General features: G+C 61.3%; 57 protein-coding genes, 6 tRNA genes and 3 rRNA genes (2 of these 66 only partly in view). 60 read left to right on the forward strand and 6 right to left on the reverse strand.

Annotated features, from left to right (window positions below):
* Both ACTWJ5_RS03520 and hemJ read right to left on the reverse strand, forming a co-directional pair.
* Positions 1-529, reverse strand: the 5' portion of a protein-coding gene (locus ACTWJ5_RS03520; RefSeq protein ID WP_043269222.1) for an NAD(P)H-dependent flavin oxidoreductase. Its footprint begins 440 nt before the window's first position; 529 of the gene's 969 nt are visible here — the first part of the coding sequence; the start codon lies at positions 527-529; its stop codon lies off the left edge, out of view.
* 19 nt (positions 530-548) lie between these two features.
* Positions 549-971 (reverse strand): protoporphyrinogen oxidase HemJ, encoded by a 423-nt coding sequence (hemJ, locus tag ACTWJ5_RS03525; protein WP_173427880.1) that lies wholly within the window; start codon positions 969-971, stop codon positions 549-551.
* Between the two features lie 188 nt (positions 972-1,159).
* On the opposite strand from hemJ, the gene argC reads away from it, so the two are divergent.
* Together argC and erpA are read left to right on the forward strand one after the other, a co-directional pair.
* Entirely contained in the window at positions 1,160-2,194 is a 1,035-nt protein-coding gene (argC, locus tag ACTWJ5_RS03530; RefSeq protein WP_064581847.1) for an N-acetyl-gamma-glutamyl-phosphate reductase, read from the forward strand.
* Positions 2,195-2,340: 146 nt separating this feature from the next.
* On the forward strand, positions 2,341-2,691 hold the full coding sequence (gene erpA / locus ACTWJ5_RS03535) for an iron-sulfur cluster insertion protein ErpA (protein ID WP_009615673.1): 351 nt from the start codon (positions 2,341-2,343) through the stop codon (positions 2,689-2,691).
* 51 nt (positions 2,692-2,742) lie between these two features.
* Here the strand turns inward: erpA and ACTWJ5_RS03540 are convergent, their stop codons facing one another.
* Both ACTWJ5_RS03540 and ACTWJ5_RS03545 read right to left on the reverse strand, forming a co-directional pair.
* Positions 2,743-3,834, reverse strand: a complete 1,092-nt coding sequence (locus ACTWJ5_RS03540) for an anhydro-N-acetylmuramic acid kinase (protein ID WP_444437479.1) — start codon at positions 3,832-3,834, stop codon at positions 2,743-2,745.
* A 3-nt stretch (positions 3,835-3,837) separates the two neighbouring features.
* Complete coding sequence (locus ACTWJ5_RS03545; protein WP_444437480.1) at positions 3,838-5,292, reverse strand: peptidoglycan DD-metalloendopeptidase family protein; 1,455 nt, start codon at positions 5,290-5,292, stop codon at positions 3,838-3,840.
* Positions 5,293-5,477: 185 nt separating this feature from the next.
* Between ACTWJ5_RS03545 and tyrS the strand changes: the two genes are divergently transcribed.
* Positions 5,478-6,677, forward strand: coding sequence for a tyrosine--tRNA ligase (tyrS, locus tag ACTWJ5_RS03550; protein ID WP_074984260.1), 1,200 nt, complete (start codon positions 5,478-5,480; stop codon positions 6,675-6,677).
* Positions 6,678-6,801: 124 nt separating this feature from the next.
* Here tyrS and ACTWJ5_RS03555 read toward each other — a convergent pair whose 3' ends face one another.
* Complete coding sequence (locus ACTWJ5_RS03555) at positions 6,802-7,074, reverse strand: hypothetical protein (protein ID WP_177224369.1); 273 nt, start codon at positions 7,072-7,074, stop codon at positions 6,802-6,804.
* Positions 7,075-7,210: 136 nt separating this feature from the next.
* Between ACTWJ5_RS03555 and ACTWJ5_RS03560 the strand changes: the two genes are divergently transcribed.
* From ACTWJ5_RS03560 to katG, 55 genes are all read left to right on the forward strand, one after another.
* Positions 7,211-8,747 (forward strand): 16S ribosomal RNA (locus ACTWJ5_RS03560).
* A gap of 64 nt (positions 8,748-8,811) precedes the next feature.
* Positions 8,812-8,888, forward strand: a tRNA-Ile gene (locus ACTWJ5_RS03565).
* A gap of 27 nt (positions 8,889-8,915) precedes the next feature.
* A tRNA-Ala gene (locus ACTWJ5_RS03570) sits at positions 8,916-8,991 on the forward strand.
* Between the two features lie 232 nt (positions 8,992-9,223).
* Positions 9,224-12,114 (forward strand): 23S ribosomal RNA (locus ACTWJ5_RS03575).
* A gap of 134 nt (positions 12,115-12,248) precedes the next feature.
* Positions 12,249-12,364, forward strand: a 5S ribosomal RNA gene (rrf, locus tag ACTWJ5_RS03580).
* Together the 16S, 23S and 5S rRNA genes with 2 tRNA genes alongside form the textbook arrangement of a ribosomal RNA operon.
* 472 nt (positions 12,365-12,836) lie before the next feature.
* Complete coding sequence (birA, locus tag ACTWJ5_RS03585) at positions 12,837-13,781, forward strand: bifunctional biotin--[acetyl-CoA-carboxylase] ligase/biotin operon repressor BirA (protein WP_074986572.1); 945 nt, start codon at positions 12,837-12,839, stop codon at positions 13,779-13,781.
* On the forward strand, positions 13,771-14,520 hold the full coding sequence (locus ACTWJ5_RS03590; RefSeq protein WP_069862230.1) for a pantothenate kinase: 750 nt from the start codon (positions 13,771-13,773) through the stop codon (positions 14,518-14,520). Before birA ends, ACTWJ5_RS03590 begins: the two co-directional genes overlap by 11 nt.
* Positions 14,521-14,528: 8 nt before the next feature.
* Entirely contained in the window at positions 14,529-15,212 is a 684-nt protein-coding gene (locus ACTWJ5_RS03595) for an SPOR domain-containing protein (protein WP_074986566.1), read from the forward strand.
* A gap of 140 nt (positions 15,213-15,352) precedes the next feature.
* Positions 15,353-15,437, forward strand: a tRNA-Tyr gene (locus ACTWJ5_RS03600).
* A 25-nt stretch (positions 15,438-15,462) separates the two neighbouring features.
* Positions 15,463-15,536, forward strand: a tRNA-Gly gene (locus tag ACTWJ5_RS03605).
* A gap of 18 nt (positions 15,537-15,554) precedes the next feature.
* Positions 15,555-15,630: transfer RNA gene (locus ACTWJ5_RS03610), tRNA-Thr, on the forward strand.
* 83 nt (positions 15,631-15,713) lie between these two features.
* A complete protein-coding gene (gene tuf, locus ACTWJ5_RS03615) occupies positions 15,714-16,907 on the forward strand; it encodes an elongation factor Tu (protein WP_009617114.1) in 1,194 nt (397 codons plus the stop codon).
* 53 nt (positions 16,908-16,960) lie between these two features.
* Positions 16,961-17,036, forward strand: a tRNA-Trp gene (locus tag ACTWJ5_RS03620).
* Between the two features lie 46 nt (positions 17,037-17,082).
* Positions 17,083-17,451 carry a preprotein translocase subunit SecE gene (gene secE / locus ACTWJ5_RS03625; protein WP_074986527.1) on the forward strand — a complete coding sequence of 123 codons (369 nt, stop codon included), beginning with the start codon at positions 17,083-17,085 and terminating at the stop codon, positions 17,449-17,451.
* 9 nt (positions 17,452-17,460) lie between these two features.
* Positions 17,461-17,994 (forward strand): transcription termination/antitermination protein NusG, encoded by a 534-nt coding sequence (nusG, locus tag ACTWJ5_RS03630; protein ID WP_074986525.1) that lies wholly within the window; start codon positions 17,461-17,463, stop codon positions 17,992-17,994.
* Between the two features lie 119 nt (positions 17,995-18,113).
* Positions 18,114-18,545: a 50S ribosomal protein L11 gene (gene rplK, locus ACTWJ5_RS03635; protein WP_074986522.1), complete on the forward strand. Its 432-nt coding sequence runs from the start codon at positions 18,114-18,116 to the stop codon at positions 18,543-18,545.
* Positions 18,545-19,240 (forward strand): 50S ribosomal protein L1, encoded by a 696-nt coding sequence (gene rplA, locus ACTWJ5_RS03640; protein WP_074986520.1) that lies wholly within the window; start codon positions 18,545-18,547, stop codon positions 19,238-19,240. Before rplK ends, rplA begins: the two co-directional genes overlap by 1 nt.
* 204 nt (positions 19,241-19,444) lie before the next feature.
* Positions 19,445-19,945: a 50S ribosomal protein L10 gene (gene rplJ, locus ACTWJ5_RS03645; protein WP_009617123.1), complete on the forward strand. Its 501-nt coding sequence runs from the start codon at positions 19,445-19,447 to the stop codon at positions 19,943-19,945.
* Between the two features lie 77 nt (positions 19,946-20,022).
* Positions 20,023-20,391 carry a 50S ribosomal protein L7/L12 gene (gene rplL, locus ACTWJ5_RS03650; RefSeq protein WP_009617125.1) on the forward strand — a complete coding sequence of 123 codons (369 nt, stop codon included), beginning with the start codon at positions 20,023-20,025 and terminating at the stop codon, positions 20,389-20,391.
* Between the two features lie 221 nt (positions 20,392-20,612).
* Entirely contained in the window at positions 20,613-24,686 is a 4,074-nt protein-coding gene (gene rpoB, locus ACTWJ5_RS03655) for a DNA-directed RNA polymerase subunit beta (protein ID WP_074986516.1), read from the forward strand.
* Positions 24,687-24,748: 62 nt separating this feature from the next.
* A complete protein-coding gene (rpoC, locus tag ACTWJ5_RS03660; protein WP_444437481.1) occupies positions 24,749-28,948 on the forward strand; it encodes a DNA-directed RNA polymerase subunit beta' in 4,200 nt (1,399 codons plus the stop codon).
* Between the two features lie 150 nt (positions 28,949-29,098).
* Complete coding sequence (gene rpsL, locus ACTWJ5_RS03665; protein ID WP_009617130.1) at positions 29,099-29,470, forward strand: 30S ribosomal protein S12; 372 nt, start codon at positions 29,099-29,101, stop codon at positions 29,468-29,470.
* Between the two features lie 100 nt (positions 29,471-29,570).
* Complete coding sequence (gene rpsG / locus ACTWJ5_RS03670; RefSeq protein ID WP_074986512.1) at positions 29,571-30,041, forward strand: 30S ribosomal protein S7; 471 nt, start codon at positions 29,571-29,573, stop codon at positions 30,039-30,041.
* 30 nt (positions 30,042-30,071) lie between these two features.
* Positions 30,072-32,201: an elongation factor G gene (fusA, locus tag ACTWJ5_RS03675; RefSeq protein WP_074986510.1), complete on the forward strand. Its 2,130-nt coding sequence runs from the start codon at positions 30,072-30,074 to the stop codon at positions 32,199-32,201.
* A 29-nt stretch (positions 32,202-32,230) separates the two neighbouring features.
* Entirely contained in the window at positions 32,231-33,424 is a 1,194-nt protein-coding gene (gene tuf, locus ACTWJ5_RS03680; RefSeq protein WP_009617114.1) for an elongation factor Tu, read from the forward strand.
* Between the two features lie 159 nt (positions 33,425-33,583).
* On the forward strand, positions 33,584-33,895 hold the full coding sequence (rpsJ, locus tag ACTWJ5_RS03685) for a 30S ribosomal protein S10 (RefSeq protein ID WP_003243886.1): 312 nt from the start codon (positions 33,584-33,586) through the stop codon (positions 33,893-33,895).
* A gap of 82 nt (positions 33,896-33,977) precedes the next feature.
* Positions 33,978-34,613 (forward strand): 50S ribosomal protein L3, encoded by a 636-nt coding sequence (gene rplC / locus ACTWJ5_RS03690; RefSeq protein ID WP_009617147.1) that lies wholly within the window; start codon positions 33,978-33,980, stop codon positions 34,611-34,613.
* Positions 34,614-34,627: 14 nt separating this feature from the next.
* Positions 34,628-35,230, forward strand: a complete 603-nt coding sequence (gene rplD / locus ACTWJ5_RS03695) for a 50S ribosomal protein L4 (RefSeq protein WP_009617148.1) — start codon at positions 34,628-34,630, stop codon at positions 35,228-35,230.
* Positions 35,227-35,526: a 50S ribosomal protein L23 gene (gene rplW / locus ACTWJ5_RS03700; RefSeq protein ID WP_043273414.1), complete on the forward strand. Its 300-nt coding sequence runs from the start codon at positions 35,227-35,229 to the stop codon at positions 35,524-35,526. The genes rplD and rplW overlap by 4 nt, the downstream gene beginning before the upstream one ends.
* A gap of 11 nt (positions 35,527-35,537) precedes the next feature.
* Positions 35,538-36,359 carry a 50S ribosomal protein L2 gene (gene rplB, locus ACTWJ5_RS03705; RefSeq protein WP_009617152.1) on the forward strand — a complete coding sequence of 274 codons (822 nt, stop codon included), beginning with the start codon at positions 35,538-35,540 and terminating at the stop codon, positions 36,357-36,359.
* Between the two features lie 16 nt (positions 36,360-36,375).
* A complete protein-coding gene (gene rpsS, locus ACTWJ5_RS03710; protein WP_003093734.1) occupies positions 36,376-36,651 on the forward strand; it encodes a 30S ribosomal protein S19 in 276 nt (91 codons plus the stop codon).
* A gap of 12 nt (positions 36,652-36,663) precedes the next feature.
* The gene (gene rplV, locus ACTWJ5_RS03715; protein WP_003103908.1) at positions 36,664-36,996 is read left to right on the forward strand and encodes a 50S ribosomal protein L22; all 333 of its coding nucleotides are present in this window, start codon (positions 36,664-36,666) and stop codon (positions 36,994-36,996) included.
* A 13-nt stretch (positions 36,997-37,009) separates the two neighbouring features.
* A complete protein-coding gene (rpsC, locus tag ACTWJ5_RS03720) occupies positions 37,010-37,696 on the forward strand; it encodes a 30S ribosomal protein S3 (RefSeq protein WP_009617162.1) in 687 nt (228 codons plus the stop codon).
* An 11-nt stretch (positions 37,697-37,707) separates the two neighbouring features.
* Positions 37,708-38,121, forward strand: coding sequence for a 50S ribosomal protein L16 (gene rplP, locus ACTWJ5_RS03725; protein WP_009617163.1), 414 nt, complete (start codon positions 37,708-37,710; stop codon positions 38,119-38,121).
* On the forward strand, positions 38,121-38,312 hold the full coding sequence (rpmC, locus tag ACTWJ5_RS03730) for a 50S ribosomal protein L29 (RefSeq protein WP_009617164.1): 192 nt from the start codon (positions 38,121-38,123) through the stop codon (positions 38,310-38,312). The genes rplP and rpmC overlap by 1 nt, the downstream gene beginning before the upstream one ends.
* A 2-nt stretch (positions 38,313-38,314) precedes the next feature.
* The gene (gene rpsQ / locus ACTWJ5_RS03735; RefSeq protein WP_009617165.1) at positions 38,315-38,581 is read left to right on the forward strand and encodes a 30S ribosomal protein S17; all 267 of its coding nucleotides are present in this window, start codon (positions 38,315-38,317) and stop codon (positions 38,579-38,581) included.
* Between the two features lie 16 nt (positions 38,582-38,597).
* Positions 38,598-38,966 (forward strand): 50S ribosomal protein L14, encoded by a 369-nt coding sequence (rplN, locus tag ACTWJ5_RS03740; protein WP_003093714.1) that lies wholly within the window; start codon positions 38,598-38,600, stop codon positions 38,964-38,966.
* 12 nt (positions 38,967-38,978) lie between these two features.
* Entirely contained in the window at positions 38,979-39,293 is a 315-nt protein-coding gene (gene rplX / locus ACTWJ5_RS03745; protein ID WP_009617167.1) for a 50S ribosomal protein L24, read from the forward strand.
* A 17-nt stretch (positions 39,294-39,310) separates the two neighbouring features.
* A complete protein-coding gene (rplE, locus tag ACTWJ5_RS03750) occupies positions 39,311-39,850 on the forward strand; it encodes a 50S ribosomal protein L5 (protein WP_009617168.1) in 540 nt (179 codons plus the stop codon).
* A gap of 13 nt (positions 39,851-39,863) precedes the next feature.
* A complete protein-coding gene (rpsN, locus tag ACTWJ5_RS03755) occupies positions 39,864-40,169 on the forward strand; it encodes a 30S ribosomal protein S14 (protein WP_009617169.1) in 306 nt (101 codons plus the stop codon).
* A 188-nt stretch (positions 40,170-40,357) separates the two neighbouring features.
* On the forward strand, positions 40,358-40,750 hold the full coding sequence (gene rpsH, locus ACTWJ5_RS03760; RefSeq protein WP_009617170.1) for a 30S ribosomal protein S8: 393 nt from the start codon (positions 40,358-40,360) through the stop codon (positions 40,748-40,750).
* Between the two features lie 11 nt (positions 40,751-40,761).
* Positions 40,762-41,295: a 50S ribosomal protein L6 gene (rplF, locus tag ACTWJ5_RS03765; protein WP_009617171.1), complete on the forward strand. Its 534-nt coding sequence runs from the start codon at positions 40,762-40,764 to the stop codon at positions 41,293-41,295.
* 10 nt (positions 41,296-41,305) lie between these two features.
* Positions 41,306-41,656, forward strand: coding sequence for a 50S ribosomal protein L18 (rplR, locus tag ACTWJ5_RS03770; protein ID WP_009617172.1), 351 nt, complete (start codon positions 41,306-41,308; stop codon positions 41,654-41,656).
* Between the two features lie 3 nt (positions 41,657-41,659).
* Positions 41,660-42,160, forward strand: a complete 501-nt coding sequence (gene rpsE / locus ACTWJ5_RS03775) for a 30S ribosomal protein S5 (RefSeq protein ID WP_009617173.1) — start codon at positions 41,660-41,662, stop codon at positions 42,158-42,160.
* A gap of 2 nt (positions 42,161-42,162) precedes the next feature.
* Positions 42,163-42,339, forward strand: a complete 177-nt coding sequence (gene rpmD, locus ACTWJ5_RS03780; RefSeq protein WP_009617174.1) for a 50S ribosomal protein L30 — start codon at positions 42,163-42,165, stop codon at positions 42,337-42,339.
* A 3-nt stretch (positions 42,340-42,342) separates the two neighbouring features.
* Positions 42,343-42,777, forward strand: coding sequence for a 50S ribosomal protein L15 (rplO, locus tag ACTWJ5_RS03785; RefSeq protein WP_074985970.1), 435 nt, complete (start codon positions 42,343-42,345; stop codon positions 42,775-42,777).
* Positions 42,778-44,112 carry a preprotein translocase subunit SecY gene (secY, locus tag ACTWJ5_RS03790; protein ID WP_074985972.1) on the forward strand — a complete coding sequence of 445 codons (1,335 nt, stop codon included), beginning with the start codon at positions 42,778-42,780 and terminating at the stop codon, positions 44,110-44,112. It abuts the gene before it with no gap.
* 29 nt (positions 44,113-44,141) lie between these two features.
* Positions 44,142-44,258: a 50S ribosomal protein L36 gene (gene rpmJ, locus ACTWJ5_RS03795; protein ID WP_002555468.1), complete on the forward strand. Its 117-nt coding sequence runs from the start codon at positions 44,142-44,144 to the stop codon at positions 44,256-44,258.
* Between the two features lie 130 nt (positions 44,259-44,388).
* Positions 44,389-44,745 (forward strand): 30S ribosomal protein S13, encoded by a 357-nt coding sequence (gene rpsM / locus ACTWJ5_RS03800; protein WP_074985975.1) that lies wholly within the window; start codon positions 44,389-44,391, stop codon positions 44,743-44,745.
* A gap of 18 nt (positions 44,746-44,763) precedes the next feature.
* Positions 44,764-45,153, forward strand: coding sequence for a 30S ribosomal protein S11 (gene rpsK / locus ACTWJ5_RS03805; RefSeq protein ID WP_003093689.1), 390 nt, complete (start codon positions 44,764-44,766; stop codon positions 45,151-45,153).
* Positions 45,154-45,169: 16 nt separating this feature from the next.
* Positions 45,170-45,790, forward strand: coding sequence for a 30S ribosomal protein S4 (rpsD, locus tag ACTWJ5_RS03810; protein WP_009617181.1), 621 nt, complete (start codon positions 45,170-45,172; stop codon positions 45,788-45,790).
* A 22-nt stretch (positions 45,791-45,812) separates the two neighbouring features.
* The gene (locus tag ACTWJ5_RS03815; protein WP_009617182.1) at positions 45,813-46,814 is read left to right on the forward strand and encodes a DNA-directed RNA polymerase subunit alpha; all 1,002 of its coding nucleotides are present in this window, start codon (positions 45,813-45,815) and stop codon (positions 46,812-46,814) included.
* Between the two features lie 43 nt (positions 46,815-46,857).
* The gene (gene rplQ, locus ACTWJ5_RS03820) at positions 46,858-47,247 is read left to right on the forward strand and encodes a 50S ribosomal protein L17 (protein WP_009617183.1); all 390 of its coding nucleotides are present in this window, start codon (positions 46,858-46,860) and stop codon (positions 47,245-47,247) included.
* A 202-nt stretch (positions 47,248-47,449) separates the two neighbouring features.
* The gene (gene bfr, locus ACTWJ5_RS03825) at positions 47,450-47,914 is read left to right on the forward strand and encodes a bacterioferritin (RefSeq protein WP_074985978.1); all 465 of its coding nucleotides are present in this window, start codon (positions 47,450-47,452) and stop codon (positions 47,912-47,914) included.
* Positions 47,915-48,174: 260 nt separating this feature from the next.
* Positions 48,175-50,319, forward strand: a complete 2,145-nt coding sequence (gene katG / locus ACTWJ5_RS03830; RefSeq protein ID WP_181926059.1) for a catalase/peroxidase HPI — start codon at positions 48,175-48,177, stop codon at positions 50,317-50,319.
* A gap of 453 nt (positions 50,320-50,772) precedes the next feature.
* On the opposite strand, the gene uvrA is transcribed toward katG, so the two are convergent.
* Positions 50,773-53,607: an excinuclease ABC subunit UvrA gene (gene uvrA / locus ACTWJ5_RS03835; protein WP_074985982.1), complete on the reverse strand. Its 2,835-nt coding sequence runs from the start codon at positions 53,605-53,607 to the stop codon at positions 50,773-50,775.
* A gap of 211 nt (positions 53,608-53,818) precedes the next feature.
* Here uvrA and ACTWJ5_RS03840 point away from each other — a divergent pair, with 211 nt between their 5' ends.
* Together ACTWJ5_RS03840 and ssb are read left to right on the forward strand one after the other, a co-directional pair.
* A complete protein-coding gene (locus ACTWJ5_RS03840) occupies positions 53,819-55,207 on the forward strand; it encodes an MFS transporter (protein WP_444437482.1) in 1,389 nt (462 codons plus the stop codon).
* Positions 55,208-55,225: 18 nt separating this feature from the next.
* Positions 55,226-55,625, forward strand: the 5' portion of a protein-coding gene (gene ssb / locus ACTWJ5_RS03845; protein WP_249917947.1) for a single-stranded DNA-binding protein. Its footprint extends 98 nt past the window's final position; the window shows 400 of its 498 coding nt (coding positions 1-400); its start codon is at positions 55,226-55,228; its stop codon lies off the right edge, out of view.

Genomic DNA, 55,625 nt, shown 5'->3' on the forward strand with positions numbered 1-55,625 from the left:
CCGCCAGCAGCAGCGTCTTGTCGAAGAACTGGCGGATCTCCGCGACCAGTGCGAAGGGGCTCCAGGTGCCGGCATGGCCACCGGCGCCGGCGGCCACCGCGATGAGCCCGTCGACCCCGGCTTCGGCGGCCTTCTCCGCATGGCGGCGAGTGGTCACGTCATGGAACACCAGGCCGCCATAGCTGTGCACCGCGTCGACCACCTCGCGCACCGCCCCCAGGCTGGTGATGACGATAGGCACGCGGTGCTCCACGCACAGCGCCAGGTCAGCCTGCAGGCGCGGGTTGCTGTGGTGGACGATGAGGTTCACGGCATAGGGCGCTGCTTGCGGGGCGTTGGCCAGGCCGGCCTCGATCTCTTCCAGCCAGGCCTTGAAACCGCTGCTCTCGCGCTGGTTCAGCGCCGGGAAGCTGCCGACGATGCCGCTGTGGCAGCAGGCCAGCACCAGTTGCGGGTTGGACACCAGGAACATGGGCGCCGCCACCAGGGGCAGGCGCAGACGGCGGTCGAGCAGGGCGGGCAGGGACATGGGAGGCTCCGGACAGGATTCAGAAAGGTTTGACCACTACCAGAATGACGATGGCCAGCAGGAAAAGCACAGGGACTTCGTTGAACCAGCGGAAGAACACGTGGCTGCGGCGGTTCTCGCCACGGGCGAAGCGCTTGAGCATGGCGCCGCAGGCGTGGTGGTAGCCGATCAGCAGGACCACCAGGGTCAGCTTGGCGTGCAGCCAGCCCTGGCTCAGCCAGCCCGGGGTCAGGTAGAGCATCCAGGCGCCGAGCAGGATGGTGAGGATCATCGACGGGCCCATGATGCCGCGGTACAGCTTGCGCTCCATCACCTGGAAGCGCTCGCGGCTGGCGGCATCCTCGCTCATAGCGTGGTAGACGAACAGGCGCGGCAGGTAGAACAGGCCGGCGAACCAGCAGACCACTGCGACTATGTGCAGGGCCTTTATCCACAGATACAGCATCGATAGCTCCTCGGGTCACGGTTGCGCTGATAGTAGTGGCAGCCCCGTGCCAGCGTCATCCCCGCGAAGCCGAGCGCCCCTGCCGGCGACTCGTCGCCCGCGGCGCTTCGGCCTGTTCATGCGGGGCCCGCGCTCTTATCATTAGCGGTTCTGAGTGAGCCCCTTATTGGCGGAGTGACGGACAGATGATCAAGGTCGGTATCGTAGGTGGTACGGGTTACACGGGTGTGGAGCTGCTGCGCCTGCTGGCCCAGCATCCCGAGGCGCGCGTCGAGGTGATCACCTCGCGCTCCGAGGAGGGCGTGAAGGTCGCCGAGATGTACCCGAACCTGCGAGGCCACTACGACTACCTGTCCTTCAGCGTGCCGGACGTGCAGCGCCTGGGCGCCTGCGACGTGGTGTTCTTCGCCACCCCGCACGGCGTGGCCCATGCCCTGGCCGGCGAGCTGCTGGCCACCGGCACCCGCGTCATCGACCTGTCCGCCGATTTCCGCCTGCAGGATGCCGAGGAATGGGCCAAGTGGTACGGCCAGCCCCACGGTGCGCCGCAGCTGCTGCCCGAGGCGGTCTACGGCCTGCCGGAAGTGAACCGCGAGGCGATCAAGTCGGCGCGCCTGATCGCCGTGCCCGGCTGCTACCCGACCGCCGCCCAGCTGGGCTTCATCCCGCTGCTGGAAGCCGGTCTGGCCGATACCTCGCGGCTGATCGCCGACTGCAAATCCGGCGTCAGCGGTGCCGGCCGTGGCGCCAAGGTCGGTTCGCTGTTCTGCGAGGCCGGCGAGAGCATGATGGCCTACTCGGTCAAGGGCCACCGCCACCTGCCGGAAATCAGCCAGGGCCTGCGCCGCGCCGCCAAGGGCGATGTCGGCCTGACCTTCGTCCCGCACCTGACGCCGATGATCCGCGGCATCCACGCCACCCTCTACGCCCAGGTGGCCGATCGCGGCGTGGACCTGCAGAAGCTGTTCGAGGAGCGTTACGCCAACGAACCCTTCGTCGACGTGATGCCAGCCGGCAGCCACCCGGAGACCCGTAGCGTGCGCGGCGCCAACGTCTGCCGCATCGCCGTGCACCGTCCGCAGGGCGGCGACCTGGTGGTGGTGCTGTCGGTGATTGACAACCTGGTCAAGGGCGCCTCCGGCCAGGCGATCCAGAACATGAACATCCTCTTCGGCCTGGACGAGCGCCTCGGCCTGTCCAACGTGGCCCTGCTGCCCTGAGGCTGGCCCCGGGCTCCCGCTGCGGGAGCCCGTCCCGAAGGATGTTCGACGAAGGATTGACCTGGCTTAGTTGACCATTTTTCTCGGGTAAGCGGATAATAGCCCGCAATGTTGTAACGTACGGCTTCGGCCGGGAGACATCTGACATGACCATCGAGACCTTCACCCCCACCCCGCTGATCTTCTCCAACGGGGCCGCGCACAAGGTGAAGACGCTGATCGACGAAGAAGGCAATCCGCGTCTGAAACTGCGCGTCTTCGTCACCGGCGGCGGCTGCTCGGGCTTCCAGTACGGCTTCACCTTCGACGAGGACACCGCGGACGACGACACCGTGGTGGAACGCGATGGTGTCAGCCTGGTGGTCGACCCGATGAGCTTCCAGTACCTCGCCGGCGCCGAGGTGGACTACCAGGAAGGCCTGGAAGGTTCGCGCTTCGTGATCAAGAACCCGAACGCCGCCACCACCTGCGGGTGCGGCCAGTCGTTCTCGATCTGAGTCGGCCGTAATGACGAAACGCCGCGCATCTGCGCGGCGTTTTCGTTTGTATCAGGCGGGGTAGAGGGCGCCGAGTATCCGTGGCCCGGCCGCGCCTGTGACTTCCGGGCGGTTGCCGGGCAGGCGCTGGAGGAAACGGTGCGCCAGCCAGGCGAAGGCCATGGCCTCCATCCATTCCGGCGCCACGCCATATTCCGCAGTACTGGCCACCTTTGCCTTGGGCAGATGAGCCGCCAACCGCGCCATGAATGCGCCGTTGAAGGCGCCGCCGCCACATACCAACACCTCTTCGCAACCCGGCTGCGCATGCAGCAGGGATTCGGCGATGCTGCGGGCGCTGAGCTCCAGCAGGGTGGCTTGCACGTCCTCGGCGGGCAGGACGGGGCCTTCGGCCAGCTTCGCCTTCAGCCAGGGCAGGTTGAAACGTTCGCGCCCGGTGCTCTTCGGCCCGCGGGTGGCGAAGAAGTCGTCGGCGAGGAAGCGCTGCAGCAGTCCGTCATTCACCTGGCCGCTGGCCGCCCAGGCGCCGTCGCGGTCATAGGATTCGCCGCGCTGGTCGTGGATCCAACTGTCCAGCAGCACGTTGCCCGGTCCGCAGTCGAAGCCGCGTACCGGCTCGCCCGGGGCGAGCAGCGAGACGTTGCTGAAGCCGCCGACGTTCAATACGGCTCGCAGCTTTTCGTTGCCGAACAGCGCCTGGTGGAAGGCCGGGACCAGCGGCGCGCCCTGGCCACCTGCGGCCAGGTCGCGGCGGCGGAAGTCGGCCACCACGTCGATGCCGGTCAGCTCGGCGAGCAGGGCGGGATTGTCGATCTGCACGGTGAAGCCGCGCTGCGGCTCGTGGCGCACGGTCTGACCGTGGCTGCCGATGGCGCGGATGGCTTGCGGCGGCAGTTGCTGGCGCTGCAGCAGCTCCAGGATGCCCTGGGCGGCAAGGCGCACCCAGGCGTTCTCGGCGCAGGCGCCGCGGGCGATCTCGTCGGGGCCGCTGGCGCACAGAGCCAGGAGTTCGGCGCGCAGGTCCGCGGGCATGGGCAGGTAGTGGGAGGCGAGCAGGGTGGTGGAATCCTCACCCTGCCCGACCAGGGCGATGTCCAGGCCATCGAGGCTGGTGCCGGACATCACTCCCAGGTAGAGCGCCATGGCTCAGCGCTGCTGCTCTTGTTGCTTGTTCATGGCCAGGGAGGTGGGCTTCTCCTGGTCCATGCGCGCCATCAGCGGCTGGGTCTGGGCCAGGAAACGCTTGCGGTCCGGGCCGGCCAGTGGGTCGGCCATCGGCAGTTTGGCGCTCAGTGGGTCGACGTACTGGCCGTTGATGTGGAACTCGTAGTGCAGGTGCGGGCCGGTGGCCAGGCCGGTCATGCCGACGTAGCCGATGATCTGCCCCTGCTTGACCGCGACGCCGCTGCGGATGCCCTTGGCGAAGCGGCTCATGTGGCCGTAGACGGTCTGGTAGGTCGAGCCGTGCTGGATGACCACCGCGTTGCCGTAGCCGCCCTTGCGCCCGGCCTCGAGCACCTTGCCGTCGCCGGTGGCCTTGATCGGCGTGCCGATGGGCGCGGCGTAGTCGACGCCCTTGTGCGCGCGGATCTTGTTCAGGATCGGGTGCAGGCGCCCCATGGAGAAGCGCGAGCTGATGCGGGCGAAGTCCACCGGGGTGCGGATGAACGCCTTGCGCATGCTGGTGCCGTCGGCGCGGTAGTAGCTGGTGTTGCCGGTCTTGTTGGTGAAGCGCACCGCGGTGTATTCCTTGCTGCGGTTGATGAAGCGCGCGGCGAGGATGTTGCCGGTGTCCACCTGGCGGCCGTTGACCACCTTCTTCTCGTAGATCACGTCGAACTGGTCGCCTTCGCGCAGGTCGAGGGCGAAGTCGATGTCGTAGCCGAAGATGTTCGCCAGGGCCATGATCAGGTCATGGGACAGGCCGGCTTCCTTGCCCGCGGTGAACAGCGAGCTGTCGATGCGGCCATGGGCGTAGGCGGTGTGCACATCCGGCTTGACCAGGTCGCGCTTGAACGCATAGCCCTTGGCGGACTTGTTCAGGCTGATGGTCTCCAGGTCGCTCTGCTTGATGCGTAGGCTCTGCAGCTCGCCTTGCGGGCTGATCAGGAACTCGACTTCGTGGCCGACGTCCAGGCGGGTGAACTGCTTGGCGTCCTTGCTGCTGGCCAGCACGTCGTGCACCAGGCCGGCCGGCAGGCCAGCCTTGGCGAAGACGGTGGAAAGGGTGTCGCCCTTGCCCACGGTCACGCGTTTCCACGCCGGTTCGGCGGGCGTGGCGGGTTGGGTGTCGTTGGAAGCCTTGAGTTCTTTCTTTTCTTCTTCCGCGTCTTTTCCGGCGCGGTTGTCGTCGTTCTGCCCTTCGATCCGTGCGAAGGGAGAATCGCTGTTCTCGGTGACCTGCGGGCTTCGCAGGTCGTCCTTTTCCTGAATGATGCGGTCGGAACCGCCGTCCAGCTCCAGATTGAGCGTGGTCTTCTTCGCCTCGACTTCACTCGAGGGGAACACCAGCAGAGCCAGGCTGAGGAGCGCTGCTACACCGCTTGCGGCCAGCAGATGGCTCTTCGGATAGTAGGGCGCTTTCTGATTCGATTGCGTCATGGCATGAGTGGTGTTTTTGGAATGTGAAATAACTGCCTAAAATATAACCAAATTCCCCTCGAAGCAAGTCTATCGCCCAGGGTTTGACGCCATTTCCCCGTACGCCGGGCAAAACTTGTTTTTAGTGCCCGATCTTGTATGGTTGGTTCCCTTTTGATTGCCGGAAAAACGGAACGGGAACTGTGATGAAGTCGGTCGAAGAGCAGCTGGCGCTGATCAAGCGTGGTGCGGATGAACTTCTGGTGGAGGCTGAGCTGGTCGAGAAGCTCAAGCGCGGCCAGCCACTGCGGATCAAGGCGGGTTTCGACCCGACCGCGCCGGACCTGCACCTCGGGCATACCGTCCTCATTAATAAGCTGCGTCAGTTCCAGGACCTCGGTCATCAGGTGATCTTCCTCATCGGGGACTTCACCGGGATGATCGGCGACCCCAGCGGCAAGAGCGCCACCCGTCCGCCGCTGACCCGCGAGCAGGTGCTGGAGAACGCCGAGACATACAAATCCCAGGTCTTCAAGATCCTCGACCCGGCCAGGACCGAGGTGGCATTCAACTCCACCTGGATGGACAAGCTGACTCCGGCCGATTTCATTCGTCTCGCCTCCCAGTACACCGTCGCCCGTATGCTCGAGCGCGATGACTTCAGCAAACGCTATGCCAGCAATCAGTCCATCGCCATCCACGAGTTCCTCTATCCGCTGGTGCAGGGCTACGACTCGGTGGCGCTGCGCGCCGACGTGGAGCTGGGCGGTACCGACCAGAAGTTCAACCTGCTCATGGGGCGCGAGCTGCAGCGCGCCTATGACCAGGAGCCGCAGTGCATCCTGACCATGCCGCTGCTGGAAGGCCTGGATGGCGTGAAGAAGATGTCCAAGTCCCTGGGCAACTACATCGGCATTCAGGAAGCGCCGGGTGTCATGTACAGCAAGCTCGTTTCCATTCCGGACACTTTGATGTGGCGTTACTTCGAGCTGCTCAGCTTCCGCTCGATGGACGAGATCAATGCCCTGCGCAAGGATGTCGAGGCTGGTGCCAACCCGCGTGACGTCAAGATCAAGCTGGCGGAAGAGATCGTCGCCCGCTTCCATGGCGAAGAAGCCGCCGCCAATGCCCACAAGTCCGCAGGCAATCGCCTGAAGGAAGGCGAACTGCCGGAAGACATCCCGGAAGTGGAAGTGGCCGCCACCGAGGACCTTCCCATCGGCGCCGTGCTGAACCGTGCCGGCCTGGTGAAGAACTCCGCCGTGGCTCGCGACCTGCTGGGCGCTGGTGGCGTGCGTATCGATGGTCATGCCGTGGATCGCAGCTTCGTCTTCAAGGTCGGTGCTACTCATATAGTGCAGGCCGGCAAGAAGGCGTTCGCGAAGGTCACTTTGCTGGCCGAGTGAAAACTTTCAGAAAAGTGTTGACGGGCATTCTGAAGTCCCTATAATGCGCACCACTCCCAGCGACGAAGCGCTGAAAGAGCTTGAAAATCAAGCACTTAAGCGGGTTAGAAGTTGAGAGTGGTGATCAGGCCGGTGATTCACTCGCCGCCTTTGGGTTCGACAGCTGCTCCGGCAGCGAGCCAAAAGGAAGATCGCCGAGGTGCTTGACAGCGAGTTTGATCGCTGTAGAATGCGCCTCCCGCTGACGAGAAGCTCCGGCCGATCGACAGCGCAAGCGGTTGAGTAGGAACGAAAAATTCTGAAAATAACGCTTGACGAAATAAGAGGTTGGCGTAGAATGCGCGGCCTCGGTTGAGACGAAAGAATCAACCAACTGCTCTTTAACAAGTTGAATCAAGCAATTCGTGTGGGTGCTTGTGAGCTAAGACTGGTGATCGCAAGATTATCAGCATCACAAGTAACACTCGTGAATTCGAGAGTTTTTTGCGATTGCTGAGCCAAGTTTAGGGTTTTCTCAAAACCCGATCAGTATTGAACTGAAGAGTTTGATCATGGCTCAGATTGAACGCTGGCGGCAGGCCTAACACATGCAAGTCGAGCGGATGAAGGGAGCTTGCTTCTGGATTCAGCGGCGGACGGGTGAGTAATGCCTAGGAATCTGCCTGGTAGTGGGGGACAACGTTCCGAAAGGAGCGCTAATACCGCATACGTCCTACGGGAGAAAGTGGGGGATCTTCGGACCTCACGCTATCAGATGAGCCTAGGTCGGATTAGCTAGTAGGTGGGGTAATGGCTCACCTAGGCGACGATCCGTAACTGGTCTGAGAGGATGATCAGTCACACTGGAACTGAGACACGGTCCAGACTCCTACGGGAGGCAGCAGTGGGGAATATTGGACAATGGGCGAAAGCCTGATCCAGCCATGCCGCGTGTGTGAAGAAGGTCTTCGGATTGTAAAGCACTTTAAGTTGGGAGGAAGGGCAGTAAGTTAATACCTTGCTGTTTTGACGTTACCAACAGAATAAGCACCGGCTAACTTCGTGCCAGCAGCCGCGGTAATACGAAGGGTGCAAGCGTTAATCGGAATTACTGGGCGTAAAGCGCGCGTAGGTGGTTTGGTAAGATGGATGTGAAATCCCCGGGCTCAACCTGGGAACTGCATCCATAACTGCCTGACTAGAGTACGGTAGAGGGTGGTGGAATTTCCTGTGTAGCGGTGAAATGCGTAGATATAGGAAGGAACACCAGTGGCGAAGGCGACCACCTGGACTGATACTGACACTGAGGTGCGAAAGCGTGGGGAGCAAACAGGATTAGATACCCTGGTAGTCCACGCCGTAAACGATGTCGACTAGCCGTTGGGATCCTTGAGATCTTAGTGGCGCAGCTAACGCGATAAGTCGACCGCCTGGGGAGTACGGCCGCAAGGTTAAAACTCAAATGAATTGACGGGGGCCCGCACAAGCGGTGGAGCATGTGGTTTAATTCGAAGCAACGCGAAGAACCTTACCTGGCCTTGACATGTCCGGAATCCTGCAGAGATGCGGGAGTGCCTTCGGGAATCGGAACACAGGTGCTGCATGGCTGTCGTCAGCTCGTGTCGTGAGATGTTGGGTTAAGTCCCGTAACGAGCGCAACCCTTGTCCTTAGTTACCAGCACGTTATGGTGGGCACTCTAAGGAGACTGCCGGTGACAAACCGGAGGAAGGTGGGGATGACGTCAAGTCATCATGGCCCTTACGGCCAGGGCTACACACGTGCTACAATGGTCGGTACAGAGGGTTGCCAAGCCGCGAGGTGGAGCTAATCCCAGAAAACCGATCGTAGTCCGGATCGCAGTCTGCAACTCGACTGCGTGAAGTCGGAATCGCTAGTAATCGTGAATCAGAATGTCACGGTGAATACGTTCCCGGGCCTTGTACACACCGCCCGTCACACCATGGGAGTGGGTTGCTCCAGAAGTAGCTAGTCTAACCGCAAGGGGGACGGTTACCACGGAGTGATTCATGACTGGGGTGAAGTCGTAACAAGGTAGCCGTAGGGGAACCTGCGGCTGGATCACCTCCTTAATCGAAGATCGCAGCTTACTCATAAGCTCCCACACGAATTGCTTGATTCACTGGTTAGACGATTGGGTCTGTAGCTCAGTTGGTTAGAGCGCACCCCTGATAAGGGTGAGGTCGGCAGTTCGAATCTGCCCAGACCCACCAATTGTTGTGGTGGTGCCTTGATCCGATGGGGCCATAGCTCAGCTGGGAGAGCGCCTGCTTTGCACGCAGGAGGTCAGGAGTTCGATCCTCCTTGGCTCCACCATTAAAATCGTCGTAAAGCTCAGACAGGAATGTTCGATAGAACGAACCTTGCTGTCTGGTCTTTGTACCGGAACCGTTCTTTAAAAATTTGGGTATGTGATAGAAGTAGACTGAATGATCTCTTTCACTGGGGATTGTTCAAGTCAAGGTAAAATTTGCGAGTTCAAGCGCGAATTTTCGGCGAATGTCGTCTTCACGTTCGAGACGTATGACCAGATTGCTTGGGGTTATATGGTCAAGTGAAGAAGCGCATACGGTGGATGCCTTGGCAGTCAGAGGCGATGAAAGACGTGGTAGCCTGCGATAAGCTTCGGGGAGTCGGCAAACAGACTTTGATCCGGAGATCTCTGAATGGGGGAACCCAGCCAGCATAAGCTGGTTATCACACACTGAATCCATAGGTGTGTGAGGCGAACCAGGGGAACTGAAACATCTAAGTACCCTGAGGAACAGAAATCAACCGAGATTCCCTTAGTAGTGGCGAGCGAACGGGGACTAGCCCTTAAGCTTCTTAGAATCTAACAGAACGCTCTGGAAAGTGCGGCCATAGTGGGTGATAGCCCCGTATGTGAAAGGTTCTAGGAAGTGAAATCGAGTAGGACGGCGCACGTGAAACGTTGTCTGAACATGGGGGGACCATCCTCCAAGGCTAAATACTACTGACTGACCGATAGTGAACCAGTACCGTGAGGGAAAGGCGAAAAGAACCCCGGAGAGGGGAGTGAAATAGAACCTGAAACCGTATGCGTACAAGCAGTGGGAGCCCACGTTGTTGGGTGACTGCGTACCTTTTGTATAATGGGTCAGCGACTTATATTCAGTGGCGAGCTTAACCGAATAGGGGAGGCGTAGCGAAAGCGAGTCTTAATAGGGCGTTTAGTCGCTGGGTATAGACCCGAAACCGGGCGATCTATCCATGAGCAGGTTGAAGGTTAGGTAACACTGACTGGAGGACCGAACCCACTCCCGTTGAAAAGGTAGGGGATGACTTGTGGATCGGAGTGAAAGGCTAATCAAGCTCGGAGATAGCTGGTTCTCCTCGAAAGCTATTTAGGTAGCGCCTCACGTATCACTCCAGGGGGTAGAGCACTGTTTCGGCTAGGGGGTCATCCCGACTTACCAAACCGATGCAAACTCCGAATACCTGGAAGTGTCAGCGTGGGAGACACACGGCGGGTGCTAACGTCCGTCGTGAAAAGGGAAACAACCCAGACCGTCAGCTAAGGTCCCAAAGTTGTGGTTAAGTGGTAAACGATGTGGGAAGGCTTAGACAGCTAGGAGGTTGGCTTAGAAGCAGCCACCCTTTAAAGAAAGCGTAATAGCTCACTAGTCGAGTCGGCCTGCGCGGAAGATGTAACGGGGCTCAAACCACACACCGAAGCTACGGGTGCGTCGCAAGATGCGCGGTAGAGGAGCGTTCTGTAAGCCTGTGAAGGTGAGTTGAGAAGCTTGCTGGAGGTATCAGAAGTGCGAATGCTGACATGAGTAACGACAATGGGAGTGAAAAACTCCCACGCCGAAAGACCAAGGGTTCCTGCGCAACGTTAATCGACGCAGGGTTAGTCGGCCCCTAAGGCGAGGCAGAAATGCGTAGTCGATGGGAAACAGGTTAATATTCCTGTACTTCTAGTTACTGCGATGGAGGGACGGAGAAGGCTAGGCCAGCTTGGCGTTGGTTGTCCAAGTTTAAGGTTGTAGGCTGGACACTTAGGCAAATCCGGGTGTTCAAGGCCGAGAGCTGATGACGAGCTTTCTTTTAGAGAGCGAAGTGGTTGATGCCATGCTTCCAGGAAAAGCTTCTAAGCTTCAGGTAACTAGGAACCGTACCCGAAACCGACACAGGTGGTCGGGTAGAGAATACCAAGGCGCTTGAGAGAACTCGGGTGAAGGAACTAGGCAAAATGGCACCGTAACTTCGGGAGAAGGTGCGCCGGTGAGGGTGAAGTATTTACTGCGTAAGCCCACGCCGGTCGAAGATACCAGGCCGCTGCGACTGTTTATTAAAAACACAGCACTCTGCAAACACGAAAGTGGACGTATAGGGTGTGACGCCTGCCCGGTGCCGGAAGGTTAATTGATGGGGTTAGCGAAAGCGAAGCTCTTGATCGAAGCCCCGGTAAACGGCGGCCGTAACTATAACGGTCCTAAGGTAGCGAAATTCCTTGTCGGGTAAGTTCCGACCTGCACGAATGGCGTAACGATGGCGGCGCTGTCTCCACCCGAGACTCAGTGAAATTGAAATCGCTGTGAAGATGCAGTGTATCCGCGGCTAGACGGAAAGACCCCGTGAACCTTTACTGTAGCTTTGCACTGGACTTTGAGCCTGCTTGTGTAGGATAGGTGGGAGGCTTTGAAGCGTGGACGCCAGTTCGCGTGGAGCCAACCTTGAAATACCACCCTGGCATGCTTGAGGTTCTAACTCTGATCCGTTATCCGGATCGAGGACAGTGTATGGTGGGCAGTTTGACTGGGGCGGTCTCCTCCTAAAGAGTAACGGAGGAGTACGAAGGTGCGCTCAGACCGGTCGGAAATCGGTCGCAGAGTATAAAGGCAAAAGCGCGCTTGACTGCGAGACAGACACGTCGAGCAGGTACGAAAGTAGGTCTTAGTGATCCGGTGGTTCTGTATGGAAGGGCCATCGCTCAACGGATAAAAGGTACTCCGGGGATAACAGGCTGATACCGCCCAAGAGTTCATATCGACGGCGGTGTTTGGCACCTCGATGTCGGCTCATCACATCCTGGGGCTGAAGCCGGTCCCAAGGGTATGGCTGTTCGCCATTTAAAGTGGTACGCGAGCTGGGTTTAGAACGTCGTGAGACAGTTCGGTCCCTATCTGCCGTGGACGTTTGAGATTTGAGAGGGGCTGCTCCTAGTACGAGAGGACCGGAGTGGACGAACCTCTGGTGTTCCGGTTGTCACGCCAGTGGCACTGCCGGGTAGCTATGTTCGGAATAGATAACCGCTGAAAGCATCTAAGCGGGAAACTAGCCTCAAGATGAGATCTCACTGGGAACTTGATTCCCCTGAAGGGCCGTCGAAGACTACGACGTTGATAGGTCGGGTGTGTAAGCGCTGTGAGGCGTTGAGCTAACCGATACTAATTGCCCGTGAGGCTTGACCATATAACACCCAAACAATTTGTGTGTTAGACGGTGAAGTCGACGAACCGAAAGTTCGTGAGAACCGCAAAGAAGACCTGTCACATACCCGAATCTGGATGAGCGTGAGCGCAAGCCACGAGCATCCGAAAGAATTGCTTGACGACCATAGAGCGTTGGAACCACCTGATCCCATCCCGAACTCAGCAGTGAAACGACGCATCGCCGATGGTAGTGTGGGGTTTCCCCATGTGAGAGTAGGTCATCGTCAAGCACCTATCCCAAAACCCCTGATCAGCCTGGCTGGTCGGGGGTTTTGCTTTGGGGGCGGAAAAGCCGGGGGGATGGGAACAGATACCCACGCCGTTCCATGCTCCTGTAGGGGCGGGCCCTGCCCGCGAAGGCCTGTGCCGCGGTGCTCTTCGTAGGAGCGAGCTTGCTCGCGAACAGAATCCTCGAAGGGGCTCATTCGCGAGCAAGCTCGCTCCTACAGGCGGGTTCGGACCCCGGCGAAACCCATGCGGCCATGGCGATGGGTTTCGCTTCGCTCAACACCATCCTACGAGAAGCATCTTGCGTAGGGCGGATAGCGCCCCAGGCGTTATCCGCCGTCGGACCATAACCGCGAACGGTTATGCGCCCTACAAGGGGCGCCGGGCATTTCCTGGTGTTTCGCCCGCCGCTAGTGCATAGGCAAGCGGAAAGCGCCTCTATATCATGCGTGCCTTATTGTGGCGGGACGCGATATGCAGATATTGCTGAAACTACTGGGCGATGGACGATTCCATTCTGGCGAGGAGTTGGGGGCGGCGCTGGGTATCAGCCGTAGTGCCGTCTGGAAACGCCTGCAGGGCCTGGAGAGCGAGTTCGGGCTGGAGGTGCAATCCGTGCGCGGCCGTGGCTATCGCCTGGCCGAGCCGCTGGTGGCCATCGATCCGCAACGGGTCCGGGCGCCCTGGCCTCTGGACGTGCTGTTCTCGGTCGATTCGACCAATGCCGAAGTCATGCGCCGCCTGGATGCCGGCGCCGCCACGCCCTTCGCCGTGGTGGCCGAGCGGCAGACGGCGGGAAGGGGGCGGCGCGGGCGCGCCTGGGTGAGTCCGTTCGGCGCCAACCTTTATTGCACCCTGGGTATCTCCGTGAGGGGAGGGCCCAAGGAACTGGAAGGGCTGAGTCTGGTCGTCGGCCTTGCCGTGGTGCGCGCCATCCAGTCGCTCGGCATCGCCGGTGTCGGCCTGAAGTGGCCGAACGACATTCTGCTTGATGGCAAGAAGCTGGCCGGCATTCTCCTGGAGTTGACCGGCGACCCGGCAGACCTGTGCAGCGTAGCCATCGGCATAGGCATCAATGTGAACATGCGTGCCGCGGAAGGCATCGATCAGCCCTGGACGTCCTTGCGCGAAGCCGCGGGGCGCCCGGTGGATCGCAACGAACTGCTCGCCGCGCTGAGCAGGGAGCTGGACTGGCACCTGGCTCGTCATCGCGAACAGGGCTTTGCGGCCAGCCAGCGGGAGTGGGAGTCCTTCCATCTCTGGCAAGGGCGCGATGTCGTGCTGTCGACCGCTGCCAAGCAGATCGTCGGTCGCGCGTTGGGGATCGACGAGCAGGGGGCGTTGCGCCTCGAGGTCGATGGCGTGGAAAGCCGCTTCAGCGGGGGCGAGTTGAGTCTGAGGTTGTCTGATGATTCTTGAACTGGACTGTGGCAATAGCCTGATCAAATGGCGGGTGATCCGCTCCGCCGGGTTGGCGACCGTTGCCTCCGGCGTCGCGGATTCCGATGCTGCGCTGCTCGAGCGGCTGCGCGGCTGCGAGGGGCTCGCGCTTCGTCATTGCCGTCTGGTCAGCGTGCGCAGCGAACAGGAAACGGCGTCGCTCGTGCAGGCGTTGAGCGAGGCTTTCGGCATAGACGCGAGCATCGCGCAGCCGGCCGAGGTCCTGGCCGGTGTCCGCAATGGCTATCGCGACTACCAGCGCCTCGGCCTGGATCGCTGGGTGGCTCTGGTGGCTGGCTACAAATTGGCGGGTGGTGCGTGCTTGGTGCTCGACCTGGGCACCGCGGTGACCTCCGACCTGGTGGATGCCGCCGGGCAGCACCTGGGGGGCTATATCTGCCCGGGCATGCCGTTGATGCGGAGCCAACTGCGCACCCATACCCGGCGTATCCGTTACGACGACGCGGCGGCTCGCGAAGCCTTGCAGGGGCTCTCGCCGGGGCGCGAGACCGCGGAAGCGGTGGAGCGGGGCTGCCTGTTGATGCTGCGCGGTTTCGTGCGCGAGCAATATCAGTTGGCCTGCGAGTTGCTCGGCGGCGACTGCGCCGTGTTCCTCACCGGCGGAGATGCCGAGCTGGTCAGGGATGAGCTGCCCCAGGCGCGAATCCTTCCCGACCTGGTCTTTACCGGCCTGGCCATCGCCTGCCCGCTGGAGTAATACCCCTCATGCGTTGGTTCTTTCTGTTCCTCCTGGTGCTGAACGCCTTCTACTTCATCTGGCATCAGCAGCAGACGCCCTTGCGGGCGAAAGAAATCGCGCCCCTGAGCCTGTACCGCAGCGAGCAGAAGAACATTCGCCTGCTCAGCGAGTCGCCGGAGTCTGCGCAGCGGCGTCAGTCGGAGGTGGCCGGGGCGCCGCCGACACAGGAGAGTGCGTGCCTCTATTTCGGTCCCTTCTCCGACGAGAACCGGGCCAAGGCGCTCGAGCAGCGCCTCACCAGTCTCGACGTGCATGTGAGCCGGCAGAAGATCGACGCCGCCGCCGGAACCGACTACTGGGTCTACCTGCCGCCGTTGGCCTCGCGCCAGGCTTCGCTCTGGCAGCTGCGTGAGCTGCAGGCGCGCAAGATCGACAGCTACATCATCACCGAGGGCGACCTCACTGACGGCATTTCTCTGGGGATCTTCCAGAACGAGGATTCGGCCAACGCGGTCGTCGAGCGCCTGAAGACTGCCGGATACGACGCCCTGGTGCGGGAGCTGGGGCGCAATCGTCATGATTTCTGGGTGCAGATCGCCCCCGAGAGCCGGCGCCTGGCGGACGATAGCCTGCTGCGCCAACTGGTCGTGGACTTCCCGGAATTGCAAAGGCAAACAATGCCGTGCAAAAGCGTTGCAACCGCCGAATAGTTTGCATAGAATGGCGCCCGCTTCGTAGGGGGGACCTGAAAGGGGAATTCCACGAAGTCGTTGTCGAAGAGCTAAGCTCAAGTTTTTAAAGAAAAAACTGTTGACAACGCGGTGGCAGACTGTAGAATGCCGCCTCACTCGGAGGGGTTCCCGAGCGGCCAAAGGGATCAGACTGTAAATCTGACGTCTCAGACTTCGAAGGTTCGAATCCTTCCCCCTCCACCAGTTTCAAGCGTGAGCGTCAGGCTCCGCGGGTATAGTTCAGTGGTAGAACCTCAGCCTTCCAAGCTGATGATGCGGGTTCGATTCCCGCTACCCGCTCCAGACTTGCTGCTTATGTTTGCTCATGTAGCTCAGCTGGTAGAGCACACCCTTGGTAAGGGTGAGGTCAGCGGTTCAAATCCGCTCATGAGCTCCACTTAACAAAGGCAGATATGAAAGTATCTGCCTTTGTTTTATCGGTGATACGGCTTTCTCAATTCCTAGTGGGAGACGGTCAAAATGGCTAAAGAGAAGTTTGAACGTAACAAACCGCACGTCAACGTCGGCACCATCGGTCACGTTGACCACGGTAAAACCACTCTGACCGCTGCTCTGACCAAGGTCTGCTCCGAGACCTGGGGTGGCTCCGCTCGCGCCTTCGACCAGATCGACAACGCGCCGGAAGAGAAAGCCCGTGGTATCACCATCAACACTTCGCACGTCGAATACGACTCGCCGGTACGCCACTACGCTCACGTAGACTGCCCGGGCCACGCCGACTACGTGAAGAACATGATCACCGGTGCTGCCCAGATGGACGGCGCGATCCTGGTTTGCTCGGCTGCTGACGGCCCCATGCCGCAGACCCGCGAGCACATCCTGCTGTCCCGTCAGGTAGGCGTTCCCTACATCGTCGTGTTCCTGAACAAGGCCGACATGGTTGACGACGCCGAGCTGCTGGAACTGGTCGAGATGGAAGTTCGCGACCTGCTGAACACCTACGACTTCCCGGGCGACGACACTCCGATCGTGATCGGTTCCGCCCTGATGGCTCTGAACGGCCAGGACGACAACGAGATGGGCGTTTCCGCCGTGCGCAAGCTGGTAGAAACCCTGGACTCCTACATCCCCGAGCCGGTTCGTGCCATCGACCAGCCGTTCCTGATGCCGATCGAAGACGTGTTCTCGATCTCCGGCCGCGGCACCGTGGTAACCGGTCGTGTTGAGCGCGGTATCGTCAAGGTCCAGGAAGAAGTGGAAATCGTCGGCATCCGTCCGACCACCAAGACCACCTGCACCGGCGTTGAAATGTTCCGCAAGCTGCTCGACGAAGGTCGTGCTGGCGAGAACGTCGGCGTCCTGCTGCGCGGCACCAAGCGTGAAGACGTAGAGCGTGGCCAGGTTCTGGCCAAGCCGGGCACCATCAAGCCGCACACCAAGTTCGAGTGCGAAGTGTACGTGCTGTCCAAGGAAGAAGGTGGTCGTCACACCCCGTTCTTCAAGGGCTACCGTCCGCAGTTCTACTTCCGTACCACCGACGTGACCGGCAACTGCGAGCTGCCGGAAGGCGTCGAGATGGTAATGCCGGGTGACAACGTCAAGATGACCGTCACCCTGATCGCTCCGATCGCCATGGAAGACGGCCTGCGCTTCGCTATCCGCGAAGGTGGCCGTACCGTTGGCGCCGGCGTGGTTGCCAAGATCATCGAATAATCGATTGATCTTTCCCTCTCAGGCCGGCATAATGGTCGGCCTGACTTTGTTCTAGGCCAGTAGCTCAATTGGCAGAGCGGCGGTCTCCAAAACCGCAGGTTGGGGGTTCGATTCCCTCCTGGCCTGCCAAATTTCTCGACGGAATTTGGCATTTCTTCAACGGGATTCCCAGCAGATGAATGCGAAGGCAGAAGCCAAAGAGTCGCGTTTCGATATCTTGAAGTGGCTCTTGGTCGCAGTGGTTGTTGTGGTCGGCGTCGTCGCCAACCAGTATTACTCCGCTCAACCGCTCCTCTATCGCGTGCTCGGTATCCTTGTTCTGGCGGCTGTTGCTGGCTTCGTAGCCCTGCAGACCGTCAAGGGTCGCGCTTTCTTCACCCTGGCGAAAGAGGCGCGCGCCGAGATTCGCAAGGTCGTATGGCCGACTCGCCAAGAAACGACTCAGACCACCATGATCGTGGTCGCAGTAGTGCTGGTAATGGCGCTGGTGCTGTGGGGGCTCGATTCCCTGCTGGGTTGGCTTGTTTCCATGATCGTAGGTTAAGGGTGTTCCGTGGCTAAGCGTTGGTACGTTGTGCATGCCTACTCGGGTTACGAGAAGCATGTCATGCGCTCGCTGATCGAGCGGGTCAAACTGGCCGGCATGGAAGATGGCTTCGGCGAGATTCTGGTCCCCACGGAAGAAGTCGTGGAGATGCGTAACGGCCAGAAGCGCAAGAGCGAGCGCAAGTTCTTCCCCGGCTACGTGCTGGTGCAGATGGAAATGAACGAGGGTACCTGGCACCTGGTCAAGGACACTCCTCGCGTCATGGGCTTCATCGGCGGTACCGCTGACAAGCCGGCTCCGATTACCGACAAGGAGGCTGAAGCCATCCTGCGTCGCGTCGCCGACAGTGGCGACAAGCCCAAGCCGAAGACGCTCTTCGAGCCGGGCGAAACCGTTCGCGTCATCGACGGTCCCTTCGCGGACTTCAATGGCGTGGTTGAAGAGGTCAACTACGAAAAGAGCCGGATCCAGGTCGCAGTGCTCATTTTCGGTCGCTCTACCCCGGTAGAGCTGGAGTTCAGCCAAGTCGAGAAAGTCTGACTGGCACAATGCATCCCACACCCCGCAGCCAGAGGCTGCGGGGTTTTGTCGTCCTTGGGATAAACGCGAAAGCAACCGGGGAGCCCTTGTGGCGCTAGAACCCGTAACTGGAGTAGCACATGGCTAAGAAAATTCAGGCTTACATCAAGCTGCAGGTAAAGGCTGGTCAAGCCAACCCGTCGCCGCCGGTTGGTCCCGCTCTGGGTCAGCATGGCGTGAACATCATGGAGTTCTGCAAGGCGTTCAACGCCAAGACCCAGGGCATGGAGCCCGGTCTGCCGACTCCGGTGATCATCACCGTTTACAGCGACCGCAGCTTCACCTTCGAAACCAAGAGCACCCCTGCTTCGGTACTGCTGAAGAAAGCTGCTGGCATCAGCAGCGGTTCCAGCCGCCCGAACAGCCAGAAAGTGGGCACCGTTACCCGTGCTCAGCTGGAAGAGATCGCCAAGGCCAAGCAGGCCGATCTGACCGCAGCTGACATGGATGCGGCCGTGCGTACCATCGCCGGTTCCGCGCGTAGCATGGGCCTCAACGTGGAGGGTGTGTAATGGCTAAGCTGACCAAGCGTCAAAAGGCTATCGCCGAGAAAATCGAAGCCGGCAAGCAATACGGCTTCGAAGATGCCGCCAAACTGCTGGCCGAGCTGTCGACCATCAAGTTCAAGGAGTCCGTGGACATCGCCATCAACCTGGGCGTCGATCCGCGTAAATCCGACCAGGTCGTTCGTGGTGCCACCGTTCTGCCGAACGGTACCGGCAAGAGCGTCCGCGTTGCCGTCTTCACCCAGGGCCCGGCTGCTGAAGCCGCTCTGGCTGCAGGCGCCGACAAGGTCGGCATGGACGAGCTGGCTGCCGAGATGAAGGCCGGCGACCTGAGCTACGACGTGGTCATCGCCTCCCCGGACGCGATGCGCGTTGTCGGTCAGCTGGGTCAGGTTCTCGGCCCGCGCGGCCTGATGCCGAACCCGAAAGTCGGTACCGTGACCCCGGACGTAGCCACTGCCGTGAAGAACGCCAAGGCTGGTCAGGTTCGCTTCCGTACCGACAAGAACGGCATCATCCACGCCTCCGTTGGCAAGATCGATTTCGAGCCGGTCAAGCTGAAGCAGAACGTCGAAGCTCTGCTGGCTGACCTGAAACGCCTGAAGCCCGCCTCCTCGAAGGGCGTGTACGTTCAGCGCGTGACCCTGAGCACCACCATGGGCCCGGGTCTGCAGATCGATCAGGCTTCCCTGGAAGGCTGATAAGACAAAGTCGGGTGGTGGGCCTGGCCCATCACCCGCAAGTATTGGGGTCCCTGCCTGGCGGGGGCTGTCCAAGACCGTAGGCGGCGCAAGCCTTAAACCACAAGCCTACGCAGATGGTGCTCCCGATTCGTTAACCGGATCAGACACCAAAACGCCGTCCGGCTCCGGCTGGACGAAACGGTAACATCCAGGAGTAAACCCGTGGCAATCAAACTCGAAGACAAGAAGGCCATCGTCGCTGAAGTCAACGAGGCTGCCAAAGCCGGTCTGTCCGCTGTCGTGGCTGATGCCCGTGGCGTGACCGTCGGCGCAATGACCGGACTCCGTAAAGAGGCCCGCGCAGCTGGTGTGTACGTGAAAGTCGTACGTAACACCCTGCTCAAGCGCGCCGTTGAAGGCACTCAGTTCGAAGTGCTCAACGACACGTTCAAGGGCCCGACCCTGATCGCTTTCTCCAACGAACATCCGGGCGCTGCCGCCCGTATCTTCAAGGAGTTCGCCAAGGGTCAGGACAAGTTCGAGATCAAGGCGGCCGCGTTCGAGGGTCAATTCCTCGCAGCCAATCAGATCGACGTTCTGGCGACCCTGCCGACCTACAACGAAGCCGTTGCACAGCTGATGAGCGTGATCCAAGGCGCTACCAGCAAGCTGGCTCGTACTCTGGCGGCTATTCGCGACCAGAAAGAAGCCGCCGCTGCCTAAGGCAACCGGTACGCTTTCAAACCTTTTTTGTTTAATCGATGGCGCGAGCGCCGTCACCCAATACAGGAATTAGAGTCATGGCTCTGACCAACGAAGACATCATCAACGCCGTATCCGAAATGTCCGTCATGCAGATCGTTGAACTGATCAAGGCGATGGAAGAGAAGTTCGGCGTTACCGCTGCTGCCGCTGTTGCCGCTGGCCCGGCTGTTGCCGCTGCCGCTGCCGAAGAGCAGACCGAGTTCACCATCGTCCTGGCCGAAGCTGGCGACAAGAAAGTGAACGTGATCAAGGTCGTTCGTGAACTGACCGGCCTGGGCCTGAAAGAAGCCAAGGCTGTCGTTGACGGCGCCCCGGGCGTGGTCAAGGAAGGCGCTTCGAAAGAAGAGGCCGAAGCTGCCAAGAAAGCCCTGGAAGAAGCTGGCGCCAAGGTCGAGCTCAAGTAAGCTCGCCCCTTGCGTCTACAGCCCGAGCGTCAAGCGACAGGCTGATGGCTGGTGGCTTTTGCCACCGGCCTTTTTCCGTTCTGGGTGGGGTGCCGACAGGCCCCTTCCCATAACGGAAAACTCCCACCCTCAGGGGTGGCGCAAACGCCAGGTTTGCACGATTTTTCGGCTGCTCCCGTGGGAGAGGCCAAACAAGCAGGTGACCAAGCTGGGGAACGCTGATGGCTTACTCATACACTGAGAAAAAACGTATCCGCAAGGACTTTAGCAAGTTGCCGGACGTCATGGATGTGCCGTATTTGCTGGCCATCCAGCTGGATTCCTATCGCGAATTCCTGCAGGCAGGTGCAAGCAAGGATCAGATCCGCGACATCGGTCTGCATGCGGCCTTCAAGTCCGTTTTCCCGATTATCAGCTATTCCGGCAACGCTGCCCTGGAATACGTCGGTTATCGCCTGGGTGAGCCGGCCTTCGACGTCAAGGAGTGCGTGCTGCGCGGCGTGACCTTCGCCGTCCCGCTGCGGGTGAAAGTGCGCCTGATCATCTTCGACAAAGAGTCGTCGAGCAAAGCGATCAAGGACATCAAGGAGCAGGAAGTCTACATGGGGGAAATCCCCCTGATGACCGAGAACGGTACCTTCATCATCAACGGTACCGAGCGCGTCATCGTTTCCCAGCTGCACCGTTCCCCGGGTGTGTTCTTCGACCACGACCGTGGCAAGACCCACAGCTCCGGCAAGCTGCTGTACTCCGCGCGCATCATTCCTTACCGCGGTTCCTGGCTGGACTTCGAATTCGATCCGAAGGACTGCGTGTTCGTCCGTATCGACCGTCGCCGCAAGCTGCCGGCGTCCGTCCTGCTGCGCGCGCTGGGCTATAGCACCGAGGAGATCCTCGATGCCTTCTACGCGACCAACGTCTACCACATCAAGGGCGAAGGTCTGCGTCTGGAGCTGGTGCCGCACCGTCTGCGCGGCGAGATCGCCAGCTTCGACATCAAGGATGCCGCCGGCAAGGTCATCGTCGAAGCGGGCCGCCGTATCACCGCGCGGCACATCAACCAGCTGGAGAAGGCTGGCATCACCGAGCTGGAAGTGCCCTTCGACTACCTTATTGGCCGTACCGTGGCCAAGGCTGTCGTGCACCCGGCTACCGGCGAGATCATCGCCGAATGCAACACCGAGCTGACCGTCGACGTACTGGCGAAGATCGCCAAGGCCCAGGTCGTGCGCCTGGAAACCCTGTACACCAACGACATCGACTGCGGTCCGTTCATCTCCGACACGCTGAAGATCGACTCCACCGGCAACCAGCTGGAAGCCCTGGTCGAGATCTACCGCATGATGCGTCCCGGCGAGCCGCCGACCAAGGAAGCCGCAGAGACCCTGTTCGGCAACCTGTTCTTCAGCGCCGAGCGCTACGACCTGTCCGCCGTCGGCCGCATGAAGTTCAACCGCCGCATCGGCCGCAGCGAGATCGAAGGTCCGGGCGTGCTGAGCAAGGAAGACATCGTCGACGTACTGCGCACTCTGGTCGACATCCGTAACGGCAAGGGCATCGTCGACGACATCGACCACCTGGGCAACCGTCGCGTGCGTTGCGTCGGCGAGATGGCCGAGAACCAGTTCCGCGTGGGCCTGGTGCGCGTCGAACGCGCGGTCAAGGAACGCCTGTCCATGGCCGAAAGCGAAGGCCTGATGCCGCAGGACCTGATCAACGCCAAGCCGGTGGCCGCCGCGATCAAGGAGTTCTTCGGTTCCAGCCAGCTGTCGCAGTTCATGGACCAGAACAACCCGCTCTCCGAGATCACCCACAAACGCCGCGTCTCCGCACTCGGCCCAGGTGGTCTGACCCGTGAGCGCGCGGGCTTCGAGGTCCGTGACGTACACCCGACCCACTACGGCCGCGTGTGCCCGATCGAAACCCCTGAAGGTCCGAACATCGGTCTGATCAACTCCCTGGCGACCTACGCCCGCACCAACAAGTACGGCTTCCTGGAAAGCCCGTACCGCGTGGTGAAGGAAGGCCTGGTCAGCGACGAGATCGTGTTCCTCTCCGCCATCGAAGAGGCCGACCACGTGATCGCCCAGGCCTCCGCGACCCTGGACGCGAAGGGCCGCCTGATCGACGAGCTGGTCGCCGTACGTCACCTGAACGAATTCACCGTGAAGGCGCCGGAAGACGTCACCCTCATGGACGTATCGCCGAAGCAGGTCGTTTCCGTCGCTGCCTCGCTGATTCCGTTCCTCGAGCACGACGACGCCAACCGTGCGCTCATGGGTTCGAACATGCAGCGTCAGGCCGTTCCGACCCTGCGCGCCGACAAGCCGCTGGTGGGCACCGGCATGGAGCGCAACGTCGCCCGTGACTCCGGCGTCTGCGTGGTGGCTCGCCGCGGCGGCGTGATCGACTCGGTCGACGCCAGCCGTATCGTGGTGCGCGTGGCGGACGACGAAGTCGAAACCGGCGAAGCCGGCGTCGACATCTACAACCTGACCAAGTACACCCGTTCCAACCAGAACACCTGCATCAACCAGCGTCCGCTGGTGAGCAAGGGTGACGTGATCGCCCGTGGCGACATCCTCGCCGACGGTCCGTCCACCGACATGGGTGAACTGGCCCTGGGTCAGAACATGCGCGTCGCGTTCATGCCCTGGAACGGCTTCAACTTCGAAGACTCCATCTGCCTGTCCGAGCGCGTGGTCCAGGAAGATCGTTTCACCACGATCCACATCCAGGAACTGACCTGCGTCGCCCGTGACACCAAGCTCGGCCCAGAAGAAATCACCGCGGACATCCCGAACGTGGGTGAGGCCGCGCTGAACAAGCTGGACGAAGCCGGCATCGTCTACGTCGGCGCCGAAGTGCAGGCCGGCGACATCCTGGTCGGCAAGGTCACTCCGAAAGGCGAGACCCAGCTGACTCCGGAAGAGAAGCTGCTGCGCGCGATCTTCGGTGAGAAGGCGTCCGACGTGAAGGACACCTCCCTGCGCGTGCCGACCGGCACCAAGGGCACCGTGATCGACGTCCAGGTCTTCACCCGCGACGGCGTGGAGCGCGACAGCCGCGCCCTGTCCATCGAGAAGATGCAGCTCGACGAGATCCGCAAGGACCTCAACGAAGAGTTCCGCATCGTCGAAGGCGCCACCTTCGAGCGTCTGCGTTCGGCCCTGGTCGGCGCCGTCGCCGATGGCGGCCCGGCGCTGAAGAAAGGCACCGAGATCACCGACGAGTACCTCGACGGTCTCGAGCGCGGCCAGTGGTTCAAGCTGCGCATGGCCGAAGACGCCCTGAACGAGCAGCTGGAGAAGGCCCAGGCCTACCTCAGCGACCGCCGTCAGATGCTCGACGACAAGTTCGAGGACAAGAAGCGCAAGCTGCAGCAGGGCGACGACCTGGCTCCGGGCGTGCTGAAGATCGTCAAGGTCTACCTCGCCATCAAGCGCCGCATCCAGCCGGGCGACAAGATGGCCGGCCGTCACGGTAACAAGGGTGTGGTCTCGGTGATCATGCCGGTCGAAGACATGCCGCACGACGTCAACGGCACGCCGGTGGACATCGTTCTGAACCCGCTGGGCGTACCTTCGCGTATGAACGTCGGTCAGATCCTCGAAACCCACCTGGGCCTCGCGGCCAAGGGCCTGGGCGAGAAGATCAACCGCATGCTCGAAGAGCAGCGCAAGATCGCCGAGCTGCGCCAGTTCCTGAACGAGATCTACAACGAGATCGGTGGCCGCCAGGAGAGCCTGGAAGAGCTGTCCGATAACGAGATCGTCGCTCTGGCCAACAACCTCAAGGGCGGCGTGCCCATGGCTACCCCGGTGTTCGACGGTGCCAAGGAGCGCGAGATCAAGGCCATGCTGAAGCTGGCCGACCTGCCGGAGAGCGGCCAGATGCGCCTGTTCGACGGCCGCACCGGCAACCAGTTCGAGCGTACGACCACCGTTGGTTACATGTACATGCTCAAGCTGAACCACCTGGTCGATGACAAGATGCACGCACGTTCCACCGGCTCCTACAGCCTGGTCACCCAGCAGCCGCTGGGTGGTAAGGCGCAGTTCGGTGGCCAGCGTTTCGGGGAGATGGAGGTCTGGGCGCTGGAAGCCTACGGCGCCGCCTACACCCTGCAGGAAATGCTGACCGTGAAGTCGGACGACGTGAACGGCCGTACCAAGATGTACAAGAACATCGTGGACGGGGATCACCGCATGGAGGCCGGCATGCCCGAGTCCTTCAACGTGCTGATCAAAGAGATCCGCTCGCTCGGCATCGATATCGAACTGGAAACCGAATAACACGTGACGCTAGAACGGTGCGGCGGTCAGCCGCCGCACCGGGTCCGTGAGGAGGAAAGGCCTTGAAAGACTTGCTCAATCTGTTGAAAAACCAGGGTCAAATCGAGGAGTTCGATGCCATCCGTATTGGTCTGGCCTCGCCCGAGATGATTCGTTCCTGGTCCTTCGGCGAAGTTAAGAAGCCGGAGACCATCAACTACCGTACCTTCAAGCCGGAGCGCGATGGCCTGTTCTGCGCCAAGATCTTCGGCCCGGTGAAGGACTACGAGTGCCTGTGCGGTAAGTACAAGCGCCTGAAGCACCGTGGTGTGATCTGCGAGAAGTGCGGCGTCGAAGTCGCCCTGGCCAAGGTGCGCCGCGAGCGCATGGGCCACATCGAGCTGGCCTCGCCGGTCGCCCACATCTGGTTCCTGAAGTCCCTGCCGTCCCGTATCGGCCTGCTGCTGGACATGACCCTGCGTGACATCGAGCGCGTGCTCTATTTCGAGAGCTACGTGGTGATCGACCCGGGCATGACCACCCTGGAGAAGGGCCAACTGCTGAACGACGAGCAGTACTTCGAAGCCCTCGAAGAGTTCGGTGACGACTTCGACGCGCGCATGGGCGCCGAGGCCGTTCGCGAGCTGCTCAACCAGATCGACCTGGAGCACGAGATCGGCCGCCTGCGCGAAGAGATTCCGCAGACCAACTCGGAAACCAAGATCAAGAAGCTGTCCAAGCGCCTGAAGCTGATGGAAGCCTTCCAGGGCTCCGGCAACCATCCGGAGTGGATGGTGCTGACCGTCCTGCCGGTGCTGCCGCCGGACCTGCGTCCGCTGGTTCCGCTGGATGGCGGCCGCTTCGCGACTTCGGATCTGAACGATCTGTACCGCCGGGTGATCAACCGTAACAACCGTCTGAAGCGCCTGCTCGACCTGGCCGCTCCGGACATCATCGTGCGCAACGAAAAGCGCATGCTGCAGGAAGCCGTCGACGCCCTGCTGGACAACGGCCGCCGCGGTCGCGCCATCACCGGCTCGAACAAGCGCCCGCTGAAGTCCCTGGCCGACATGATCAAGGGCAAGCAAGGTCGCTTCCGTCAGAACCTGCTCGGCAAGCGCGTGGACTACTCCGGTCGTTCGGTAATCACCGTCGGCCCGACCCTGCGCCTGCACCAGTGCGGTCTGCCGAAGAAGATGGCCCTCGAGCTGTTCAAGCCGTTCATCTTCGGCAAGCTCGAAGCCCGTGGCATGGCGACTACCATCAAGGCCGCGAAGAAGATGGTCGAGCGCGAACTGCCCGAGGTCTGGGACGTTCTCGCCGAAGTCATCCGCGAACACCCCGTGCTGCTGAACCGTGCGCCGACCCTGCACCGTCTGGGTATCCAGGCGTTCGAGCCGGTGCTCATCGAAGGCAAGGCGATCCAGCTGCACCCGCTGGTTTGCGCGGCGTACAACGCCGACTTCGACGGTGACCAGATGGCCGTGCACGTTCCGCTGACCCTCGAGGCCCAGCTGGAAGCGCGCGCGCTGATGATGTCGACCAACAACATCCTCTCGCCCGCCAACGGCGAGCCGATCATCGTGCCGTCGCAGGACGTGGTGATGGGTCTGTACTACATGACCCGTGAAGCCATCAACGCCAAGGGCGAGGGCATGGCCTTCGCCGACCTGCAGGAAGTCGACCGCGCGTACCGCAGCGGCCAGGTGTCCCTGCACGCCCGCGTGAAAGTACGGATCAACGAGAAGATCAAGAACGAAGACGGCAGCCTGACCGCCAACACCCGCATCGTCGACTCCACCGTCGGCCGCGCGCTGCTGTTCCAGGTCGTGCCGGCAGGCTTGCCGTACGACGTGGTCAACCAGCCGATGAAGAAGAAGGCGATCTCCAAGCTGATCAACCACTGCTACCGCGTGGTGGGTCTGAAGGACACCGTCATCTTCGCCGACCAACTGATGTACACCGGCTTCGCCTACTCGACCATCTCCGGCGTCTCGATCGGCGTGAACGACTTCGTCATCCCGGACGAGAAGGCGCGCATCATCAATGCCGCCACCGAGGAAGTGAAGGAGATCGAGACCCAGTACGCCTCCGGCCTGGTAACCCAGGGCGAGAAGTACAACAAGGTGATCGACCTCTGGTCCAAGGCCAACGACGAAGTGTCCAAGGCGATGATGGCCAACCTCTCGAAAGAGAAGGTCATCGACCGCGAGGGCAAGGAAGTCGACCAGGAGTCCTTCAACTCCATGTACATGATGGCGGACTCCGGTGCGCGGGGTTCCGCGGCCCAGATCCGTCAGCTGGCCGGTATGCGTGGCCTGATGGCCAAGCCGGACGGCTCGATCATCGAGACCCCGATCACCGCGAACTTCCGTGAAGGCCTGAACGTACTCCAGTACTTCATCTCCACTCACGGTGCTCGTAAAGGTCTGGCGGATACCGCACTGAAGACCGCGAACTCCGGTTACCTGACCCGTCGTCTCGTCGACGTGGCCCAGGACCTGGTAGTGACCGAGATCGATTGCGGCACCGAGCACGGCCTGCTGATGTCCCCGCACATCGAAGGCGGCGACGTGGTGGAACCGCTGGGCGAGCGCGTGCTCGGCCGTGTGGTCGCGCGCGACGTGTTCAAGCCCGGTGGCGACGACGTCATCGTGCCGGCCGGCACCCTGATCGACGAGAAGTGGGTCGATTTCCTCGAGCAGATGAGCGTCGACGAAGTCCTGGTCCGTTCGCCGATCACCTGCGAAACCCGTCACGGCATCTGCTCCAAGTGCTACGGCCGCGATCTGGCCCGTGGTCACCAGGTGAACATCGGTGAAGCGGTCGGCGTCATCGCCGCGCAGTCGATCGGTGAGCCGGGTACCCAGCTGACCATGCGTACCTTCCACATCGGTGGTGCGGCCAGCCGGACCTCCGCGGTGGATAACGTCCAGGTGAAGAACGGCGGTACCATCCGCCTGCACAACCTGAAGCACGTCGAGCGTGCCGATGGCGCGCTGGTGGCGGTTTCCCGTTCCGGCGAGCTGGCCGTGGCCGACGACTTCGGTCGCGAGCGCGAGCGCTACAAGCTGCCGTACGGCGCCGTGATCTCCGTGAAGGAAGGTGACAAGGTCGACCCGGGCGCCATCGTCGCCAAGTGGGACCCGCACACCCACCCGATCGTCACCGAGATGGACGGTACCGTTGCCTTCGCCGGCATGGAAGAGAACATCACCGTCAAGCGCCAGACCGACGAACTCACCGGTCTGACCAACATCGAAGTGATGGATCCGAAAGACCGTCCGGCCGCAGGCAAGGACATCCGTCCGGCGGTGAAGCTGATCGACGCCGCAGGCAAGGACCTGCTGCTGCCGGGCACCGACGTGCCGGCGCAGTACTTCCTGCCCGCCAACGCCCTGGTCAACCTGACCGACGGCGCCAAGGTGCGTGTGGGTGACGTGGTTGCACGTATCCCGCAGGAAACCTCGAAGACCCGCGACATCACCGGTGGTCTGCCGCGCGTTGCCGACCTGTTCGAAGCTCGTCGTCCGAAAGAGCCTTCGATCCTGGCGGAAATCAGCGGCACCATCTCCTTCGGCAAGGAAACCAAGGGCAAGCGCCGCCTGGTCATCACTCCGAACGACGGTAGTGATCCGTACGAGGAGCTGATTCCGAAGTGGCGTCACCTGAACGTGTTCGAAGGCGAACAGGTGAACCGCGGCGAGGTGATCTCCGACGGTCCGAGCAACCCGCACGACATCCTACGTCTGCTGGGCGTCAGCGAGCTGGCCAAGTACATCGTCAACGAGATCCAGGACGTGTACCGCCTGCAGGGCGTGAAGATCAACGACAAGCACATCGAGACCATCCTGCGGCAGATGCTGCGCAAGGTCGAAGTGGCCGAGTCGGGCGACTCCTCCTTCATCAAGGGCGACCAGGTCGAACTGGTTCACGTGCTGGAAGAGAACGAAGTGCTGGGCAGCGTGGACAAGTTCCCGGCCAAGTACGAGCGCGTCCTGCTGGGCATCACCAAGGCCTCGCTGTCGACCGAGTCGTTCATCTCCGCGGCTTCCTTCCAGGAGACCACCCGCGTCCTCACCGAGGCGGCGGTCACCGGCAAGCGCGACTTCCTGCGCGGCCTGAAGGAAAACGTGGTGGTCGGTCGACTGATCCCGGCGGGTACCGGCCTTGCCTATCACAGCGAGCGCAAGCGTCAGCGCGAGCTCGGCAAACCGCAGCGCGTGAGCGCCAGCGAAGCCGAAGCAGCACTGGCCGAAGCGCTCAACCTGAGTGGCAATTAAGCCTTGAGCGAAGCCCCGGCTGTCCTGACAGCCGGGGCTTTGTCTTGACGGGGTGCTGGAAGCTCTTTAGTATTTTGTACCCCGAAAATTGGCAGGGCGCATGCTCTGCCATTTCGTTTAAGTGTCGTAAGACAATCAGTGGAGCTATAGATGGCAACTATCAACCAGCTGGTGCGTAAGCCGCGCAAGCGCATGGTCGACAAGAGCGACGTGCCGGCGCTGCAGAACTGCCCGCAACGTCGTGGCGTATGCACCCGCGTATACACCACCACGCCGAAAAAGCCGAACTCGGCACTGCGTAAGGTATGCCGTGTTCGCCTGACCAACGGCTACGAAGTCACTTCGTACATCGGTGGTGAAGGTCACAACCTGCAAGAGCACAGCGTAGTGCTGATCCGTGGCGGTCGTGTAAAGGACCTTCCGGGTGTGCGTTACCACACCGTGCGCGGTTCGCTGGACACCTCGGGTGTCAAAGACCGTAAGCAGGGTCGTTCGAAGTACGGCGCCAAGCGTCCGAAGTAATCCATTTTTCCTATTTGCTGAGTCGATAAGAGTAAGGTCGGGCGCGTAACCAAAGTGTTGCAGTCCCGGGCTAACCTGAAGACCGTTTGAGGGCTTATCAATGCCAAGACGTCGTGTAGCGGCCAAACGTGAGATCCTGGCCGATCCGAAATACGGAAGCCAGATTCTGGCCAAGTTCATGAACCACGTGATGGAAAGCGGCAAGAAAGCCGTTGCCGAGCGTATCGTTTACGGTGCTCTGGACAAGGTCAAAGAGCGCGGTAAAGGTGACCCCCTGGAACTCTTCGAGAAAGCTCTCGACGCCATCGCTCCGCTGGTCGAAGTGAAGTCGCGCCGTGTAGGCGGTGCTACCTACCAGGTTCCGGTCGAAGTACGCCCGTCCCGTCGTAATGCCCTGGCCATGCGCTGGCTGGTGGACTACGCCCGCAAGCGCGGCGAGAAGTCCATGGCCCTGCGCCTCGCCGGCGAACTGCTGGATGCCGCCGAAGGCAAAGGCGCCGCCGTCAAGAAGCGTGAAGACGTGCACCGTATGGCTGAAGCCAACAAGGCCTTCTCCCACTACCGCTTCTAATCGCGGCTTCCATTCTTTTGCGAGGGCTTTATGGCTCGTACTACAGCAATTAACCGCTACCGGAACATTGGTATCTGCGCCCACGTCGACGCGGGCAAGACCACCACTACCGAGCGGATCCTGTTCTACACAGGTCTCAGCCACAAGATGGGTGAGGTGCACGACGGCGCTGCTACCACCGACTGGATGGTGCAGGAGCAGGAGCGTGGTATCACCATCACTTCCGCTGCGATCACGACCTTCTGGGAAGGTTCGCGCGGCCAGTACGACAAGTACCGCGTAAACGTCATCGACACCCCCGGCCACGTAGACTTCACCATTGAAGTCGAGCGCTCCCTGCGCGTACTGGACGGCGCTGTCGTGGTGTTCTGCGGTACCTCCGGCGTTGAGCCGCAGTCCGAAACCGTATGGCGTCAGGCCAACAAGTACGGCGTTCCGCGTATCGTCTACGTGAACAAGATGGACCGTGCCGGCGCCAACTTCCTGCGCGTCGTCGCTCAGATCAAGAACCGCCTGGGCCACACCCCGGTTCCGGTTCAGCTGGCCATCGGTGCAGAAGATGACTTCCAGGGTCAGATCGACCTGATGAAGATGAAGGCCATCTACTGGAACGAAGACGACAAGGGCACCAGCTACCGCGAGGAAGAGATTCCCGCCGAACTGCTGGACCTGGCCAACGAATGGCGCAACAACATGGTCGAGGCTGCTGCCGAGGCCAACGAAGAGCTGATGAACAAGTACCTGGAAGAGGGTGAGCTGACGATCGAAGAGATCAAGGCCGGCCTGCGCCAGCGTACCATCGCCTGCGAAATCGTTCCGGCGGTCTGCGGTTCGTCCTTCAAGAACAAGGGCGTGCCCCTGGTTCTGGACGCCGTCATCGACTTCCTGCCTGCTCCGACCGAGATCCCGGCCATCCAGGGCGTCCACCCGGACAGCACCGATGACAACGAGATCCATGACGAGCGTCCGGCTGACGACAACGCTCCGTTCTCCGCTCTGGCGTTCAAGATCGCTACCGACCCGTTCGTCGGTACCCTGACCTTCGTCCGCGTCTACTCGGGCGTTCTGGAGTCCGGTAACTCCGTTATCAACTCCGTGAAGGGCAAGAAAGAGCGCGTTGGTCGTATGGTGCAGATGCACGCCAACCAGCGTGACGAGATCAAAGAAGTGCGCGCTGGCGACATCGCGGCTCTGATCGGCATGAAGGACGTCACCACCGGTGACACCCTGTGCGACATCGAGAAGCCGATCATCCTCGAGCGCATGGACTTCCCGGAGCCGGTCATCTCGGTAGCTGTCGAGCCGAAGACCAAGGCTGACCAGGAGAAGATGGGTATCGCCCTCGGCAAACTGGCCCAGGAAGACCCGTCGTTCCGTGTCAAGACCGACGAAGAAACCGGCCAGACCATCATCTCCGGTATGGGTGAGCTGCACCTGGACATCCTCGTCGACCGCATGAAGCGCGAGTTCGGCGTCGAGGCCAACATCGGCAAGCCGCAGGTTTCCTATCGCGAAACCATCTCGAAGGACAACGTCGAGATCGAAGGCAAGTTCGTTCGCCAGTCCGGTGGTCGCGGCCAGTTCGGTCACTGCTGGATCCGCTTCTCGACTCCGGATGTGGATGAGAAGGGCAACATCACCGAAGGTCTGGTGTTCACCAGCGAAGTCGTGGGTGGTGTGGTTCCGAAGGAATACATCCCGGCGATCCAGAAGGGCATCGAAGAGCAGATGAAGAACGGCGTCGTCGCCGGCTATCCGCTCATCGGCCTGAAGGCCACCGTGTTCGATGGTTCCTACCACGACGTCGACTCCAACGAGATGGCGTTCAAGATCGCTGCTTCCATGGCGACCAAGCAGCTGGCCCAGAAGGGCGGCGGCAAGGTGCTCGAGCCGATCATGAAGGTGGAAGTGGTGACTCCTGAGGACTACATGGGCGACGTGATGGGCGACCTGAACCGTCGTCGCGGTCTGATTCAGGGGATGGAAGACTCGGTTTCCGGTAAGGTTATCCGTGCCGAGGTTCCGCTGGGCGAGATGTTCGGTTATGCGACCGACGTACGTTCCATGTCCCAGGGTCGCGCGAGCTACTCCATGGAATTCTCCAAATACGCCGAAGCTCCGTCGAACATCGTCGAAGCGCTGGTTAAAAAACAAGCTTGATTCAGCCCTTTAAGTAAGAGGTTACTGTCGTGGCTAAGGAAAAATTTGAACGTAACAAACCGCACGTCAACGTCGGCACCATCGGTCACGTTGACCACGGTAAAACCACTCTGACCGCTGCTCTGACCAAGGTCTGCTCCGAGACCTGGGGTGGCTCCGCTCGCGCCTTCGACCAGATCGACAACGCGCCGGAAGAGAAAGCCCGTGGTATCACCATCAACACTTCGCACGTCGAATACGACTCGCCGGTACGCCACTACGCTCACGTAGACTGCCCGGGCCACGCCGACTACGTGAAGAACATGATCACCGGTGCTGCCCAGATGGACGGCGCGATCCTGGTTTGCTCGGCTGCTGACGGCCCCATGCCGCAGACCCGCGAGCACATCCTGCTGTCCCGTCAGGTAGGCGTTCCCTACATCGTCGTGTTCCTGAACAAGGCCGACATGGTTGACGACGCCGAGCTGCTGGAACTGGTCGAGATGGAAGTTCGCGACCTGCTGAACACCTACGACTTCCCGGGCGACGACACTCCGATCGTGATCGGTTCCGCCCTGATGGCTCTGAACGGCCAGGACGACAACGAGATGGGCGTTTCCGCCGTGCGCAAGCTGGTAGAAACCCTGGACTCCTACATCCCCGAGCCGGTTCGTGCCATCGACCAGCCGTTCCTGATGCCGATCGAAGACGTGTTCTCGATCTCCGGCCGCGGCACCGTGGTAACCGGTCGTGTTGAGCGCGGTATCGTCAAGGTCCAGGAAGAAGTGGAAATCGTCGGCATCCGTCCGACCACCAAGACCACCTGCACCGGCGTTGAAATGTTCCGCAAGCTGCTCGACGAAGGTCGTGCTGGCGAGAACGTCGGCGTCCTGCTGCGCGGCACCAAGCGTGAAGACGTAGAGCGTGGCCAGGTTCTGGCCAAGCCGGGCACCATCAAGCCGCACACCAAGTTCGAGTGCGAAGTGTACGTGCTGTCCAAGGAAGAAGGTGGTCGTCACACCCCGTTCTTCAAGGGCTACCGTCCGCAGTTCTACTTCCGTACCACCGACGTGACCGGCAACTGCGAGCTGCCGGAAGGCGTCGAGATGGTAATGCCGGGTGACAACGTCAAGATGACCGTCACCCTGATCGCTCCGATCGCCATGGAAGACGGCCTGCGCTTCGCTATCCGCGAAGGTGGCCGTACCGTTGGCGCCGGCGTGGTTGCCAAGATCATCGAGTAATCGACTGATCTAGCGCATGAGGAAAAGGGGCCCTTCGGGGCCCCTTTTTCGTTGGATTGGTTAAATATTGACACCCTCGGGGGGCATCCGTACAATTGCGCCTCCTTTTAACGGGCGGAGTCCGTCCGTTGGGAAAGGCAACTTGGAGTCTGAGGTCAAATGCAAAATCAACAAATCCGTATTCGGTTGAAGGCTTTTGACCACCGCCTGATCGACCAATCTACCCAGGAAATCGTGGAAACCGCGAAACGTACTGGGGCTCAGGTGCGTGGTCCGATTCCTCTGCCGACCCGCAAGGAACGTTACACCGTGCTGATTTCCCCGCACGTCAACAAGGACGCTCGTGACCAGTACGAAATTCGTACCCACAAGCGTGTGCTCGACATCGTTCAGCCGACCGACAAGACCGTCGACGCGCTGATGAAGCTCGACCTTGCTGCTGGCGTCGAAGTACAGATCAGCCTCGGCTAATGCCTTCGGCATTGGTCGTGTAACGCTCTGAAATGGGCGGCCATAGCGGGTGAAAGCCCCGTACACTAAAGAGGTTCTTAAGATGACAATTGGTGTTGTCGGTCGTAAGTGCGGCATGACCCGCATTTTCACCGAAGATGGTGTCTCCATTCCGGTCACGGTCATTGAGGTCGAGCCGAATCGCGTCACCCAGTTCAAAAACGAAGAGACCGATGGCTATCGCGCTGTGCAGGTAACTGCCGGCGAGCGTCGTGCTTCTCGCGTGACCAAGGCTCAGGCCGGTCACTTTGCCAAGGCGAATGTCGCCGCCGGTCGCGGCGTGTGGGAATTCCGTCTGGGCGAAGAGGAGTTCAAGGCAGGCGATTCCATCTCCGTCGATCTGTTCCAGGCAGGCCAGCTGGTAGACGTTACCGGCGAGTCCAAGGGTAAAGGCTACGCCGGTACCATCAAGCGCTGGAACTTCCGTGGTCAAGACAATACCCACGGTAACTCCGTTTCCCACCGCGTCCCGGGTTCGATCGGCCAGTGCCAGACTCCTGGTCGAGTGTTCAAGGGCAAGAAAATGTCCGGTCACATGGGTGCTGAGCGTGTAACCGTTCAATCCCTTGAGGTCGTGCGTGTCGATGCCGAGCGTAATCTGCTGCTGGTCAAGGGTGCCGTTCCTGGCGCTACCGGCGGTGACGTGCTCGTGCGTCCGGCAGCCAAGGCTCGCGGTTAAGAGGGGAAGCTGAGATGCAACTTAATGTGAATGGCGCTCAGGCTATCGAAGTCTCCGAGCGTACCTTTGGCAGCGAATTCAACGAGACTCTGGTTCACCAGGCTGTCGTCGCCTACATGGCTGGCGGCCGTCAGGGCACCCGTGCTCAGAAGACTCGTTCCGAAGTTTCCGGTGGCGGCAAGAAGCCGTGGCGTCAGAAGGGCACCGGTCGTGCTCGTGCTGGCACCATCCGCAGCCCCATCTGGCGTGGGGGCGGCACCACTTTCGCCGCCAAACCGCAGGATCACTCCCAGAAGCTCAACAAGAAGATGTACCGCGCAGCCCTGCGCTCCATCCTCTCCGAGCTGGTCCGTCTGGACCGCCTGGTTGTCGTTGCCGACTTCGCCGTCGATGCACCGAAAACCAAAGGTCTGGTCAGCAAGCTGGACGGCCTGGGCCTGAAAGACGTGCTGATCGTCACCGATGGCGTTGATGAAAACCTGTACCTGGCTGCGCGCAACCTGGCGCACGTCGATGTACGCGACGTCCAGGGTTCCGACCCGGTCAGCCTGATCGCCTACGACAAGGTGCTCGTCACCGTGTCCGCCGTGAAGAAGTTCGAGGAGCTGCTGGCATGAACCAGGAACGCGTATTCAAAGTGCTGCTGGGCCCGCATATCTCCGAGAAAGCCACGGGGCTGGCGGACGGCAAGAGCCAATTCGTTTTCAAGGTTGCCACTGATGCAACCAAGCTGGAAATCAAGAAGGCCGTCGAAAGCCTGTTCGGCGTGAAAGTACGTCGCGTCACCACCCTGAACGTTCAGGGCAAGACCAAGCGTACCGTTCGCGGCCTGGGCAAGCGTAACGACTGGAAGAAGGCGTACATCGCCCTTCAGCCCGGCCAAGATCTCGATTTCGCAGCTGGCGCTGAGTAAAGGGGTGCATCATGGCAATCGTTAAATGCAAACCGACTTCCGCTGGTCGTCGCTTCGTCGTCAAGGTCGTGAACCAGAACCTGCACAAGGGTGCTCCGTTCGCTGGCCTGGTCGAGAAGAAGTCCAAGTCGGGCGGCCGTAACAACAACGGTCGTATCACCACCCGCCACATCGGCGGTGGTCACAAGCAGCACTACCGTCTGGTCGACTTCCGCCGCAACAAGGATGGCATCCCTGCCATCGTCGAGCGCGTGGAATATGACCCGAACCGCACTGCGCACATCGCTCTGCTGAAGTACGCGGACGGTGAGCGTCGTTACATCATCGCCCCCAAAGGCGTGGTGGCTGGCGATCAACTGATCTCCGGTATCGGCGCTCCGATCAAGCCCGGCAACAACATGCCGCTGCGCAACATCCCGGTTGGTAGCACCATCCACGGTATCGAGCTGAAGCCGGGCAAAGGCGCCCAGCTGGTTCGCTCCGCTGGCGCCTCGGCCCAACTGGTAGCCCGTGAAGGCGCTTACGTGACCGTGCGTCTGCGTTCCGGTGAAATGCGTAAAGTCCTGGCTGACTGCCGTGCGACCCTGGGCGAAGTCTCGAACTCCGAGCACAGCCTGCGTTCGCTGGGTAAAGCCGGTGCCAAACGCTGGCGCGGCATTCGCCCGACCGTTCGTGGCGTCGCCATGAACCCGGTCGACCACCCGCATGGTGGTGGTGAAGGTCGTACCTCTGCTGGTCGTCATCCGGTATCGCCGTGGGGTCTTCAGACCAAGGGTAAGAAGACTCGCGCGAACAAGCGTACCGATAACATGATCGTCCGTCGCCGCAAGTAAATAGAGGGATACGACAGTGCCGCGTTCTCTGAAAAAAGGTCCTTTTATCGATCTTCACCTGCTGAAGAAGGTCGAAGTGGCGGTGGAAAAGAACGACCGTAAGCCGATCAAGACCTGGTCGCGTCGTTCGATGATTCTGCCGCATATGGTTGGTCTGACCATCGCTGTCCACAACGGCCGTCAACACGTGCCGGTCCTGGTCAACGAAGACATGGTCGGTCACAAACTCGGCGAGTTCGCTGCTACCCGCACTTATCGTGGGCATGCTGCGGACAAGAAAGCCAAGCGTTAAGGGGTAAGGAAGATGGAAGTAGCCGCTAAGCTGTCGGGCGCTCGTATCTCCGCCCAGAAAGCCCGCTTGGTCGCCGACCAGATCCGCGGGAAGAAGGTGGGCGAAGCGCTCAACCTCCTGGCTTTCAGCAGTAAGAAAGCCGCCGAGATCATGAAGAAAGTGCTGGAGTCGGCTGTTGCCAACGCTGAGCACAACGAAGGCGCCGATGTGGATGACCTGAAGGTCTCCACTGTCTTCGTCAACGAAGGTCGTTCGCTCAAGCGCATCATGCCGCGCGCCAAAGGCCGTGCTGATCGCATCGTCAAGCGGTCTTGCCATATCACTGTCAAGGTTGCGGACAAGTAACGGAGTCGATCAGATGGGTCAGAAAGTACATCCCAATGGCATCCGCCTGGGTATCGTCAAGGAGCACACCTCCGTTTGGTACGCAGATAAGCGCACTTACGCCGATTATCTGTTCGCCGACCTGAAGGTTCGTGAGTACCTCCAAGACAAACTAAAAAGCGCGTCCGTAAGCCGTATCGATATCCATCGCCCGGCTCAAACCGCACGTATCACCATCCACACCGCCCGTCCCGGTATCGTGATCGGCAAGAAAGGTGAAGATGTTGAGAAGCTGCGCCAGGACCTGACCAAGCAAATGGGTGTGCCCGTGCACATCAACATCGAGGAAATCCGCAAGCCGGAACTCGATAGCATGCTGGTTGCGCAGAGCGTAGCTCAGCAGCTGGAACGCCGCGTCATGTTCCGTCGCGCCATGAAGCGCGCCGTGCAGAACGCCATGCGTATTGGTGCCAAGGGCATCAAGATCCAGGTGAGTGGTCGTTTGGGCGGCGCTGAAATTGCTCGTACCGAATGGTATCGCGAAGGTCGTGTGCCCCTGCACACCCTGCGTGCCGATATCGACTATGCCACCTACGAAGCGCACACCACCTATGGTGTGATCGGTGTCAAGGTTTGGATCTTCAAAGGCGAGGTCATCGGTGGCCGCCAGGAAGAGCTCAAGCCGGTAGCGCCCGCTCCTCGTAAAAAAGCTGCTAAGTAAGGAGTACGCAAATGCTGCAACCTAAGCGTACGAAGTTCCGCAAACAAATGACCGGTCACAACCGTGGCCTGGCTCATCGCGGTAGCAAAGTCAGCTTCGGCGAGTTCGCCCTCAAGGCGACCAGCCGTGGCCGTCTCACCGCGCGTCAGATCGAGTCCGCACGTCGTGCGCTGACCCGTCACGTAAAACGTGGCGGCAAGATCTGGATCCGCGTATTCCCCGACAAGCCGGTTACCAAGAAGCCCCTCGAAGTTCGTATGGGTAAAGGTAAGGGCGGCGTCGAGTACTGGGTAGCCCAGATTCAACCGGGCAAGGTCCTGTACGAGATCGAGGGTGTATCCGAAGAGCTGGCGCGTGAGGCATTCGCCCTGGCTGCTGCAAAGCTGCCGCTCGCCACCTCCTTTGTTAAGCGGACGGTGATGTGATGAAAGCGAATGAACTTCGTGAGAAATCCGTGGAGCAGCTGAACGAGCAACTGCTCGGCCTGCTGCGCGACCAGTTCAATCTGCGCATGCAGAAAGCAACTGGCCAGTTGGCGCAGTCCCACCTGCTCTCGCAGGTGAAGCGCGACATCGCTCGCGTCAAAACTGTGCTCAATCAGCAAGCAGGTAAGTGAACATGGCTGAAGCTCAGAAAACCGTCCGTACGCTGACCGGCCGCGTCGTCAGCGACAAGATGGACAAGACCGTCACCGTTCTGATCGAGCGTCGCGTCAAGCACCCGATCTACGGCAAATACGTGAAGCGTTCGACCAAGCTGCACGCCCACGACGAAACCAATCAGTGCCGCATTGGTGACCTGGTCACCATTCGCGAAACCCGTCCGCTGGCCAAGACCAAGGCCTGGACCCTGGTTGATATCGTCGAGCGCGCAGTGGAAGTCTAAGGGTCGGAGATAGATAATGATTCAGACTCAATCCATGCTCGATGTCGCTGATAACAGCGGCGCGCGTCGCGTAATGTGCATCAAGGTGCTCGGCGGTTCCCACCGTCGCTACGCCGGCATTGGCGACATCATCAAAGTCACCGTCAAGGAAGCGATTCCGCGCGGCAAGGTGAAGAAAGGCCAGGTGATGACTGCCGTGGTCGTTCGTACCAAGCACGGCGTTCGTCGCACCGACGGCTCCATCATCCGCTTCGACGGTAACGCCGCCGTCCTGCTGAACAACAAGCAGGAGCCGATCGGCACCCGTATCTTCGGGCCCGTGACTCGTGAACTTCGTACCGAGAAGTTCATGAAGATCGTCTCGCTCGCCCCTGAAGTGCTGTAAGGAGTAGCCGTCATGCAAAAAATTCGTCGTGACGACGAAGTCATCGTCATTGCCGGCAAGGACAAGGGCAAGCGTGGCAAGGTGCTGAAAGTTCTCGCTGACGACCGTCTGGTCGTTGGCGGTGTGAACCTGATCAAGCGCCACACCAAGCCCAACCCCATGCTCAACCAGCAAGGCGGGATCGTCGAGAAGGAGGCGCCTCTGCACGTCTCCAACGTCGCCATCTTCAACCCGGAAACCAGCAAGGCTGACCGTGTTGGCTTCAAGGTAGAAGACGGTAAGAAGGTTCGTGTCTTCAAGTCGACCCAGAAACCGGTCCAGGCTTGAGGGAGTAGGTAGATACCATGGCACGATTGAAAGAACTGTACCGGAAGGAAATCGCGCCCAAGCTGAAGCAAGAGCTTCAGCTGGCGAACGTGATGGAAGTTCCGCGCGTTACCAAAATCACCCTGAACATGGGTCTTGGCGAAGCTGTCGGTGACAAGAAAGTCATCGAGAGCGCCGTGGCCGATCTGGAAAAGATCGCAGGCCAGAAGCCGGTTGTGACTTACGCTCGTAAGTCCATCGCCGGCTTCAAGATCCGTGAAGGCTGGCCGATCGGCGTGAAGGTCACCCTGCGTGGCGACCGCATGTACGAATTCCTGGACCGCCTGCTCTCCATCTCCCTGCCGCGCGTGCGTGACTTCCGCGGCCTGAATGCCAAGTCCTTCGATGGCCGCGGCAACTACAGCATGGGCGTGAAAGAGCAGATCATCTTCCCGGAAATCGATTACGACAAGATCGATGCTCTGCGCGGCATGGACATCACTCTGACCACCACCGCCCGTACGGACGATGAAGGTCGCGCTCTGCTGCGCGCCTTCAACTTCCCGTTCCGCAACTGATTGGAGTAGGAACATGGCCAAAGAGAGCATGAAAAACCGTGAGCTGAAGCGTCAGCGCACGGTCGCCAAGTACGCCCAGAAGCGTGCTGAGCTGAAAGCGATCATCGCTAATCCGAACTCCTCCCAGGAAGAGCGTTGGAATGCGCAGGTCGCCCTGCAGAAGCAACCGCGTGACGCGAGCGCCAGCCGCCTGCGTAACCGTTGCCGCCTGACCGGTCGTCCGCACGGCTTCTACCGCAAGTTCGGCCTGAGCCGTAACAAGCTGCGTGAAGCCGCCATGCGCGGCGACGTACCGGGCCTGGTGAAAGCCAGCTGGTAAGTCGGTCGAGACGGGGCCGGCAACGGCTCCGTTGATCGCTTTGCGAATCAAGCCCCCTCGTGGGGCTTGATTCGTTTTTGAGCGATCTCTAGAATACCCGGCTCCCCCGAGCCTGGGCTTTTCTCGCCCTGTGTTTTGAGGGTGAGTATCGTTGAAGGCTTATCTTTTGTATCAGGAGCATTAAGCCCATGAGTATGCAGGACCCGTTAGCAGACATGCTAACTCGCATCCGTAATGCCCAGATGGCTGAGAAGACCGTCGTGAGCATGCCGTCTTCCAAGCTGAAGGCGGCAGTAGCCAAAGTCCTCAAGGACGAAGGTTACATTGCGGACTATCAGGTCAGCGCCGAGGCCAAGCCTCAGCTGTCCATCGAGCTGAAGTACTTCGAAGGCAAACCCGTCATCGAAGAAGTGAAGCGAATCAGCCGTCCTGGCCTGCGCCAGTACAAGTCCGTTGATCAGCTGCCGAAAGTCCGCGGTGGTCTGGGTGTGTCGATCGTCTCCACCAACAAAGGTGTGATGACCGACCGCGCTGCCCGTGCCGCTGGCGTTGGTGGCGAAGTGCTCTGCACTGTGTTCTAAGGGGAATCAGCATGTCTCGCGTTGCTAAGAACCCCGTCAAACTGCCCGCCGGCGTTGAAATCAAGCTGGCTGGTCAGGAACTCTCGGTCAAGGGCTCCAAAGGCTCCCTCGAGCTGAAAGTCCACCCGTCCGTAGAAGTCATCCAGGACAACGGTGAGCTGCGTTTCGCCGCCCGTAACGGCGACCAGCAGACCCGTGCCATGGCCGGTACCACCCGCGCCCTGGTCAACAACATGGTGATCGGCGTCAGCCAGGGCTTCGAGCGCAAGCTCCAGCTGGTCGGCGTTGGTTACAAGGCGCAGGCCAAAGGCCAAGTGCTGTCCCTGGCCCTCGGCTTCTCCCACCCGGTCGATTACGAACTGCCCGCCGGCATCGTCGCCGAAACCCCCAGCCAGACCGATATCCTGATCAAGGGCATCGACAAGCAGCTGGTCGGCCAGGTTGCCGCGGAGATCCGCGATTTCCGTCCGCCGGAGCCGTACAAAGGCAAGGGCGTGCGGTATTCGGACGAAGTCGTACTTCGTAAAGAAGCCAAGAAGAAGTAGGGCATAGCAAATGAGCGTCAAGAAAGAAACCCGTCTGCGTCGCGCTCGCAAGGCACGCCTGAAGATGCGCGAGCTGGAAGCCGTACGCCTTTGCGTGTACCGCTCCTCCCAGCACATTTACGCCCAGGTCATCGCGGCCGACGGCGGCAAGGTCCTGGCCAGCGCCTCGACCCTGGACAAGGAACTGCGCGAAGGTGCCACCGGCAACGTCGACGCAGCCAAGAAAGTTGGTCAACTGGTCGCCGAACGCGCCAAGGCTGCCGGCGTCACTCAGGTGGCGTTCGACCGTTCTGGCTTCAAGTACCACGGCCGCATCAAGGCCCTGGCTGATGCCGCTCGCGAAGGCGGTCTGGAGTTCTAAGTTATGGCAAACAACGATCAAAAGCGCGACGAAGGCTACATCGAGAAGCTGGTTCAAGTTAACCGCGTCGCCAAAACCGTAAAAGGTGGCCGTATCTTCGCCTTCACCGCGCTGACCGTGGTTGGCGATGGCAAGGGCCGTGTTGGCTTCGGTCGTGGCAAGGCGCGTGAAGTGCCTGCCGCCATCCAGAAGGCCATGGAAGCTGCCCGCCGCAACATGATCCAGGTGGATCTGAACGGCACCACCCTGCAGTACCCGACCAAGTCCGCCCATGGCGCCTCCAAGGTGTACATGCAGCCGGCTTCCGAAGGTACCGGCATTATCGCCGGCGGCGCCATGCGTGCCGTCCTGGAAGTGGCCGGTGTGCAGAACGTTCTGGCCAAGTGCTACGGTTCGACCAATCCGGTCAACGTGGTATACGCCACCTTCAAGGGCCTGAAGAACATGCAGTCCCCTGAGTCGGTAGCGGCCAAGCGTGGCAAGAGCGTCGAGGAGATTCTCTAACCATGGCAACTGTCAAAGTTACCCTGATCAAAAGCCTGAACGGCCGTCTGGCCAATCACAAGGCTTGCGTCAAAGGCCTCGGCCTGCGTCGCATCAATCATACCGTCGAAGTTCAGGACACTCCTGAAAACCGCGGCATGATCAACAAGGCCTACTACCTGCTGCGTGTGGAGGGTTAATCCATGCAACTGAACGATCTGCGTTCCGCGCCGGGTGCCCGTCGCGAAAAGCTGCGTCCGGGCCGTGGCATCGGTAGCGGCCTGGGCAAGACCGGTGGCCGTGGTCACAAAGGTCAGACCTCGCGCTCCGGCGGCACCATCGCCCCGGGCTTCGAGGGTGGCCAGCAGCCGCTGCACCGCCGTCTGCCGAAGTTCGGCTTCAAGTCCCTGAAGGCCCTGGATCGCGCCGAGGTTCGTACCTCCGAGCTGGCCAAGGTCGAAGGCGACGTAGTCACCGTGCAATCCCTGAAGGATGCCAACGTGATCAACCGCAACGTACAGCGCGTCAAAGTCGTGCTGTCCGGTGAAGTTGCCCGCGCGGTTACCCTGAAGGGCATCGGCGCCACCAAAGGCGCTCGTGCGGCTATCGAAGCAGCTGGCGGCAAATTCGAGGACTAAATGGCTAAGCAAGGTGCTCTCTCTGCGCTGAGCAACGGTGGTGGTCTGTCCGAGCTCTGGGCACGTCTGCGTTTCCTGTTCCTGGCGATCATCGTCTACCGGATAGGTGCGCACATCCCGGTTCCGGGCATCAACCCCGATCGCTTGGCGGCACTGTTCCGGCAGAACGAGGGGACCATTCTTAGCCTCTTCAACATGTTTTCCGGCGGCGCGCTGGAGCGCATGAGCATCTTCGCACTGGGGATCATGCCGTACATCTCGGCATCGATCATCATGCAGCTCATGACCGCTATCAGCCCGCAGCTGGAGCAGTTGAAGAAAGAGGGTGAGTCTGGGCGTCGCAAGATCAGCCAGTACACCCGCTACGCAACGCTCGTCCTGGCACTCGTCCAGGCCATCGGCATGGCCGTTGGTCTGGGCAGCCAGGGCGTGGCCTTCTCCAATGACTTCGGCTTCTACTTCGTGGCAGTCACCACCTTCGTGGCGGGTGCGCTGTTCATGATGTGGCTGGGCGAGCAGATCACCGAGCGGGGCGTCGGCAATGGTATCTCCATGCTGATCTTCTCCGGGATCGTCGCCGGCCTGCCGCGCGCCATCGGGCAGTCTTTCGAGTCCGCCCGCCAAGGTGACATCAACATCTTCGCCCTGATCTCCGTCGGCCTGCTGGCCGTCGCGATCATCGCGTTCGTGGTGTTCATCGAGCGCGGTCAGCGCCGCATCGCCGTGCATTACGCCAAGCGCCAGCAAGGTCGCAAGGTGTTTGCCGCGCAAACCAGCCATCTGCCGCTGAAAGTGAACATGGCGGGCGTGATCCCGGCCATCTTCGCCAGCAGCATCCTGCTGTTCCCGGCGTCCCTGGGCGCCTGGTTCGGTCAGTCGGAGGGCCTGGGTTGGCTGCAGGACGTCGCGCAAGCGATCGCGCCGGGGCAGCCGCTGAACATTCTGCTGTTTAGTGCAGGGATCATCTTCTTCTGCTTCTTCTACACAGCGCTGATGTTCAATCCCAAGGACGTGGCGGAAAACCTCAAGAAGTCCGGTGCATTTATTCCGGGTATTCGTCCGGGCGAACAGTCCGCTCGCTACATCGATGGCGTGCTGACCCGTTTGACCATGTTCGGTGCCCTGTACATGACGGCGGTGTGCCTGTTGCCCCAGTTCCTGGTGGTGGCTGCCCACGTTCCGTTCTACCTCGGCGGGACCTCGTTGCTGATCGTGGTCGTGGTTGTGATGGACTTTATGGCCCAAGTACAATCGCACCTCGTTTCTCACCAGTACGAATCCCTCATGAAGAAAGCCAACCTGAAGGGTTATGGCGGCAGCAGCATGCTGCGCTGACCGGCCCGTAAGGTTAGTAGGAGTCACTGATGAAAGTTCGTGCATCGGTTAAGAAGCTGTGCCGTAACTGCAAGATCATCCGTCGCGAAGGCGTCGTTCGCGTGATCTGCAGCGCGGAGCCGCGTCACAAGCAGCGCCAAGGCTGAGTGTGAACCACGCGTTATAGCCCGGCAGCTAGTGCGCTGCCGGGTTGATTATTTGTTATTACAGCGCTAATATCCGCGCCCTTTCTTGGCTTCCTGGGCGCCGGGTAGCTGTCAATTGGAGTTTTTCTGAATGGCCCGTATTGCAGGCGTAAACATTCCGGATAACAAGCACACTGTTATCTCGCTGACCTACATCTATGGTGTAGGTCGCACCACCGCACAGAGCATCTGCGCTGCCACCGGCATCAGCCCGGTAGTAAAGATCAAGGAACTGAGCGAAGAGCAGATCGATTCGCTGCGCAACGAGGTGGCCAAGCTGACCACCGAAGGTGACCTGCGCCGCGAAATCAACATGAACATCAAGCGTCTGATGGACCTCGGTTGCTACCGCGGTCTGCGTCATCGTCGCGGTCTGCCGGTTCGCGGTCAGCGTACCAAGACCAACGCGCGCACCCGTAAGGGCCCGCGTAAGCCGATCCGCAAGTAATCGCTTAGGAATATAGTCATGGCAAAACCTGCTGCTCGTCCTCGCAAGAAAGTCAAAAAGACGGTGGTTGACGGGATCGCGCATATCCACGCGTCCTTCAACAACACCATCGTTACCATCACCGACCGTCAGGGCAACGCCCTGTCCTGGGCCACCTCCGGTGGTTCGGGCTTCCGCGGCTCGCGTAAGAGCACCCCGTTCGCTGCCCAGGTAGCGGCCGAGCGTGCCGGCCAGGCTGCTCTGGAATACGGTCTGAAGAACCTTGACGTCAACGTCAAAGGCCCGGGCCCGGGTCGCGAATCGGCTGTTCGTGCGCTGAATGCCTGCGGTTACAAGATCGCCAGCATCACCGACGTAACCCCGATCCCGCACAACGGCTGCCGCCCGCCGAAAAAGCGTCGCGTGTAATAGGAGACAGTGAGAAATGGCTCGTTACATTGGTCCCAAATGCAAACTGTCTCGCCGTGAAGGCACCGACCTGTTCCTGAAGAGCGGCGCTCGCGCTCTGGACTCCAAGTGCAAGGCCGAACAGGTTCCTGGCCAGCACGGCGCTCGCCGTGGCCGTCTGTCCGACTACGGTCTGCAACTGCGTGAGAAGCAGAAAGTCCGCCGCATCTACGGCGTGCTGGAGCGTCAGTTCCGTGGCTACTACCAAGAGGCTTCCCGCCGCAAGGGCTCCACTGGTGAGAACCTGCTGCAACTGCTGGAATGCCGTCTGGACAACGTCGTCTATCGTATGGGCTTCGGCTCCACCCGTTCGGAATCCCGTCAGTTGGTGTCCCACAAGACCATCAGCGTTAACGGTCAGACCGTCAACATCCCGTCCTATCAGGTGAAGGCCGGCGACGTCGTTGCTGTTCGCGAGAAATCGAAGAACCAGCTGCGTATCGCTCAAGCCCTCGAACTGTGCGCCCAGCGCGGTCGCGTTGAGTGGGTCGAAGTGGACACCGACAAGAAGGCCGGTACCTTCAAGAGCGTTCCGGCTCGTGCCGACCTGTCCGCCGACATCAACGAAAACCTGATTGTCGAGCTCTACTCCAAGTAAGGGCTAGAAAATAGGTGCATCCATGCAGAGTTCGGTAAATGAGTTCCTGACCCCCCGCCACATCGATGTGCAGGTGGTCAGCCAAACCCGCGCCAAGATCACGCTCGAGCCTCTCGAGCGTGGCTTCGGCCATACCCTGGGCAACGCGCTGCGTCGCATCCTGTTGTCCTCCATGCCCGGCTGTGCAGTGGTCGAGGCCGAGATCGACGGCGTACTCCACGAGTACTCGGCGATCGAAGGTGTTCAGGAAGACGTCATCGAAATCCTGCTCAACTTGAAAGGTCTGGCCATCAAGCTGCACGGCCGTGACGAAGTGACGCTGACCCTGGCGAAAAAGGGCTCGGGTGTGGTGACCGCTGCCGATATTCAGCTGGATCATGATGTCGAGATCGTCAACGGTGACCATGTTATCGCCCACCTGGCCGATAACGGCGCGCTGAACATGAAGCTGAAAGTCGCTCGTGGCCGTGGCTACGAGCCGGCTGATGCCCGCTCGAGCGATGAAGACGAAAGCCGCAGCATCGGCCGTCTGCAGCTCGACGCCTCGTTCAGCCCCGTACGTCGTGTTGCCTACGTGGTCGAGAACGCCCGTGTCGAACAGCGTACCAACCTGGACAAGCTGGTCCTCGATCTGGAAACCAACGGCACCCTGGACCCCGAAGAGGCTATCCGTCGCGCCGCTACCATCCTGCAACAGCAGCTGGCAGCGTTCGTGGACCTCAAGGGCGACAGCGAACCCGTCGTTGAAGAGCAGGAAGACGAGATCGATCCGATCCTGCTGCGTCCGGTCGATGACCTGGAGCTGACCGTTCGTTCGGCCAACTGCCTGAAGGCGGAGAACATCTACTACATCGGTGACCTGATCCAGCGCACCGAAGTAGAGCTGCTGAAAACTCCGAACCTGGGCAAGAAGTCCCTGACCGAAATCAAGGACGTTCTGGCCTCTCGCGGTCTGTCCCTCGGTATGCGCCTCGACAACTGGCCGCCGGCAAGTCTTAAGAAAGACGACAAGGCTACTGCCTGATCGTCGTAGCTACCGAACGTAAAGTTTGGAAAGGAATTGAACCATGCGCCATCGTAAAAGTGGTCGTCACCTGAGCCGCACCAGCGCGCACCGCAAGGCTATGTTCCAGAACATGGCTGTGTCGCTGTTCGAACACGAACTGATCAAAACCACCCTGCCCAAGGCCAAGGAACTGCGTCGCGTTGCCGAGCCGCTGATCACCCTGGCCAAGGAAGACAGCGTCGCCAACCGTCGTCTGGCTTTCGACCGTACCCGTTCGAAAGCTGCCGTAGGCAAGCTGTTCAACGAGCTGGGCAAGCGCTACGCCAACCGTCCGGGCGGCTACCTGCGCATCCTCAAGTGCGGTTTCCGCGCTGGCGACAACGCCCCCATGGCGTACGTCGAGCTGGTTGATCGTGCTGTAGGCGGCGAAGCGGTTGAAGCTGCTGAGTAAGGCGAAAGCCACTCATGAAAAACCGGGCCTTGGCCCGGTTTTTTATTGCCCGCTGGAAATGTATCTCGTTCCCTTCGGCCCATGATCTGCGCGTCTGGCAAGGCGCTATGGCGCCGGTGGGACTATCCTCGACTTGATGCGGATCATGGTCGTCGAGGCGCCAATTCTCTTCAATTCCTCATCGGACTCATGGAGCTGACTGATGCAAGGCCATGCTGAAGTAATCGACTACCTCAATACCCTGCTGACCGGCGAGCTGGCCGCGCGCGACCAGTACTTCATCCACTCGCGCATGTACGAGGACTGGGGCTTCGCCAAGCTCTACGAGCGCCTCAACCACGAGATGGAAGAGGAAACCCAGCACGCCGACGCCCTGATCCGCCGCATCCTGTTGCTGGAAGGCACGCCGCGCATGCGTCCCGACGATATCCACCCGGGCCGTACCGTGCCGGAAATGCTCGAAGCCGATCTCAAGCTGGAGCGCCAGGTGCGTGCGGCCCTGGCCAAGGGCATCGCGCTGTGCGAACAGCACAAGGACTTCGTCAGCCGCGACATCCTCAAGGTCCAGTTGGCCGACACCGAGGAAGACCACGCCTACTGGCTGGAGCAGCAACTCGGGCTGATCGCCAAGATGGGCCTGGAGAACTACCTGCAGTCGCAGATATGAGGTTTCGTCCGCAATGAAAGAAGCCCCTCGCGTCCGTCGGTCGCAGGGGCTTTTTTGTTTCCACCAGGCGCCGCCAAGGGGGGATTTCGGTGCTGTATTTCCGCTGTTCGGGAGGCTATCACGCACGGTTCTGGTAAGAGATAAAAACTATCGTGCCGTTGCTTTTCATAAATTGGTCCCTCCAGCGGAGCGGTACTAGTCTTAATCCACCGTCGGCAGCTGTCGACCAGACCGACCCGATGAGGACAAAGGAGAAAGCAATGTCGAATGAATCGAAATGCCCGTTCCATTATGTTGCTGGTGGCGGTACTACCAACGAGGACTGGTGGCCGAACCAACTGAAGCTGGACGTACTGAACCAGCATTCGGAAAGATCCAACCCGTTGGGTGAGAAGTTCAACTACCGTGACGAGTTCAAGAAACTCGACTACTCGGCCCTGAAGGCCGACCTGAAGCACCTGATGACCGACTCCCAGGAATGGTGGCCGGCCGACTGGGGCCACTATGGTGGCCTGATGATCCGCATGGCCTGGCACGCCGCCGGGACCTATCGTATCGCCGACGGCCGCGGCGGCGCCGGCCGTGCGCAACAGCGCTTCGCTCCGCTGAACTCCTGGCCGGACAACGTCAGCCTGGACAAGGCGCGGCGCCTGCTCTGGCCGATCAAGCAGAAGTATGGCCAGAAGATTTCCTGGGGCGACCTGATGGTGCTCGCCGGCAACGTGGCCCTGGAGACCATGGGCTTCCGCACCTTCGGTTTCGGCGCCGGCCGCGAGGATGTCTGGGAGCCGGATACCGACGTCAACTGGGGCGACGAAAAGGCCTGGCTGGTCCACCGTGACCCCGAAGCTCTGGCCAAGAACCCGCTGGCCGCCACCGAGATGGGCCTGATCTACGTGAACCCGGAAGGCCCGAATGCCAGCGGCGACCCGTTGTCGGCCGCGCCGGCCATCCGCGCGACCTTCGGCAACATGGCGATGAACGACGAGGAAATCGTCGCCCTGATCGCCGGTGGCCATACCCTCGGCAAGACCCACGGTGCCGGCCCGGCCGACAACGTAGGCGCGGCGCCCGAAGCCGCCGCCATCGAACAGCAGGGTATCGGCTGGGTCAGCAGCTATGGCTCCGGCAGCGGTGCCGATGCCATCACCTCCGGCATCGAGGTGGTGTGGACGCAGACGCCCACCCAGTGGAGCAACTTCTTCTTCGAGAACCTGTTCAAGTACGAATGGGAGCAGACCCGCTCGCCCGCCGGGGCGATCCAGTGGGTCGCCAAGGATGCGCCGGAGATCATCCCCGATCCCTTCGATCCGTCGAAGAAGCGCAAGCCCACCATGCTCACCACCGACCTGACGCTGCGCTTCGATCCGGAATTCGGGAAAATCTCGAAGCGCTTCCTCAACGATCCGCAGGCCTTCGCCGATGCCTTCGCCCGCGCCTGGTTCAAGCTGACCCACCGCGACATGGGGCCGAAGGCCCGCTACCTCGGCCCTGAAGTGCCGAAGGAAGACCTGATCTGGCAGGACCCGCTGCCGCCGGCCACGCACAACCCGAGCGCCGCGGACATCGCCGACCTGAAGGCGAAGATCGCCGAGTCCGGCCTGTCGATCGCCGAGCTGGTTTCCACCGCCTGGGCCTCGGCCTCCACCTTCCGCGGTGGCGACAAGCGTGGCGGCGCCAATGGCGCGCGCATTCGCCTGGCGCCGCAGAAGGATTGGGAGGTCAACAATCCGCAGCAGCTCGCCAAGGTATTGGCCAAGCTCGACGAGATCCAGCGGTTCTCCGGCAAGGCTTCGCTGGCCGACGTGATCGTGCTGGCCGGTAACGTGGGCGTCGAGCAGGCTGCCAAGGCTGCCGGCGTGAACATCGAGGTGCCCTTCGCACCGGGCCGCGCGGATGCCCGCCAGGACCAGACCGACGTCGAGACCTTCGAGGTGCTCGAGCCCATCGCCGATGGCTTCCGCAACTACAAGAGCGCCAATCCCGGTGCGTCCACCGAGGCACTGCTGGTCGACAAGGCCCAGTTGCTGACCCTGACCGCTCCGGAAATGACCGTGCTCGTCGGCGGCCTGCGCATGCTGGGGGCCAACTACGACGGTAGCGCCCATGGCGTGTTCACCGATCGGCCCGGTGTGCTCAGCAATGACTTCTTCGTCAACCTGCTGGACATGGGGACCGTCTGGGCGCCGGTGGACGGTTCCGCGGAGGTCTTCGAGGGCCGGGCCCGCAAGGGCGGCGAGCTGAAGTGGACCGCTACCCGTGCCGACCTGATCTTCGGTTCGCACTCGGTGCTGCGGGCGCTGGCCGAGGTCTATGCCAGTGGCGATGCCAAGGAGAAATTCGTCAAGGACTTCGTCGCTGCCTGGACCAAGGTGATGAACCTGGATCGTTTCGATCTGGCCTGATGTTCTTGGGCTGGGAAGAAAAGGCGCCGCTTTGGCGGTAGCAGTGGCCACTTGAAAGAGAATGCCGTTTCCCTTTTACGGGGAAGCGGCATTTTCATGTGGGTTGCCGGCTGCTTCGAGGCGCTTTTCGTCGGATGGGTTGAGCTTGCGAAACCCATGCGGCCATCGGTGATGGGTATCGCTTCGCTCAACGCCATCCTACGAAAAGCCACGCTCGCTCATGCGGTAGGAGCGGACTAGCCAGAGGTCGAGGCGCGGTTCGCGGATAAGATCCGCTCCTACGCCGCCCCAGGACATGACATTGCCATGTAGGAGCGCGCCCTGCGCGCGAAATCGCGGACGGAGTCCGCTCCTACGGTTCCAGGAAGCACGGGCGTAGGAGCGGACTTTGTCCGCGATTGGACTCACCGGCCCCCCCGGGCGCCCGGGGGCACGGACAGCCCCCTTCAGCAGTCAGGCCCGATCGCGCTCCAGCAGCGGCTTGAGGAAGCGCCCGGTGTGCGACGCTTCCATCTCCGCCACCTGCTCCGGCGTGCCGCTGGCGATGATCTGGCCGCCTTTGGAGCCGCCCTCGGGGCCGAGGTCGACCAGCCAGTCGGCGGTCTTGATCACGTCCAGGTTGTGCTCGATCACCACCACCGTGTTGCCGTGGTCGCGCAGGCGGTGCAGCACGTCGAGCAGTTGCTGGATGTCCGCGAAGTGCAGGCCGGTGGTCGGTTCGTCGAGGATGTACAGGGTCTTGCCGGTGTCGCGCTTGGACAGCTCGCGGGACAGCTTCACGCGCTGCGCCTCGCCGCCGGACAGGGTGGTCGCGCTCTGTCCCAGCTTGATGTACGACAGGCCCACGTCGATCAGCGTCTGCAGCTTGCGGGCGATGGCCGGCACGGCGTCGAAGAACGCGCGGGCGTCCTCGATGGTCATGTCCAGCACCTCGGTGATGCTCTTGCCCTTGTAGCGGATCTCCAGCGTCTCGCGGTTGTAGCGCTTGCCCTTGCAGACGTCGCAGGGCACGTAGATGTCCGGCAGGAAGTGCATCTCTACCTTGATCACGCCGTCGCCCTGGCAGGCCTCGCAACGGCCGCCCTTGACGTTGAACGAGAAGCGCCCCGGGCCGTAGCCGCGGGAGCGGGCTTCCGGCACGCCGGCGAACAGCTCGCGGATCGGGGTGAACAGGCCGGTGTAGGTCGCCGGGTTGGAGCGCGGCGTGCGGCCGATCGGGCTCTGGTCGATGTCCACCACCTTGTCCAGGTGCTGCAGGCCGTCGAAGGAGTCGTAGGGCGCGACTTCCAGGCTGGTGGCGCCGTTCAGCGCGGTGGCGGTGATCGGGAACAGGGTGTTGTTGATCAGCGTCGACTTGCCCGAGCCGGACACGCCGGTGACGCAGGTGAACAGGCCGACCGGGAGTTCCAGGTTGACGTTGCGCAGGTTGTTGCCGCGCGCGCCCTTGAGCTTGAGCAGCTGCTTCTTGTTGCGCGGCGTGCGCTGCGCCGGCACCACGATCTTCTGGCGGCCGGAGAGGTACTTGCCGGTCACCGAGTCCGGGTGGCTCATGACCTGCTCGGGCGTGCCTTCGGCGACGATCTGCCCGCCATGCACGCCGGCGCCGGGGCCGATGTCCACCACGTAGTCGGCGAGACGGATGGCGTCCTCGTCGTGCTCCACCACTATCACCGTGTTGCCCAGGTTGCGCAGGTGGGTGAGGGTGGCCAGCAGGCGCTCGTTGTCGCGCTGGTGCAGGCCGATGGAGGGCTCGTCGAGGATGTACATCACGCCCACCAGGCCGGCGCCGATCTGGCTGGCCAGGCGAATGCGCTGGGCCTCGCCGCCGGACAGGGTGTCGGCGCTGCGGTCGAGGGTCAGGTAGTCGAGGCCGACGTTGACCAGGAACTGCAGGCGCTCGCGGATTTCCTTGAGGATCTTCGCCGCGATCTCGCCGCGGCGGCCGGTCAGGGTCAGGCCGGCGGCGTATTCGCTGGCCTCGCCCACCGGCATCGCGGTGACCGCCGGCAGCGTCTTGTCGCCCACCCACACGTGGCGCGCCTCGCGGCGCAGGCGGGTGCCGTGGCAGTCCGGGCAGGGCTGGGTGCTGAGGAACTTGGCCAGCTCCTCGCGCACGGTCATGGACTCGGTCTCGCGGTAGCGGCGCTCCAGGTTCGGCAGGATGCCCTCGAAGGGGTGCGCGCGCTTGACGATGTCGCCGCGGTCGTTGAGGTAGCGGAACTCGACGTTCTCGCGCCCCGAGCCACCGAGGATGAACTTCTGGTGCTCGGGCGAGAGTTCCTGGAAGGGCACCTCCAGGCTGAAGCCGAAATGCGCGGCCAGCGAGCCGAGCATCTGGAAGTAGTAGACGTTGCGCCTGTCCCAGCCGCGGATGGCGCCCTCGGCCAGGGTCAGCTCGCCGTTGACCACCCGGCGCGCGTCGAAGAACTGCTTCACGCCCAGGCCGTCGCAGGTGGGGCAGGCGCCGGCGGGGTTGTTGAAGGAGAACAGCTTGGGTTCCAGCTCGCTGATGGAGTGGCCGCACACCGGGCAGGCGAAGCGTGCGGAGAAGATCATCTCCTCGCCTTCTTCGCCATCCATCGGTGCTACCAGGGCGATGCCGTCGGCCAGGTTGATGGCCGTCTCGAAGGATTCCGCCAGGCGCTGCTGCAGGTCGCCGCGGACCTTGAAGCGGTCCACCACCACGTCGATGGAGTGCTTCTGCTTCTTGTCCAGCTTGGGCAGCTCGTCCAGCTCGTAGAGCTTGCCGTCGACCCGCGCGCGGACGAAGCCCTGGGCGCGCATCTCGTCGAACACCGCCAGGTGCTCGCCCTTGCGCTCGCGGATCACCGGGGCCAGCAGCATCAGCCGGCGGCCCTCGGGCAGCGCCAGCACCTGGTCGACCATCTGGCTGACGGTCTGCGCCTCCAGCGGGATGTCGTGGTCCGGGCAGCGCGGGATGCCGACGCGGGCGTAGAGCAGGCGCAGGTAGTCGTAGATCTCGGTGATGGTGCCCACGGTGGAGCGCGGGTTGTGCGAGGTGGACTTCTGCTCGATGGAAATCGCCGGCGACAGGCCCTCGATGGTGTCGACGTCGGGTTTTTCCATCATCGAGAGGAACTGCCGGGCGTAGGCCGACAGGGATTCCACGTAGCGGCGCTGGCCCTCGGCGTAGAGGGTGTCGAAGGCCAGGGACGACTTGCCGGAGCCGGACAGGCCGGTGATCACGATCAGCTTGTCGCGTGGCAGGGTCAGGTCGATGTTCTTCAGGTTGTGGGTACGTGCCCCACGGATGAGGATCTTGTCCACAGCGGCCTCGCATGGCGGGCGAAAACCGTTGAGTATACGTTTCCCCGGCAGTACGCGGCAAAGTGGCGCGTCTGTGCCTCCGGGCGGCTGGGCTGCTAGAATGCCCGGCTATTTTTCGGCGTCGGCGGCAGCCGGCCATCCGGGAACGGATGGGCACGCCATTGCGGGGGCAAGAAGCACAGCCCGCTCCAGTCATTCCCCTGAGGGACTTATGCACGACACCCACACTGAGCGCATGAGTGGCACCGAAACCCGCGCGGCCGTCGGCCTTTCCCTGGTCTTCGCGTTCCGCATGCTCGGCATGTTCATGGTCCTGCCGGTCCTGGCCACCTACGGCCAGGACCTGGCCGGCGCGACCCCGGCGCTGATCGGCCTGGCCATCGGCGCCTACGGCCTGACCCAGGCCATCCTGCAGATTCCCCTGGGCACCCTGTCCGACCGCATCGGCCGCCGGCCGATCATCGTCGTCGGGCTGCTGGTGTTCGCCCTCGGCGCGGCCGTGGCGGCCAACGCCGACAGCATCTGGGGCGTGATCGCCGGGCGGGTGATCCAGGGCGCCGGGGCGATCTCCGCGGCGGTGATGGCGATGCTCTCGGACCTGACCCGCGAGCAGCACCGCACCAAGGCCATGGCCACCATCGGCATGAGCATCGGCGTGTCCTTCGCCGTGGCCATGGTCGCCGGCCCCGTGCTGACGCACCTGTTCGGCCTGCACGGGCTGTTCTGGTTCACCGCCGGCATGGCCCTGGTCGGCCTGCTGATGATCCTGTTCTTCGTGCCGACCCCGGACCACCGCCTGCAGCACCGCGAGTCCAGCGTGGCCGGCCAGGCGCTGCTGCCGACCCTGAAGAACGCCGAGCTGCTGCGCCTGGACGCCGGCATCCTGGTGCTGCATGCGATCCTCATGGCCAGCTTCGTGGCCTTGCCGCTGGCCCTGGTGGAGCGCGCCGGGCTGCCCAAGGAAGAACACTGGTGGGTCTACCTGACCGCGCTGCTGGTGGGCTTCTTCGGCATGGTGCCGTTCATCATCTACGCCGAGAAGAAGCGCCAGATGAAGCGCGTGCTGGCCGGCGCGGTAGCCACCCTGATGCTCTGCGAGCTGTTCTTCTGGGAATTCGGATACAGCCTGAAGGAACTGCTGTTCGGCATCATCGTCTACTTCACCGCGTTCAACCTGCTGGAAGCCTCGCTGCCGTCTCTGGTGAGCAAGGTCTCGCCGGCCGGCGGCAAGGGCACGGCGATGGGCGTGTACTCCACCAGCCAGTTCCTCGGCGCCGCCGTGGGCGGCATCCTGGGCGGCTGGATGTTCCAGCACGGCGGGTTGGACGGGGTGTTCATCGGCTGCGCCGTGCTGGCTGCCATATGGCTCGCGATTGCTGTTACCATGCGCGAACCGCCGTATGTAACGAGCATCCGCCTGCCCCTGTCCGATGAGGCGCTGGGCGATGCCTCGTTGGCCGAGCGTTTCAAGGCATTGCCCGGTGTGAGCGATGTGATGGTGGTCGCCGAAGAGGCCGCCGCTTATGTCAAAGTAGATTCCCAACAAGTGGATCGCACGTCCCTCGAACGCCTGGCAGGCGTCGAGCCGGCGACGTGCTGAAGCCTTTAGGAGAGCGTCATGGCCCGTGGGGTTAACAAAGTCATTCTGGTTGGTAACGTCGGTGGCGATCCGGAAACCCGCTACCTGCCCAACGGCAACGCGGTGACCAACGTCACCCTGGCCACCAGCGAGAGCTGGAAGGACAAGCAGACCGGCCAGCAGCAGGAACGTACCGAATGGCACCGCGTGGTGTTCTTTGGCCGCCTGGCGGAAATCGTCGCCGAGTACGTGCGCAAGGGCTCGCAGATCTACGTCGAAGGCAGCCTGCGCACCCGCAAGTGGCAGGGCCAGGACGGTCAGGACAAGTACACCACCGAGATCGTGGTAGACATCAACGGCAACATGCAACTGCTCGGCGGCCGTCCGGGCGCCGGTGGCGACGACGCCCCGCGCGCGCCGCGCGAACCCCAGCAGCGCC

The organism is Pseudomonas sp. A6, from assembly GCF_052367875.1.
In the GTDB taxonomy this organism is placed as follows: Bacteria; Pseudomonadota; Gammaproteobacteria; order Pseudomonadales; family Pseudomonadaceae; genus Pseudomonas; species Pseudomonas citronellolis.

Coding starts and splice junctions, on each gene's coding strand:
- rpsG (WP_074986512.1), top strand. CDS start 29,571: ATGCCAAGACGTCGTGTAGCGGCCAAACGTGAGATCCTGGCCGATCCG.
- ACTWJ5_RS03840 (WP_444437482.1), top strand. CDS start 53,819: ATGCACGACACCCACACTGAGCGCATGAGTGGCACCGAAACCCGCGCG.
- rpsK (WP_003093689.1), top strand. CDS start 44,764: ATGGCAAAACCTGCTGCTCGTCCTCGCAAGAAAGTCAAAAAGACGGTG.
- rpsM (WP_074985975.1), top strand. CDS start 44,389: ATGGCCCGTATTGCAGGCGTAAACATTCCGGATAACAAGCACACTGTT.
- tuf (WP_009617114.1), top strand. CDS start 15,714: ATGGCTAAAGAGAAGTTTGAACGTAACAAACCGCACGTCAACGTCGGC.
- rpsD (WP_009617181.1), top strand. CDS start 45,170: ATGGCTCGTTACATTGGTCCCAAATGCAAACTGTCTCGCCGTGAAGGC.
- ACTWJ5_RS03595 (WP_074986566.1), top strand. CDS start 14,529: ATGCGTTGGTTCTTTCTGTTCCTCCTGGTGCTGAACGCCTTCTACTTC.
- rpmC (WP_009617164.1), top strand. CDS start 38,121: ATGAAAGCGAATGAACTTCGTGAGAAATCCGTGGAGCAGCTGAACGAG.
- rpsN (WP_009617169.1), top strand. CDS start 39,864: ATGGCCAAAGAGAGCATGAAAAACCGTGAGCTGAAGCGTCAGCGCACG.
- secE (WP_074986527.1), top strand. CDS start 17,083: ATGAATGCGAAGGCAGAAGCCAAAGAGTCGCGTTTCGATATCTTGAAG.
- rplB (WP_009617152.1), top strand. CDS start 35,538: ATGGCAATCGTTAAATGCAAACCGACTTCCGCTGGTCGTCGCTTCGTC.
- rplP (WP_009617163.1), top strand. CDS start 37,708: ATGCTGCAACCTAAGCGTACGAAGTTCCGCAAACAAATGACCGGTCAC.
- rplD (WP_009617148.1), top strand. CDS start 34,628: ATGCAACTTAATGTGAATGGCGCTCAGGCTATCGAAGTCTCCGAGCGT.
- rpsH (WP_009617170.1), top strand. CDS start 40,358: ATGAGTATGCAGGACCCGTTAGCAGACATGCTAACTCGCATCCGTAAT.
- rplE (WP_009617168.1), top strand. CDS start 39,311: ATGGCACGATTGAAAGAACTGTACCGGAAGGAAATCGCGCCCAAGCTG.
- rpsL (WP_009617130.1), top strand. CDS start 29,099: ATGGCAACTATCAACCAGCTGGTGCGTAAGCCGCGCAAGCGCATGGTC.
- rpsJ (WP_003243886.1), top strand. CDS start 33,584: ATGCAAAATCAACAAATCCGTATTCGGTTGAAGGCTTTTGACCACCGC.
- rplA (WP_074986520.1), top strand. CDS start 18,545: ATGGCTAAGCTGACCAAGCGTCAAAAGGCTATCGCCGAGAAAATCGAA.
- ACTWJ5_RS03815 (WP_009617182.1), top strand. CDS start 45,813: ATGCAGAGTTCGGTAAATGAGTTCCTGACCCCCCGCCACATCGATGTG.
- rpsQ (WP_009617165.1), top strand. CDS start 38,315: ATGGCTGAAGCTCAGAAAACCGTCCGTACGCTGACCGGCCGCGTCGTC.
- ACTWJ5_RS03545 (WP_444437480.1), bottom strand. CDS start 5,292: ATGACGCAATCGAATCAGAAAGCGCCCTACTATCCGAAGAGCCATCTG.
- rplW (WP_043273414.1), top strand. CDS start 35,227: ATGAACCAGGAACGCGTATTCAAAGTGCTGCTGGGCCCGCATATCTCC.
- birA (WP_074986572.1), top strand. CDS start 12,837: ATGCAGATATTGCTGAAACTACTGGGCGATGGACGATTCCATTCTGGC.
- argC (WP_064581847.1), top strand. CDS start 1,160: ATGATCAAGGTCGGTATCGTAGGTGGTACGGGTTACACGGGTGTGGAG.
- rpoB (WP_074986516.1), top strand. CDS start 20,613: ATGGCTTACTCATACACTGAGAAAAAACGTATCCGCAAGGACTTTAGC.
- rpsE (WP_009617173.1), top strand. CDS start 41,660: ATGGCAAACAACGATCAAAAGCGCGACGAAGGCTACATCGAGAAGCTG.
- rpsC (WP_009617162.1), top strand. CDS start 37,010: ATGGGTCAGAAAGTACATCCCAATGGCATCCGCCTGGGTATCGTCAAG.
- rpmJ (WP_002555468.1), top strand. CDS start 44,142: ATGAAAGTTCGTGCATCGGTTAAGAAGCTGTGCCGTAACTGCAAGATC.
- rplO (WP_074985970.1), top strand. CDS start 42,343: ATGCAACTGAACGATCTGCGTTCCGCGCCGGGTGCCCGTCGCGAAAAG.
- rplN (WP_003093714.1), top strand. CDS start 38,598: ATGATTCAGACTCAATCCATGCTCGATGTCGCTGATAACAGCGGCGCG.
- fusA (WP_074986510.1), top strand. CDS start 30,072: ATGGCTCGTACTACAGCAATTAACCGCTACCGGAACATTGGTATCTGC.
- ACTWJ5_RS03590 (WP_069862230.1), top strand. CDS start 13,771: ATGATTCTTGAACTGGACTGTGGCAATAGCCTGATCAAATGGCGGGTG.
- rplQ (WP_009617183.1), top strand. CDS start 46,858: ATGCGCCATCGTAAAAGTGGTCGTCACCTGAGCCGCACCAGCGCGCAC.
- rplK (WP_074986522.1), top strand. CDS start 18,114: ATGGCTAAGAAAATTCAGGCTTACATCAAGCTGCAGGTAAAGGCTGGT.
- tyrS (WP_074984260.1), top strand. CDS start 5,478: ATGAAGTCGGTCGAAGAGCAGCTGGCGCTGATCAAGCGTGGTGCGGAT.
- ACTWJ5_RS03540 (WP_444437479.1), bottom strand. CDS start 3,834: ATGGCGCTCTACCTGGGAGTGATGTCCGGCACCAGCCTCGATGGCCTG.
- katG (WP_181926059.1), top strand. CDS start 48,175: ATGTCGAATGAATCGAAATGCCCGTTCCATTATGTTGCTGGTGGCGGT.
- erpA (WP_009615673.1), top strand. CDS start 2,341: ATGACCATCGAGACCTTCACCCCCACCCCGCTGATCTTCTCCAACGGG.
- rplL (WP_009617125.1), top strand. CDS start 20,023: ATGGCTCTGACCAACGAAGACATCATCAACGCCGTATCCGAAATGTCC.
- rplF (WP_009617171.1), top strand. CDS start 40,762: ATGTCTCGCGTTGCTAAGAACCCCGTCAAACTGCCCGCCGGCGTTGAA.
- rplR (WP_009617172.1), top strand. CDS start 41,306: ATGAGCGTCAAGAAAGAAACCCGTCTGCGTCGCGCTCGCAAGGCACGC.
- rplV (WP_003103908.1), top strand. CDS start 36,664: ATGGAAGTAGCCGCTAAGCTGTCGGGCGCTCGTATCTCCGCCCAGAAA.
- bfr (WP_074985978.1), top strand. CDS start 47,450: ATGCAAGGCCATGCTGAAGTAATCGACTACCTCAATACCCTGCTGACC.
- rpmD (WP_009617174.1), top strand. CDS start 42,163: ATGGCAACTGTCAAAGTTACCCTGATCAAAAGCCTGAACGGCCGTCTG.
- secY (WP_074985972.1), top strand. CDS start 42,778: ATGGCTAAGCAAGGTGCTCTCTCTGCGCTGAGCAACGGTGGTGGTCTG.
- rplX (WP_009617167.1), top strand. CDS start 38,979: ATGCAAAAAATTCGTCGTGACGACGAAGTCATCGTCATTGCCGGCAAG.
- rplC (WP_009617147.1), top strand. CDS start 33,978: ATGACAATTGGTGTTGTCGGTCGTAAGTGCGGCATGACCCGCATTTTC.